42 protein-coding genes and 1 tRNA gene (1 of these 43 running past the window's edge) are annotated in these 57,671 nt (G+C 45.9%); 19 read left to right on the top strand and 24 right to left on the bottom strand.

Annotated elements, in window-relative coordinates; genetic code table 11:
- A protein-coding gene (locus RIC07_RS23220) for a flotillin family protein (RefSeq protein WP_446396575.1) crosses the window boundary here: on the bottom strand, nt 1-762 show its 5' end (the start). It extends 1,296 nt beyond the left edge of the window; only the first 762 of its 2,058 coding nucleotides appear in the window; its start codon is at nt 760-762; its stop codon lies beyond the left edge, outside the window.
- A gap of 121 nt (nt 763-883) precedes the next feature.
- Entirely contained in the window at nt 884-1,564 is a 681-nt protein-coding gene (locus RIC07_RS23215; RefSeq protein WP_446396574.1) for a DUF1449 domain-containing protein, read from the bottom strand.
- Between the two features lie 203 nt (nt 1,565-1,767).
- Here RIC07_RS23215 and RIC07_RS23210 point away from each other — a divergent pair.
- The 7 genes from RIC07_RS23210 to RIC07_RS23180 all read left to right on the top strand — a co-directional run bounded on the left by RIC07_RS23210 (nt 1,768) and on the right by RIC07_RS23180 (nt 10,032).
- Nucleotides 1,768-1,838, top strand: a tRNA-Cys gene (locus RIC07_RS23210).
- 1,173 nt (nt 1,839-3,011) lie between these two features.
- Nucleotides 3,012-3,251, top strand: coding sequence for an antitoxin (locus RIC07_RS23205; protein WP_446396573.1), 240 nt, complete (start codon nt 3,012-3,014; stop codon nt 3,249-3,251).
- Between the two features lie 30 nt (nt 3,252-3,281).
- Complete coding sequence (locus RIC07_RS23200; RefSeq protein WP_446380903.1) at nt 3,282-3,686, top strand: PIN domain-containing protein; 405 nt, start codon at nt 3,282-3,284, stop codon at nt 3,684-3,686.
- 70 nt (nt 3,687-3,756) lie between these two features.
- Nucleotides 3,757-7,227 carry a CHAT domain-containing protein gene (locus tag RIC07_RS23195; protein WP_446396572.1) on the top strand — a complete coding sequence of 1,157 codons (3,471 nt, stop codon included), beginning with the start codon at nt 3,757-3,759 and terminating at the stop codon, nt 7,225-7,227.
- Nucleotides 7,228-7,231: 4 nt separating this feature from the next.
- The gene (locus RIC07_RS23190; protein WP_446396571.1) at nt 7,232-7,639 is read left to right on the top strand and encodes a hypothetical protein; all 408 of its coding nucleotides are present in this window, start codon (nt 7,232-7,234) and stop codon (nt 7,637-7,639) included.
- A gap of 25 nt (nt 7,640-7,664) precedes the next feature.
- Nucleotides 7,665-8,036: a DUF433 domain-containing protein gene (locus RIC07_RS23185; RefSeq protein ID WP_446396570.1), complete on the top strand. Its 372-nt coding sequence runs from the start codon at nt 7,665-7,667 to the stop codon at nt 8,034-8,036.
- Between the two features lie 559 nt (nt 8,037-8,595).
- Nucleotides 8,596-10,032 (top strand): hypothetical protein, encoded by a 1,437-nt coding sequence (locus RIC07_RS23180; RefSeq protein ID WP_446396569.1) that lies wholly within the window; start codon nt 8,596-8,598, stop codon nt 10,030-10,032.
- A gap of 191 nt (nt 10,033-10,223) precedes the next feature.
- Here RIC07_RS23180 and RIC07_RS23175 read toward each other — a convergent pair whose 3' ends face one another.
- Nucleotides 10,224-11,411 carry a tetratricopeptide repeat protein gene (locus RIC07_RS23175; RefSeq protein ID WP_446396568.1) on the bottom strand — a complete coding sequence of 396 codons (1,188 nt, stop codon included), beginning with the start codon at nt 11,409-11,411 and terminating at the stop codon, nt 10,224-10,226.
- 286 nt (nt 11,412-11,697) lie between these two features.
- On the opposite strand from RIC07_RS23175, the gene RIC07_RS23170 reads away from it, so the two are divergent.
- Nucleotides 11,698-11,946 (top strand): hypothetical protein, encoded by a 249-nt coding sequence (locus RIC07_RS23170; protein ID WP_006100796.1) that lies wholly within the window; start codon nt 11,698-11,700, stop codon nt 11,944-11,946.
- Between the two features lie 309 nt (nt 11,947-12,255).
- Nucleotides 12,256-13,377, top strand: coding sequence for an RRXRR domain-containing protein (locus tag RIC07_RS23165; RefSeq protein ID WP_446396567.1), 1,122 nt, complete (start codon nt 12,256-12,258; stop codon nt 13,375-13,377).
- Between the two features lie 329 nt (nt 13,378-13,706).
- Here RIC07_RS23165 and RIC07_RS23160 read toward each other — a convergent pair whose 3' ends face one another.
- The 6 genes from RIC07_RS23160 to RIC07_RS23135 all read right to left on the bottom strand — a co-directional run bounded on the left by RIC07_RS23160 (nt 13,707) and on the right by RIC07_RS23135 (nt 26,986).
- A complete protein-coding gene (locus RIC07_RS23160; protein WP_446396566.1) occupies nt 13,707-14,153 on the bottom strand; it encodes a hypothetical protein in 447 nt (148 codons plus the stop codon).
- A gap of 175 nt (nt 14,154-14,328) precedes the next feature.
- Entirely contained in the window at nt 14,329-15,933 is a 1,605-nt protein-coding gene (locus tag RIC07_RS23155) for an Hsp70 family protein (RefSeq protein ID WP_446396565.1), read from the bottom strand.
- Nucleotides 15,934-15,988: 55 nt separating this feature from the next.
- Nucleotides 15,989-18,712, bottom strand: a complete 2,724-nt coding sequence (locus RIC07_RS23150) for a PAS domain S-box protein (protein WP_446396564.1) — start codon at nt 18,710-18,712, stop codon at nt 15,989-15,991.
- An 11-nt stretch (nt 18,713-18,723) separates the two neighbouring features.
- Nucleotides 18,724-20,676: a response regulator gene (locus RIC07_RS23145; RefSeq protein WP_446396563.1), complete on the bottom strand. Its 1,953-nt coding sequence runs from the start codon at nt 20,674-20,676 to the stop codon at nt 18,724-18,726.
- 505 nt (nt 20,677-21,181) lie between these two features.
- Entirely contained in the window at nt 21,182-24,466 is a 3,285-nt protein-coding gene (locus tag RIC07_RS23140) for a PAS domain S-box protein (RefSeq protein WP_446396562.1), read from the bottom strand.
- Between the two features lie 327 nt (nt 24,467-24,793).
- Nucleotides 24,794-26,986, bottom strand: a complete 2,193-nt coding sequence (locus tag RIC07_RS23135; protein WP_446396561.1) for a lytic transglycosylase domain-containing protein — start codon at nt 26,984-26,986, stop codon at nt 24,794-24,796.
- Between the two features lie 338 nt (nt 26,987-27,324).
- Here RIC07_RS23135 and RIC07_RS23130 point away from each other — a divergent pair, with 338 nt between their 5' ends.
- The 3 genes from RIC07_RS23130 (at nt 27,325) to RIC07_RS23120 (ending at nt 30,880) form a co-directional block, all read left to right on the top strand.
- Nucleotides 27,325-28,797: a leucyl aminopeptidase gene (locus RIC07_RS23130; protein WP_446396580.1), complete on the top strand. Its 1,473-nt coding sequence runs from the start codon at nt 27,325-27,327 to the stop codon at nt 28,795-28,797.
- A gap of 148 nt (nt 28,798-28,945) precedes the next feature.
- On the top strand, nt 28,946-30,181 hold the full coding sequence (locus tag RIC07_RS23125; protein ID WP_446374434.1) for an AAA family ATPase: 1,236 nt from the start codon (nt 28,946-28,948) through the stop codon (nt 30,179-30,181).
- A 6-nt stretch (nt 30,182-30,187) separates the two neighbouring features.
- The gene (locus RIC07_RS23120; RefSeq protein ID WP_446396560.1) at nt 30,188-30,880 is read left to right on the top strand and encodes a hypothetical protein; all 693 of its coding nucleotides are present in this window, start codon (nt 30,188-30,190) and stop codon (nt 30,878-30,880) included.
- A 48-nt stretch (nt 30,881-30,928) separates the two neighbouring features.
- Here RIC07_RS23120 and RIC07_RS23115 read toward each other — a convergent pair whose 3' ends face one another.
- The gene (locus RIC07_RS23115; RefSeq protein WP_446396559.1) at nt 30,929-31,126 is read right to left on the bottom strand and encodes a DUF6464 family protein; all 198 of its coding nucleotides are present in this window, start codon (nt 31,124-31,126) and stop codon (nt 30,929-30,931) included.
- A gap of 394 nt (nt 31,127-31,520) precedes the next feature.
- Nucleotides 31,521-34,727: a glycoside hydrolase family 9 protein gene (locus RIC07_RS23110; protein ID WP_446396558.1), complete on the bottom strand. Its 3,207-nt coding sequence runs from the start codon at nt 34,725-34,727 to the stop codon at nt 31,521-31,523.
- A 273-nt stretch (nt 34,728-35,000) separates the two neighbouring features.
- Between RIC07_RS23110 and RIC07_RS23105 the strand changes: the two genes are divergently transcribed.
- Nucleotides 35,001-35,327 carry a hypothetical protein gene (locus RIC07_RS23105; RefSeq protein WP_446396557.1) on the top strand — a complete coding sequence of 109 codons (327 nt, stop codon included), beginning with the start codon at nt 35,001-35,003 and terminating at the stop codon, nt 35,325-35,327.
- A gap of 155 nt (nt 35,328-35,482) precedes the next feature.
- On the opposite strand, the gene RIC07_RS23100 is transcribed toward RIC07_RS23105, so the two are convergent.
- On the bottom strand, nt 35,483-36,547 hold the full coding sequence (locus RIC07_RS23100; RefSeq protein ID WP_446374422.1) for an LOG family protein: 1,065 nt from the start codon (nt 36,545-36,547) through the stop codon (nt 35,483-35,485).
- A 235-nt stretch (nt 36,548-36,782) separates the two neighbouring features.
- Nucleotides 36,783-38,030: an MFS transporter gene (locus tag RIC07_RS23095; RefSeq protein WP_446396556.1), complete on the bottom strand. Its 1,248-nt coding sequence runs from the start codon at nt 38,028-38,030 to the stop codon at nt 36,783-36,785.
- Nucleotides 38,031-38,859: 829 nt separating this feature from the next.
- On the opposite strand from RIC07_RS23095, the gene RIC07_RS23090 reads away from it, so the two are divergent.
- The 3 genes from RIC07_RS23090 to ndk all read left to right on the top strand — a co-directional run bounded on the left by RIC07_RS23090 (nt 38,860) and on the right by ndk (nt 41,843).
- Nucleotides 38,860-39,858: a hypothetical protein gene (locus RIC07_RS23090; protein WP_446396555.1), complete on the top strand. Its 999-nt coding sequence runs from the start codon at nt 38,860-38,862 to the stop codon at nt 39,856-39,858.
- Nucleotides 39,859-40,061: 203 nt separating this feature from the next.
- On the top strand, nt 40,062-41,144 hold the full coding sequence (locus RIC07_RS23085; protein ID WP_446396579.1) for a hypothetical protein: 1,083 nt from the start codon (nt 40,062-40,064) through the stop codon (nt 41,142-41,144).
- 249 nt (nt 41,145-41,393) lie between these two features.
- A complete protein-coding gene (gene ndk / locus RIC07_RS23080) occupies nt 41,394-41,843 on the top strand; it encodes a nucleoside-diphosphate kinase (protein ID WP_446369912.1) in 450 nt (149 codons plus the stop codon).
- A gap of 31 nt (nt 41,844-41,874) precedes the next feature.
- Here the strand turns inward: ndk and RIC07_RS23075 are convergent, their stop codons facing one another.
- Nucleotides 41,875-42,075, bottom strand: a complete 201-nt coding sequence (locus RIC07_RS23075; protein ID WP_446396554.1) for a hypothetical protein — start codon at nt 42,073-42,075, stop codon at nt 41,875-41,877.
- A 5-nt stretch (nt 42,076-42,080) separates the two neighbouring features.
- Between RIC07_RS23075 and RIC07_RS23070 the strand changes: the two genes are divergently transcribed.
- The gene (locus RIC07_RS23070) at nt 42,081-44,546 is read left to right on the top strand and encodes a CHASE2 domain-containing protein (RefSeq protein WP_446396553.1); all 2,466 of its coding nucleotides are present in this window, start codon (nt 42,081-42,083) and stop codon (nt 44,544-44,546) included.
- Nucleotides 44,533-45,204, top strand: a complete 672-nt coding sequence (locus tag RIC07_RS23065) for a DUF928 domain-containing protein (protein ID WP_446396552.1) — start codon at nt 44,533-44,535, stop codon at nt 45,202-45,204. Before RIC07_RS23070 ends, RIC07_RS23065 begins: the two co-directional genes overlap by 14 nt.
- Before the next feature lie 14 nt (nt 45,205-45,218).
- Here the strand turns inward: RIC07_RS23065 and RIC07_RS23060 are convergent, their stop codons facing one another.
- From RIC07_RS23060 to RIC07_RS23050, 3 genes are all read right to left on the bottom strand, one after another.
- A complete protein-coding gene (locus RIC07_RS23060) occupies nt 45,219-46,133 on the bottom strand; it encodes a vitamin K epoxide reductase family protein (protein ID WP_446396551.1) in 915 nt (304 codons plus the stop codon).
- Nucleotides 46,134-46,261: 128 nt separating this feature from the next.
- Complete coding sequence (locus RIC07_RS23055) at nt 46,262-47,032, bottom strand: peptidase (RefSeq protein ID WP_446374406.1); 771 nt, start codon at nt 47,030-47,032, stop codon at nt 46,262-46,264.
- 377 nt (nt 47,033-47,409) lie between these two features.
- Entirely contained in the window at nt 47,410-48,147 is a 738-nt protein-coding gene (locus RIC07_RS23050) for a DUF4230 domain-containing protein (RefSeq protein WP_006100967.1), read from the bottom strand.
- A gap of 211 nt (nt 48,148-48,358) precedes the next feature.
- Here RIC07_RS23050 and RIC07_RS23045 point away from each other — a divergent pair, with 211 nt between their 5' ends.
- Complete coding sequence (locus RIC07_RS23045) at nt 48,359-49,384, top strand: hypothetical protein (RefSeq protein WP_446396550.1); 1,026 nt, start codon at nt 48,359-48,361, stop codon at nt 49,382-49,384.
- 51 nt (nt 49,385-49,435) lie between these two features.
- On the opposite strand, the gene RIC07_RS23040 is transcribed toward RIC07_RS23045, so the two are convergent.
- The 7 genes from RIC07_RS23040 to RIC07_RS23010 form a co-directional block, all read right to left on the bottom strand.
- Nucleotides 49,436-49,687: a hypothetical protein gene (locus tag RIC07_RS23040; protein ID WP_446396549.1), complete on the bottom strand. Its 252-nt coding sequence runs from the start codon at nt 49,685-49,687 to the stop codon at nt 49,436-49,438.
- A 143-nt stretch (nt 49,688-49,830) separates the two neighbouring features.
- The gene (locus RIC07_RS23035; RefSeq protein WP_446396548.1) at nt 49,831-49,956 is read right to left on the bottom strand and encodes a hypothetical protein; all 126 of its coding nucleotides are present in this window, start codon (nt 49,954-49,956) and stop codon (nt 49,831-49,833) included.
- Nucleotide 49,957: 1 nt separating this feature from the next.
- Nucleotides 49,958-50,620: a Uma2 family endonuclease gene (locus RIC07_RS23030; protein ID WP_446396547.1), complete on the bottom strand. Its 663-nt coding sequence runs from the start codon at nt 50,618-50,620 to the stop codon at nt 49,958-49,960.
- 43 nt (nt 50,621-50,663) lie between these two features.
- Nucleotides 50,664-51,503 (bottom strand): SWIM zinc finger family protein, encoded by an 840-nt coding sequence (locus tag RIC07_RS23025; protein ID WP_446396546.1) that lies wholly within the window; start codon nt 51,501-51,503, stop codon nt 50,664-50,666.
- 184 nt (nt 51,504-51,687) lie between these two features.
- Nucleotides 51,688-54,873 carry a DEAD/DEAH box helicase gene (locus tag RIC07_RS23020; RefSeq protein ID WP_446396545.1) on the bottom strand — a complete coding sequence of 1,062 codons (3,186 nt, stop codon included), beginning with the start codon at nt 54,871-54,873 and terminating at the stop codon, nt 51,688-51,690.
- A gap of 255 nt (nt 54,874-55,128) precedes the next feature.
- Nucleotides 55,129-55,671, bottom strand: coding sequence for a 1,2-dihydroxy-3-keto-5-methylthiopentene dioxygenase (locus tag RIC07_RS23015; RefSeq protein ID WP_446396544.1), 543 nt, complete (start codon nt 55,669-55,671; stop codon nt 55,129-55,131).
- A 272-nt stretch (nt 55,672-55,943) separates the two neighbouring features.
- Complete coding sequence (locus RIC07_RS23010; RefSeq protein ID WP_446396543.1) at nt 55,944-57,302, bottom strand: tetratricopeptide repeat protein; 1,359 nt, start codon at nt 57,300-57,302, stop codon at nt 55,944-55,946.
- Nucleotides 57,303-57,671: the final 369 nt, after the last annotated feature.

Here is a 57,671-nt window from a genome sequence, read left to right as displayed (position 1 = left end):
CTGCTGTTCAATTCTTACCTGGGTACTCAGTTCAACTTCCCGTTTTTGTTGGATGGAGCGTTGAATGGTTTCGGTTCGCAGGCGGACTCCTTGGGCGTCGAAGAAGTTATTGGTATCGTAGGTATCGCTTTCTTCGATTTCAGAAATGGCGATATTATTCAGGGTTAACCCCACTTTTTTTAGATCAGGCTGAATTAGATTTAAGACTTCATCGGCAAACCCTAATTTATCAGAATCAATTTCCGCTAAACTCTTCTTCTTCGCCGAGGCGCGAATGGCATCATCTGCCCGTTTTTCTAGGGCTTCTTTAATATCTTCAGTCGAAACTCGTCCTTGTTTCGATAGTCGGGCAGCAGCGGTTAAGACATCATCTTTATCGGCGTTAATACAGACATAAAAGGTTGCCCGCATATTTGCCCGCAGGTAGTCTTGAGTGCGAACGGCTAGATTTCCAGTGCGTTCCACATCAATGGAAATTTCCCGTAAGGGAACACGAGTCAGTTCATGGAAACCGGGCAACACCGCACAACCGCCATACAAAATGACTTTTTTCTGTTTCACAAAAAAGCCACCCGTTCTGACAAAGGCTTCGTTATTGGGGGTGATTTTGTAAACCAGTTTGTACGCCCATAATGTGGCGATGATGACTAAAACTATTGCCCCAATCACACCCGGAAACAGGAGGATACCACTGGGAAACTGCGCCAGGGTCAATGATTCCGGGACAGGCTGGGAGGTTGATGTCGTAGATGATTGTGACATGGTAGTTGGCGCTCTAAATCTATATGTTGTATTGAAGCCTGAAATTTATACACATTTAGACCTTGTGTAAGAAGAATCACAGTTTGCCTGAACGGAATCGGGACGGTTGTGTATGCAGCCGTTACTGTGAATCTTTAGGTTGAGATGAATTAGATAACCATTGTTGTTGATCAGAACTATCTTTAGTAATCACCCGATAGCTTTCTGGTTGTCGGTCAATCACTAAGACTTGATTGCCGCGATTGGGAATAACGTTTGCCCATTTGGGTAGGGTGGCATTAATTGTCACCAAATTGCCACTGGGATCAATCACATCTACTTGACCGATTTTGCCTTGACTTTCCAGGGGAATTGAACTAGAACTGACGCTACCCTGACAACCAATTAAGCGATCGCCACTGGTATCTTCACCAAATGTGGCAAAAATTCTGCCCAAGGGTCGAGAAATTAAGCCACCACTGAATAAACTTAGGAGTAGGGAAGCACCAGCGACGACACCGCCGAAGAAACCCGTGGGAATCGTACCTGTGATATTCCCGATCGCCACATTAATTATCCAGCCGAAAACTCCCACCAGACTACAGTCAGTGGCGAGTAGCAAAATTAGGGGAACTTTACCCACACCCAGAAAACTGAACATTGATCCCATGGCAAAATCGCCATCGGCATCCACATCAGCATCTACATCGGCATCGATATCAAAGTCATCATCCCCGCCACCGGAGAAAATGACAACGAGAAATAGCAGGATGCCCATCCCTAGGAAAATCCAGTAGGGCAGATTAAGCAGGTTGAATAGCATGGATCGAGGTAGCGATCGCGACTGTAGCGTGACGCTCTATTAACGGATATTCTCAGCCTAGCGAGGAATAGACAAAATGGCTTCACCCCGCTAGAATACTTAATGTTTTGCTCGCCCAAAAGAATTCTTGGCGAAAAAGACACATCCGGATGAGATAGGCTATAATCCTTTATTGTAGAGACGTAGCTCCGTCTCTACAATGCGGCGGCATCGCCAAGTGGTAAGGCAGGGGCCTGCAAAGCCTTTACCCCCAGTTCGAATCTGGGTGCCGCCTTTTTTAAATAGAAAAGAATGAATGTGCGATCGCCTGTGCCATGATCTACCACAAAAACGGCACAATCACATTATGGATGCAAAGTGATTAATTGAGAGCATCGACGTACATTTACATAACCAGCGTGCGATCGCGGTTTCCTTCGTAGGGGCGCACGGCGTGCGCCCATTACCCGGTGGCGTGCGCCCATTACCCGGTGGCGTGCGCCCATTACCCGGTGGCGTGCGCCCATTACCCGGTGGCGTGCGCCGTGGATTACTGATGAGGTACAGTCTCTAAGCAAGATCCCCAACTTCTTCAAGAAGTCGGGGATCTGTCTGTGTACCTCACTTACTGGAAAAGCGCTGTAATGTGCGCCAGGAAAGACAACCGGGGTATATTAACGGTCAAGCAGTGCGATCGCATTCATACACACCGGGAAAATCCTACGCCCACAACCGCCAATATCATGGGCGCACGCAGGGAAATAGGTACAACACCTACATTGATTCAGGGCGCACACCAATATTGATTCAGGACACACCAGGATTTTAAGGGCGCACGCCATGCGCCCCTACAAGACGCAAAAAAAAATGGAATGGATGGATAATCAAAACCGTGGTGGTAAATCCGGTTTTTACGGCAATAAGTAAGATAGTCAACACCTTTTTTATCCAGAAAACCCAAGCGTGAGAGATCGCCAGGGCAACTATGAAGGGACAAAGAGTGACATCTCCTAGTGTATCAATTGTCTCAACGGTTGCGATCGCCTAAAAGTCAAGCGGGATGATGGAAACCCTTGAGTGCAGTGAAGGGCGAGTTCCAAAAGTCTTAACCTTTCTGCTTTGCAGCGTTGGCGCAGGGCGGACTTTATTGGTAACGGCGTTAGTTTTGTATTGTTGAGGCGGATTTTATTGGATCTATGTTTGTAGTTCTGAGTCGGGGTTGAGTCTCAAAGCGTCGTCAGCGAGGCTCAACACAGCAACCTAACCATTCCCCCGCCAAGAACTCAAGTTCTTGGCTCAAAGCGCAAGTCGTCTAAAGACGACTCGGATTCTTATAGAAACAACCCCAACAGTTAGACACGTCTGTCTACATCGAAACGCTTTTACTATACCCTAGTTATTAGAAGAGGAGAAGAAAATGCCGTGAATGTTTTAATTGGCAACCGGAAATGATAGGAAAAGAATTACTATGACCACTGAATATCACATCAAACTGATTCAAACCGGAAATACCCAAACCCTAACCATTCCCCAAGACTTAACTCTATCCACAACAGATGTCACCATCCGCCAAGAAAACGGCAAACTGATTATCGAACCCTACCAGAAAAAATCCCTGCTCTCAGTTCTCGCCACTCTCGAACCCCTAGATGAAGACTTTCCCAATGTTGACGCAGGAGTATTACCCCTAGACGATATCGAACTTTAAAAAGACACGCCCTGGTGTCTCTCTACAGATATGAATTACTCCTATTTATTAGATACGAACATCATTTCAGAATTAGTCAAGCATCCCAGAGGACAAATTTTTACAAAAATCCAAAGTGTTGGCGAGGCAACAATCTGTACAAGCATCATCGTCGCTTGTGAGTTAAGATTTGGAGCCAGAAAAAAGAACTCGCCTCAACTCACCCAAAACATTGAAGCCATCTTAGATAGTCTGGAGATTTTGCCTCTAACCTACCCCGTAGAGCAATATTATGCTGAAATCCGAACTCATTTAGAACAACAAGGAACACCTATTGGCGGTAACGATTTATTGATTGCTGCTCATGCTCTCAGTTTGAATCTCACCGTCATCACCAATAATGTTCGTGAATTTTCTCGTGTCCCTAATTTAAAACTAGAAAACTGGCTCAATTAAACCGTATCACCCCATCACTCCCTCTGTCTTTTGCGATACCATAGTTAGCATCTCCTGCCTCAATTGCCCCATGGATGAACAACGCCTACAAGCCTATCTAACCCTGATTAATGCCCTATTAACCTGTCCCAGTGGTGAGGAAGGGCAGAAGATTTTACAGGATAACGCCGAGTTAGTTGATGCCGGGTTAGTGGCAACCATGGCACAGGTGGCGGAAGCGTTAGCAGAGAGGGGCGATGAAAATGCGGCGCAGTTTTTAATCGGAATGGCGAATCAGTTAGGGGAGTTGTTGGGATTATCCGCCTCAACTGCTACTCCTGGAGCCCAACTGCGCTTTCTGATGCAAGTATTACAAGTAACGTCAGATAGTAGAGGTAATCCGCAAGTTGTCTATCCCCTACTTCAGCAAAACCTGCATCTATTGGATGATAACTTTGCCCGGATATTGTATGACTGGGGAACCGCAACACTGGCAGAAGTGGAAGCGGAACAAGCCCAATTTATTGCCGCCACTATTGGTGAATTCAGTAAGCTGATTGGGGAGTTTCCTTTAGGGAGTCAGCCAACTAACTTGGAAATCGAGATTAGGGGTTATGAAGTGATGCTCACTATCTTTACCCGCGAGAATTACTCAGAAACTTGGGCATTAATTCAAAATAATCTGGGTGCTGCCTACCGTGAAAGAATCCGGGGAGAAAGGGCAAAGAATATCGAAAGTGCGATCGCATACTGTCAAGCCGCTCTGGAAGTCAGCAGCCGTGACGCCTTTCCTAGCCAATGGGCAATGACGCAAAATAATCTGGGGGTTGCCTACCGTGACAGAATCCGGGGAGAGAGGGCAGAGAATATCGAAAGTGCGATCGCATCCTGTCAAGCCGCCCTTCAAGTCTACACCCGTGACGCCTTTCCTAGCAATTGGGCAACCACGCAAAATAATCTGGGGAATGCCTACCGTGACAGAATCCGGGGAGAAAGGGCAGAGAATATCGAAAGTGCGATCGCATCCTATCAAGCCGCTCTGGAAGTCAGCAGCCGTGACGCCTTTCCTAGCCAATGGGCAATGACGCAAAATAATCTGGGTGCTGCCTACTCTGACAGAATCAGGGGAGAAAGGGCAGAGAATATCGAAAGTGCGATCGCTTCTTTTCAAGCCGCCCTGGAAGTCTACATCCGTGACGCCTTTCCCAGCGATTGGGCAGGTACGCAAAATAATCTGGGGATTACCTACTCTGACCGAATCAGGGGAGAAAGGGCAGAGAATATCGAAGATGCGATCGCTTCCTATCAAGCCGCCCTGCAAGTCTACACCCGTGACGACTTTCCTAGCCAATGGGCAGGTACGCAAAATAATCTGGGTGTTGCCTACCGTGACAGAATCCGGGGAGAAAGGGCAGAGAATATCGAACGTGCGATCGCATCCTATCAAGCCGCCCTGGCAGTCTACACCCGTGACGCCTTTCCTAGCCAATGGGCAGTGACGCAAAATAATCTGGGGCTTGCCTACAGTGACAGAATCCGGGGAGAAAGGGCAGAGAATATCGAAAGTGCGATCGCATACTGTCAAGCCGCCCTGGAAGTCTACACCCGTGACGCCTTTCCTAGCGATTGGGCAATGACGCAAAATAATCTGGGGAATGCCTACTGTCAGAGAATCCGGGGAGAAAGGGCAGAGAATATCGAAAGTGCGATCGCTTCCTATCAAGACGCCCTGGAAGTTAGAACTCGTGAAGCTTTGCCCCAAAACCATGTTGAAACCCAATTTAACCTAGGACTTGCCTACCGAGACGCCCAACAATTGGACAATGCCTATCATGCCTTTGCCGCAGCGATTGATACGGTTGAATTCCAGAGAGTCGAGATTAGTTTAGGTACGGCGAATGATGCCGATAAACAGAAACTAGCGGAAGAATGGAATAAACTCTATCGCAATATGATTGAAGTCTGTCTAGAATTAGCAAACAATACCCAAGCCTGGGAATACATCGAACGCAGCAAAACCCGGAATCTCATCGAACTCCTCACCAGTCGCAACCTTTACCCCGATGGCGAAATTCCCACCCAGATCAAAAGCCAATTGCAACAGCTACAGCAAGAGATTCTAATTGAACAGCGACGGTTGAATCAGCTACAGGCGGCTGGGGAACAAAAGTTATCGGAAAAATCGATAACTGTAGAAGAGATAGACTACAGCCACATCAACCAACTACGCCAGCGCTATAACGAACTTTATCCCTATAAACCCCTCAAGTTTGACCAACTCTCTACACTGATTGATCCAAACACCGCAATTATTGAATGGTATATTTTCGATGATTGCTTCCGTGCGGTGATTATTAATGACCTAACCCCCCAGCCCCCTTCCCTGCAAGATACTGCTGGCGAATTGGAAAAACCTAACCCCCCAGCCCCCTTCCCTGCGAGGGAAGGGGGAGCCTCAAAGCCTCTCTCCTCGCAGGAGAGAGGTTTGGAGAGAGGTTTCCCCTCCATCTGGACATCCACCCCTGAAGACTTAGCCAACCTCAAAACCTGGGCTGAAGACTATCTCCAAGCCTACTACGCCCCCAGACGTGCCGAAACCGACACCGAAACAGAACAACTCAAACAAGACTGGCAAACCTCACTCCCCTCACGCCTCAACCAGCTAGCCGAAATTCTGCATATAAAAGATATCCTCGCCCACATCCCCGAAACCTGTACCCAATTAATCCTGATTCCCCATCGCTATCTCCACCTATTCCCCCTCCACGCCTTAGACTTATTCCCCCGTTTCCCTGACGGTATCCGTTATCTCCCCAGTTGCCAACTCCTACACCAACTCCAGCAGCAACAACGCCCCGACTTCCAGCGCCTATTTGCCATTCAAACCCCCACATCAGATTTATACGAAGAAGACATCGGCGCAGTATCTGCCATCACCCGACAATTTCCCCAGGTTGATAGCCTCAAAAAAGACAAAGCCAGCAAATCCGCCCTCCTCTCCTCTAGGGAAACCCTCGACGCTGCCAACAGTCTGCTATTCTTCTGTCACGGCTATTTTAATCTCGGTTCTCCCCTGGATTCCGGCTTACAGCTAGCCGATGATAACCTCACCCTTGAAGACATCATCGCTGATTTCCGCCTGAGTAATTGTCGCCTCGTCACCCTTTCCGCCTGCGAAACCGGGTTAACTGACTTCAGTAATATCAGCGATGAATATATCAGCCTACCCTACGGTTTCCTCTTAGCCGGGAGTACCAATGTTTTTAGTAGCCTCTGGGAAGTCAGCGCCTTTGCCACCGCCCTACTCATCGTCAAATTCTACCAAGAAATCCAGCAGCAAGAGAACCTCGCCCTCGCCCTGAATACCGCCCAATGTTGGTTACGAGACACCACTGTCAAAGGTTTTCAAGACTGGCTTCCCAATTCCCCATTCAGTACCACCTGGCAGATAGAATTAAAAAAGTATTTCCAGTATCTGGAAACCGAACAAGGGGAAACAGCCCAACCCTTTAACAATCCCTATTATTGGGCTGCATTTTGTCTGATTGGCAAAGGAGTTTAACATCATGTCTGTGTACGAAAATAGTGTTATTAGCTTTATTAAAGTTATCGAAACGAACGCCAACTTACTCACCCCGCCAGACTGGGATAACTTAAGGCAACTCAGCAATCAACTTCCTAATGATGATATTGAGGATATCTCGAATCAACTGGAAAACTGGTTAAAAGCATCCGCCTCCCGCCAGGAACTATTTCAGATATACCAGCAACAACGAGAGGGGTTAACAGAGGCAGAAGTCAGAGATTTTCGAGAAAAAATTGCAGGAATCATTGGTGCTGGGGGAAGCAAATCTCCCACGCCAGCGAATCAACCCAGCCCAGCGGCGAAGGATATGATTATTAATAGTATTATCAGACATTCACCCCCATCCACCCCACAGACCAACCCACCCAATAATCAAAGTTCAACTTAAGCGATAGGCATGGAGGAAATAGGCAATGACAAACGCGGGTAACAAATACATTATCCATACTGAACGAGGATTAGCGATCGCGGGTACTCGAATCACGCTCTATGATGTGATGGATTATCTCAAAGCTGACTATCCCCACAAATACATTCGCGATATTTTTAATTTGACTGATGAACAAATGAACGGAGTTCTTGCCTATATTGAAGCCCATCAAGCCGAGGTAGAAGCCAAGTATCAGGAGGTTTTACAAACAGCACAAGAGATTCGAGACTATTGGCAAGAACGCAACCGTGAACGACTAGCTAAAATTGCCGCAGCGCCTCCCCGTTCTGGATATGAAGCGGTTCGACTCAAGCTGATCGAACGGAGAATGCAGCGAGAAGTGAATAATAAATGATTATCGAGAATGTTGTGTGGAAAAATTGTATACATTGTAATTGATATTCAAGAGGGTAGGGGCGCAAGGACCTGCGCCCATTAAATGCACAGACGTGCGCCGATTAAATCGTATCTTGTGTCCATTGATCGGGTATAGCGTTGATTAAATATTGCACCGAAATCCGATGACAAATAACCAATCAGAATTGACTCCGTATTACCATTTATAGTGGTCAAGGTGTGTTGGCGAAGCGTAACGCACGATGGTGCCGTGACCCAACTAAAATTGTGGAATAGATTTGACCGTGAAATTGGGCGCACGTCGGTTGAAATTGGGCGCACGTCGGTGCGCCCCTACGGGTATTCTGTATTATAGGCTAATGAAAATGTCGGGCATTTCCATCAACAAATGACAAATGACAAATGACCAATAACCAATGACACCTTAAAATCCTAATCATCATCTGTTGATGAGAGAACTAACTTTTCGGTGAAATCAGTGTCAATAAACTCTCACATCCCTACCCCTATCTCTCCAATAAATCCGTGAAATCAGTGTTTTGACCCATAACCAATAAATGAAAAACCTCAGCCTCACCCTCTACGCCTTCCACCTGCGTCAAACCCTCACCGACGCCCCCGATCGCGTGGCAGATGATGCGGCTAAGTTATGGGATAATCTGACTAATCTGGGACATTTCCCTGGACTGAATACCCTGAAATCTCACCTGATCTGCTACACCAACACCGAATACACGCCCCAAAACGAACCCGGAAAACAAACCCACTGGCTTACCCACGCCCAAGATATCAATTTAGGCGCTATCTCCACCGCCGATGGCTTCAAAATCACCGCCAATCTGCAACCTTTTCGCCTCAATGACACCTACGCTATTGATCTCACACTCTCCCCCGATTCTCCCCACCTCGACATCACCATCCCCCAACTGCAACACTTCCGCCCTCAATCCCTCCTCCCCCACCGCATCCAAGCCTCCCTCGGACAAACCCTGTGGTTATACGCGGAAGTAGACGCCCAAACCGACTGCGCCAGCCTTGCCAAACAATGCGCCACCGCCCTCCTCGCCAACAGTCCCCTCAACCCCAGCCTCCAGGATCAAGACAGCCTCTTCGGGAGTCACCTCTTCGACTACCTCGCCACCCAACCCAGCCAACCCGATAACCCCGCCAGCCACTGTCATATCCTCATCTCGTTCAACACCAGCCAATCTCCCACTGTTGAACTCCTGGGAAAAGCCTACGATGAACTCCTCCAACTCCTTTGTTCTTATCACAAACTGCGCTACATCTATCACCAATCCCGCCAACGCTACCCCGAAGCGCGACACCTCTACAGCGACTTAGAACAACAAATCCAAACCTTACCCAACCTCACCACCAACCCCCAAACCCGCCTCGACACCCTGAAAAATCTGCTCAACCAAATCCCCCAAATCGCCCTCGACTACGCCCGATGCTTGCGAGACTTACGCGCCCACCACACGGCGATGGAAACCAATATTACCAACTTTGACACCAAGCAACGGAAGATTGCCCAAATTGACAACAATATCCCCCAATTCTGGGACGAATTCCTCAAAGATAGCCAACGCGATAAACAGCAAATCCAAACCGATATCAATTATCTGTCACCCGGACAAGACTTATTCGGACAAATGCTGGAAACCGTGCGAGGTATCGTAGACTTAGATCAAGCAGAACGCGATCGCGCTTTCGACCAGAAGCTACAAAACCTAGAACTCTGGATAGCCGTTGTCGGAACCGGATTAGCCGTGAGTGGGATATCCTCCCAAGTCGATTCCCAACCCATCCAAACCTTTATCCAGAATCAAACCAACTCTGATACACCGATTTGTCCCGGTGCGGGTGTAGTGAAATGTACCACCTACAATGGTGTCAATGTCTTCATTCATATTATTATTGCCATGCTCATCGCCCTGCCCATCGGTTGTATAATCCAATGGATGCGCGATCGACACAAACGCAGAGGGTAAGTAGGTGGACATTGTGGATCGTCATTCGTCATTTGTAAATTCTCTCCCCCAGCTTCCAGACGTAGCATGCTACGTCTCTACATTGCTTCCCCAGCTTCCCCTGCTCCCTCCGCTCCCCCTGCTCCCTCCGCTCCCCCTGCTCCCTCCGCTCCCCCTGCTCCCTCCGCTCCCCCTGCTCCCTCCGCTCCCCCTTATCGCAGCCCCATCCCTTGCAACTCTTGACGTAACCGTTGCGCTTCCTGGGGATTGGTGACTTGATGACGGGCGATCGCACTCTCAAATGCTGCTAAACTTTCAGGTACTCGTCCCAGTTTGAGCAACACAACGCCTAAGTTTTGGTAAGCGTCGGCATAGTCGGGATTCAGTTGAATCGCTTTTTCATAAGCGGTTATCGCGGCGTCCCACTCTCCCAAGGCTTTTAAGGTCATCCCTAGGTGATTGTATCCCACGGCAAAACTCGGATCAATCTTCACCGTGGTTTGATATGCCCGTTTCGCTGTGGTTAAATCACCAACGCCGAATAACAAATTCCCTAAATTATTATAGGCTCCCAGTTTAAGTTGGGGGAGAATCGGTTGCTTAATCGCGTCTTGATAGTGATCTGCCGCTAATTGGAGTTGATTCTGTTTCGTGTAAGCATTGCCTAAATGATAATGTAATTCAAATAATACCGAAGCGTCTACCTGTGAATCCGTGAATCCACGCTTAAGTAAATTAATCCCTTCCTCTACTTGACCGATTTGCACATAAAGCGCTCCTAATTTACTACACAAGTATGCATCATTGGGATGATCGGCGAGAAATCCTTCCATAGCATTCTTGGCGCGAGTGTATTTATCCAGAGCCGCGATCGCACCGGGTTGATAGCCATAGTGTAAAATGCCCACAGTAGACAGGGAAATCACCTGCCAATCCGGTTCTCGCTGTAACAATTGGGCGACACTATCATCCACAATCGAATGGTAGGGGCGAGAAAAATGGATATCGGGGTGATGGCGAAATAAACGGGATACCAGGGAATAGGGCGATTGAGTCGCACCCACTTCTTGACGGATCAGATTAATCACCAAGTTGCGATCGTTTTTTATCGCCTGTTGGATTTCTGGTATGATTTCCGGCGTTAACACTTCATCCGCATCCAGCACCAACACCCACTTCCCTTGCACATAGCGCAGCGCCTGGTTGCGGGCGGCGGAGAAGTCATTGCACCATTGAAAATGATAGACTTTTGCCCCATACTCTGTAGCGATATCAACTGTGCGATCGCTTGATCCAGTATCCAGGATCACCATTTCATCGACGACTGGCTGCACAGTCTCCAAGACTTGGGGTAAACTGGCTTCCTCGTTTTTCACAATCATGCATAGACTCAGTTCCATTTTCGATTCCCTCTTTTTAGGTTTAATATCTGAGCGTTGGCGAATCTATGTATAGCAGTACCAAGACAGGTTAGGACATGTTTTTCTGTTCCCTGTTCCCTGTTCCCTGTTCCCTCTTGGGAGCAACTGATGTCCTAACGTATCCTCGTAGTGCTATATAATAGAATCCAATTAACTAAATCTAAGTTAAAGAACATTTAACTGAAAAGCCATTCGCCAATAGCTGAAGTCTTCTTCAGAAGGCGACTAATTCGCGGACTAGATTGATTATTAACATTAGACAACGATGCCAAAACCGACACAAGCCCACATGTCTCGCACAATCTCTAAGAGTCAACCCAGTGGTGCGAAGGATATGACTAAACGCCAGATGGAATATTATATGGGAGCGAAGCTGATTGAGGTTGGGGTTAATCCGAAATCTGCGATTTATCGTTGGTCAGTCGAAGATAAAGGAAGTCGTGAAGTCTGGACGTATAGTGCCTACTGGAGTGATTCTAAAGAGGAATTATTGCAGAAGGAACAGGAATCGTAGTGCAGCGCCCTTGGAAATACTTGAGTAACTTCGTAGATTTCAACAACCCTAACCTAGCTATCGCTTCTCTGTTAGGGATTGCTAGAGACAAATCTAGCAACGCAAGAGTTGAATATCCGCACTGAGTCTAAACTTGGTACAGACTTCCGAATACTTCCCTAGTTCGGATTATCTCTAAGACTTTTTGTTGAGTCGCTATTTGGTTAGGACATCTTAGTTTAGATGCGGGAAGGGACTAAACACTTTCACTCGTGAGGTTTATCACCCATGTTACGAGTACCCGTTCTATCAAAATCAGGCAAACCGCTAATGCCCACAAAGCCTAGCCGTGCTAGACGTTGGTTAAAAGAGGGTAAAGCCAAAATCGCACACAACGATTTAGAATGTTTTGCCATTCAGTTAACCTTTGACACACAAGAGGATACTCAGCCTATAGCTTTGGGTATAGACCCTGGGAAATGTTACTCAGGGATTGGGGTTCAGTCGAGTTCCGTTACTCTCTGGATGGGACATCTAGCCTTACCGTTCAAAACAGTTAAGGAACGGATGGAATTACGGCGGGTGATGCGTCGAGCAAGGCGAGGGAGGCGCATTAACCGGAAGCTGCCTTACTCTAAACGTTGCCATCGTCAAAAGCGGTTTGATAATCGCAAGCAAGCCAAACTACCTCCCTCAATCCGAGCCAACAAACAGCTAGAGTTACGGGTAGTCAAAGAGTTGTTTAAGCTGTTCCCGATTAGTGCCATTCACTATGAGTTGGTTATGGCTGATGTAGATAAAACCAGTGGTCGCAAATCAGCTCGGTCTGGTGTTGGTTTCTCTCCAGTCATGGTAGGTCAGCGACAGATGTTGACTTGGTTGTCTAAACTAGCTCCAGTGACAACCCACCAAGGATGGCAACGAGACGGTAACGGAACCAGTCAACTTAGGCAGTGGTTAGGACTAGAAAAAGACAAGAAAAACAAAGCTAATCAGACACCTGCAACCCATGCTGTCGATGGTGTGACTCTAGCCGCGTTTGAATTTATACAATGGAGAGAATGGCACTCGAATAATGCAAAGCATGGGAGTTGGTGTGGCGATGTTCAAATCACACCTGCGTCATTTGCCATAGTCCGTAGACCACCAATTAGCCGTAGGCAGTTACATCTTTGTGTTCCATCCAAGGGCGGCAAACGGCGCAAGTATGGCGGTACAGTTACCCGTCATGGGTTCAGAAAAGGAGACAAAGTTATAGCCGAAAAAGCCGGAAAAACTTACATCGGCTGGTGTTCTGGAGACACTGAGAGACAAGTGTCAGTTAGCGATGCTAATTGGAAGCGACTTGGGCAATTTAGCGCCAAAAAAGTCCAGTTGTTGCAGCGAAGCACAGGATTAATCGTTCGCCGCCAAGCGAAGTCGAAATGTCGGGTCCTTCACCTGGATTGTTGACGCTGAGCGAAGCCGAAGCGTCAAATCTCCCCTTGTTGAAAGGGTCGATTTGACCTCTATCCCTCCCCAACCTGCTTCGCTGAGGTTGGGGTCTCACGAGGTAAAGCGATGATGAAGCTGGGGAAGCTGGGGAAGCTGGGGAAGCTGGGGGAGATATTAGCTGTTGGCGTTATTTCTGCCTTCTTGCACTAGGATAAAAAGCTAGAAGGCAGAAGGTAGCTGCGTCTGGGAGCAAGGGTGTAGGGGCGGGTTTTACCGATAGCGTTTTGTCGGTTTTCGATAAGTTAACTAAACCCGCCCTTGCTAAGAAACAGGGGGAATCCATGTCTTTAATTCTCATTCGATAGACGATTTTCTTCCTGTTGACGCTTCCAATCTTCCAAAACGTTGATCCGTTCGGCTAGAGTAATATAGTCGCCCCATAAATCTACATCTCTGCCTTCTAAACGAATCACTCGTCTTTCATGTCCAACAATAATATCTCTCAAGTCGCTGATAGAAGCGCGGAGATTGCCAATATCACGTTCTAAGCTAGTCATGCGTTCATTGCTAGCGGCAAAGGATTCCTCGACGCGACTCATGCGTTCATTGCTAGCCGCAAGGGATTTCTCGACGCGACTCATGCGTTCATTACTAGCCGCGAGGGATTCCTCGACGCGACTCATCCGTTCATTACTAGCCGCGAGGGATTCCTCGACGCGACTCATCCGTTCATTACTAGCTGTGGCAAATTGCTCTAATACAGCTTCGATTCGGTTTAATCTATCGTCGCTCATAAAGATAATCCTACAGCATTGTTGGGAGGGATAAAGAATATTATAGAAGGTTGGGTTTCGCTGTGGCTGAACCCAACCTACAAATTAGCTGCATCTGATTCCTTTTAATTGAAATGTTACTTTATAGTTGGCGCTTAAATGCTTATGGCGCTAAAGCGCAACTACGAACGAACAGTTAACTGAGTTGGGCGACTATTTGGTTTTGTAAGACGGTTTGTTCGGTGAGTAAGTCGTCTACGGTTAATCGTAATGCGCGATCGCGATCGACTGAAAATTTGAGTTTGATCCGATCGCGCCCCGGATTTCCTGGGGGTGTAAGCTGGGCAATGGTTCTGGCACCGTCGCGATCATTTAAGGGTTGTACTGAGGTTTTGCCGCCCCCAAGTTGGCGTGTGACTAAGCGATCGCCTTCAAAGTATACCTCTGTTGCTCCTGTTTCTGCGCCTAATTCTCCGACGATTAATTCAATGCTGGGTTGATTCTCTATTGACGCCCCCACTACTAATTCCACGGGATTACTCATCGGATAGGGTTGTCCGGCTTTAATTATTGGATGCCAATTGTGACGGTTATTCCGTCGATCCCAGTAGCGAATTCCATAGCTATGGTAGAGGAAGTCTTGGACTTCAATCCCTTGGGCTAATTGTAATGCGCCTTGGGCGATGGCTTCAAAGGGTTTTCGAGAACGAATCTTTTCGGCGTTAAAGTATTGCTTCACCCACTCTTGAACGGCGGGTATTTTTACGGTTCCCCCCACTAATAATACAGCATCAATGTCTGCAACTTCGATACCACTGCGCCGTGCTTGTTGTAGGAGTTGGGTCATTCTCTCATTCAGGTTATCAAAGAATTGGTACTCCGTTAAAATGGTTTCAAAGGTTTGCCGATCCAGATTCAGTTCATAACTCTCTAGTGTTTCATCATTAAAGTAAACTTCCGTGGCTGTGGATTCTGAAGATAGCTTAATTTTCAGGCGTTCCGCCAATCGCGTGGTTAAGGGCGATCGCGAAATTCCCTGGGTTTGGACAAAGTAATCTACTAGCCAGTTATCAATATCTGATCCGCCTAAGTTCTGCCCTGCTTTGGCGAGTACTCGGGCTATTTTGGGCTTTTGTCCCGAACGTTCACCTAAGACTTTCTCGCCCCATTTCAAGATAAAACCCAGGGGCTTTGTTCCGGTTTGTACCTCTTGATTTAACTGCACCAGGGATAAATCCAAAGTCCCCCCACCGAAATCCACCACCAGGAGGGTTTCACCGTCTGCTACACCATACCCCAAAGCGGCGGCGGTTGGTTCATCCAGTATCCGCAGTTGTTCCACGGGTAAGGATTGACAAACCTCTGTTAACCAGTGGCGATAAGCCTCAAAGCTATCGACGGGTACGGTAAGAATTAAGGATTCAATCGTGTCTGTGGGAGAAGGGGAGACTTTGGCGATAATTTGGCGGAGGAACCATTGTCCAATTTGCTCAAAACTGATGGTTTGTTGATCCAATTCCGGCAAAAATCCCTGAATCTGGGAACCTATCCCCCGTTTGAAGCTGGAGAAAAAGCGAGGATCGGTGGTAAGATCTAAGCCGCGATCGCGGACGGTTTGACCGACGATAACTTTACCTTGCTGGGCATCCTCAACATAGACCAAACTGGGAATCAGGGGTGGATTTTGGGCAAGTTGTAGTGATAAACCGGGTAGGTTGACGGTTTCCGCTTCGCCAGTGGCGGCGTTCCAGCGCGTGATAACTGTATTGCTTGTGCCAAAATCAATTGCGTAGTTTGTCATTTGTCTTTAGACAGGGAACAGGGAACAGGGAACAGGGAATAGGAATTTATCCTTTTCATTTTACAATAGGAATTTCGACAATAAACTCTGTTCCTTGACCTGGATTTGAAACACACTGAAGTTGACCTTGATGTTTCTCGACAATAATTTCATGGCTAATTGATAAGCCCAATCCGGTGCCGCGTCCTACTGGTTTTGTGGTAAAGAATGGATCAAAGATTTGGGGAATAATATCGGCATTAATTCCGGCACCATTATCCGCAATCCGAATAACGGCAAAGTCCGAGGGTTGCTGTTTATGACCATTATCGTCTGCACTCTGACTCTTTTGAACCATTTCGGTGTGAATTTTAATCACGCGGGGAGCAGGTTTATTATCTAAGGCATCAATTCCATTACTCAGTACGTTCATAAATACCTGATTTAACTGACTGGCGTAGCAGGTAATTGCTGGGAGTGTACCGTATTCTTTAATCACTTCAATTTGGGGACGATTGCCTGATGCCTTGAGGCGATGCTGTAAAATTATCAAGGTATTATCTATACTTTCATGAATATCAATTGTTTTTCGCTCGGATTCATGATGTCGAGAGAAAATCCGTAAGGATTGAACAATTTGCTGAATGCGATCAGCACCTATCTCCATCGATTTGATGACATTCTGCCAATCCTCACTGACGAACTCCCAGTCAATTTCATCAATAATCTCTTCGATTTCTTCAGGCGGATTGGGGTAGTTTTTGGTATAGGCATTAATTAAGCGAGTGAGATCGACAAAATAATTTTTAGCATACATGAGATTCCCGCCAATAAAGTTGACCGGATTATTAATTTCATGCGCCACACCTGCCACCATTTGCCCTAAGCTGGACATTTTCTCATTATGAATCAGTTGAGTTTGGGCGCGTTTGAGTTCAGCTAATGCTGTCTCTAGTTGGATCGATTTTTCCTGTTCTCGCTGAATCGATTGATGCAAGGCTTCCTCGGCTTGTTTGCGTTGGCAGATATCTTTGAGTGAACCCACCATCCGCTGAGGTTTTCCGTCTTCATCCCACAAAGCTTGTCCGCGACACATTACCCATTTATAGTCACCATTTTGGCATTGTAAGCGATATTCAATTTCATAATAAGGGATTTTTTGCTGCAAGTAGTTTTGGGTGGTTTCGACAATTTGCTCGACATCATCGGGATGGATACGACTAATCCATTCATCAAAACGATGTACAATTTTGCAGGTGTCATCGTGGCAATTTTGATTGCCGATAATTTCCTGAAACCGCTCAGACGTAAACACTTCACCACTTTGTAAATTCCAATCCCAAATTCCATCATTATTGCCTTGTAAGACTAACTGCCAGCGTTCTTCACTTTGGCGTAAATCTTCTTCAATTCGCTTGCGTTCGGTAATATCTTTGCCGACGATGATTATACAGCGTTCCCCTTTCAAATCAATAAACTCAGCCGATAATAATAAGGTAATAATCTCACCCCATTTAGTCCGCCATTCCGTTTCCCAGTTACCCAGTGATCCTTGTCGATGTAAAAGCTGTTCAAACTGAGCCATATTTTCCGGATTGACGACCAAGTTTAGATCAAAAATTGTCTGACCAATGACAGTTTTTCTCTCATACCCCAATAGATTGAGAAAACTTTGATTCACATCGATATAGCGTCCGTCTGGGCAAGTGCTAATCGTAATCGGGTCAGGGCTACAACTAAAAGCTTTGGCAAATTTTTCTTCTGAGATTTGGCGGGCAACTTCGGCGCGTTGCCGTTCTTGGACTTCTAAGAGTAATGAGGTGAGATCGGCGATGGAACGGGCAAAGTTTTGCTCTTCTGGTGTCCAATGTCGGTACGTTTCTATCTGTTCAATACATAACACACCTACAGTTTTTCCGCCCAATCGTAAAGGGGTGTCTAGCATTGATGTTATGTTTAATCCCTGTAGGTAAGACTCCAGCAAGTCACCACTTCTGGGATCGCTCATCACATCATCTACTGCAACGAGGGGAGTCTCACTTAAAGCGTTAAAGTAAAGCGGATGGTTAGCTAGGGCTAGGCTTAACCCGGTGGTATGTTGGCAGTGACTTTGCTGGAATAAATCCAGACATTCAATATGAGTTTTTTGTTGATTATAGAGCCAAATACCGACTCGTTCTACTTCAAGGGTACGGGCTGTGACTTCGGTGATTTTCTGAAACGCTAATTCTAAATTTCCCTGATATAAAATTTTATTTTTAGCCAGTTCAATGAGTAAACTATTTTGATGGCTAAGCTGTCTTGCCTGTTGGCGAAGTTGGTTCTCGGCTTGCTGGCGATCGCGAATTTCTTGTTGGAGTAAACTATTTTGCTCTTTTAACTGGTTCTGTAATCCTTGCAGGAGCAGTTGATGTTCGATCCGAACTAAAATTTCTTCCGGTTGGAACGGTTTAGTAATATAGTCAGCCCCGCCAATTTTTAACGCTTTGACTTTCTCTGCCGCTTCCGTCAATGCGCTTAAGAAAATAATCGGAATATCTTTGGTTCTCGAGTTTGACTTCAGACATTGACAAACACTATACCCATCCATATCCGCCATGACAATATCCAGTAAAATCAAATCAGGAGGCGACGAAATTGCCGCATGGATGGCGAGTTTACCACAAATAGCCCGTTGAATGTTATAATGTCCTTTCTCCAATACATCCGATAAAAAGCGTAAATTATTGGGATTATCGTCAACCACTAATATCGTTATTTTAGGTTTATTCAATACCGTTGATAATTGTTGACTTAACATTACTCTAGTCCTTATGAATGATTGATGACAGCCTGAGTCACTCGCACAATAACATCCAGTCTAAAATTATGAAGTAAATCTTTTAATGCCTTGGCTAAATCTGCCTTTTCTGTTGGCAGTTCCTGAATCAACTGAGCAATCATCGCTTCATCTAACTGATTAGCTGCCTGTGCTAATTCAGTCACCCAGGCTGAAGGTAGACTGGATAACTCTGAACAGAAAAACGAGTCTGGTTTTTCTTGGGTGCTATAACTTGATCGAGAGACAGGTAAACCATCTGATAACTCTTCATAACGATAGCGCACTCCTAAATGGTGGGCAATTGTGTCAAAAATTTGCTCCTCTGTAAACGGTTTCCGGACAAAATCCTCAGATCCGGCGGCTAAAATCTCTTCTCGCCTTTCCTCAAAAGCGCTAGCGGTTAAGGCGATAATAATAGTTCTAGATAAATCGAGGACTGAGTTGGATTGAGATAACCGTTCTTTTTCTTTGCTTTTAAGCCGTCGCGTTGCTTCTAACCCATCCATCATTGGCATACGTGTATCCATAAAAATCAAGTGAGGTTGCCAACTTTCCCATAACGGTAAGCATTCCATCCCATTTGCCGCCTCCCGCACTTCAAAGCCAATCGGTTCGAGTAATTTAATCAGCAACAGGCGATTTTCTGGGGTATCATCAACGACGAGGATACGATAGGTTGGTTGATTGGGTTCTAAGCATAAGACGCGCTGACGGGGTTGGGGGGTAACGGGGTAGACATCTGCCGGACTAATTTTAATACTAAACTTAAAAATTGTCCCCTTGCCGACAACACTACTGACGGTAATGGTTCCCCCCATCAGTTGCACAAATTTGCGGGTAATGGTTAACCCTAAACCTGTGCCTTCCGCCATTTTTTGTCCGGTTTCGGTTTGGACAAAGGCATCAAATAAGTTGTCAATTTCAGCCGGAGAAATACCCGCTCCCGTATCTTCTACTTCAAACTGGAGTCGGGGGGGAAATGCTGACAATGATGATGAGTCGGTGTCGGAATGGTTTTGATTGGTTAACGCCTCCGTTGCCAAATTTACTCGTAAGGTAATTGTACCCTGTTCGGTAAATTTAATCGCGTTACCTAAAAGATTAATCAAACACACCCGTAATTTTTTTGCATCGGTTTTTATGGTTTGCGGAACATTGGGGGCGACAATGAAAACTAGATTTAACTTTTTCTGTTCGGCTTTAATTTGGAACATTTCTTCCAAATTATCTAACAAGCGATACAAATCAAAGCTGGTTTCATAGAGAGAAATAATCCCTGCTTCAATCTTCGATAAATCTAAGACATCATTAATTAAGTCCAGTAAATGTTCACCACTGCGATTAATAATACCCAGATATTCTCGTTGTTCCGGCGTAATTTTAAGATCACGACTCATGACTTGGGTAAACCCTAAAATAGCATTCAAGGGCGTGCGGAGTTCGTGACTCATATTGGCTAGAAATTCACTTTTAGCTTTAGAGGCAGCGGCGGCGGCTTTTTCGGCTTTGCGTCGCTCTTGAATTTCCTGCTCTAATTTTTGATGGCGATCGCGTACTTCTTGAGACAGTCGCCGAATCGTCAGTTGATGCTCCACCCGCGCCAAGACTTCTTCAACTTGAAAGGGTTTGGTGATGTAATCAACACCACCCACGCGGAAGGCTTTGACTTTATCCAAAACATCATCAATGGCACTAATAAAAATGATGGGAATTTCACGAGTCTCCGGATCAGCTTTGAGATTTTCACAGACTTGATACCCATCCATTTCTGGCATCCGGATATCCAGTAATATGAGATCGGGTTGGGCAGATTTAGCGGCGCGAATTGCCATTTTCCCTTTAACCACACCCCGCACTTGATAGCCTTGCTCCGACAAGGTGGCGGATAAAACTTGTAAGTTTTCTGGGGTATCGTCAACAATTAATAGGTTGCCTTTAGTCATTTGTTATTGGTCTTATGTTATTCGGTATTTGAATCAGGGCGGGTTTTGTTGCTCAGTTATTGGTTTTTAATTAGGGTTAGTCCCTAAACTATTGGTGTCAACTTAAGCTCAACCCCTCACCCAAGCCAGCCCTCACCCCCAGCCCCTCTCCCAAGCCAGCCCTCACCCCCAGCCCCTCTCCCAAGCCAGCCCTCACCCCCAGCCCCTCTCCCAAGCTTGGGAGAGGGGAGCAAGAGGGGAGCAAGAGGGGAGCAAGAAGGGAGCAAGAAAATCCGATCCCCCTTCTCCCGTGTAAAAAAAGCGAAGCATCCTCTGTCCTCCCCCCTCTTGTAGGGGGGAACGAGGGGGGTGGAGAAGGGGTTAGGGGATGAGGGGGAAAATTGAGAGGAGTAGACAGACACAGCTTTAAACCTTGTCAGTATTAGTTTGCACCTTAAGTTGACACCAATGTCCCTAAACCCGCCCCTACACATTCACGCGCCATGCCCTCAAAGGTTGCGAAGGGTCAAAACTCCTTCATCCCTGCTTCAACTAAATCGATAATTTGATCACAACGGAAGTTATTGACCATATCTGTGATAGCTTGGGCGATCGCGGCGTGGGTTGGCGGGATTTGCTCGATAAGCTGGAAAATCCGTTCGTTATCAATCGAATCTGCCGCTTGGTATAGTTCATGAATCCACTCCTTAGACATAATTGTCAGGGCTTGAGCCGTTAGGGGTTGAGTTAATGCTGGCTTGTCATCCTCCGGCGCTGTTGATGCGGTTGGCTGTTCGTAGACATACTGCACCCCCAAATAGTGGGCTATCTTATTAAAGATTACGTCTTCTCGGAAGGGTTTGCGAACAAAATCGTCACACCCAGCTGAGAGAACCAGCGATCGCTCTTCTTCAAACGCACTGGCGGTAAGGGCTAACACCACGGTAGCTTGACCTTGGAGATGCCCTTTGATGTGTTTGGTGGCTTCATATCCATCCATCACAGGCATTCGCATATCCATCCAAATCAGGTGAGGTTCCCAGCTAGTCCAGATCGCGATCGCGTCTTGCCCATTCACCGCTTCTCGCACGGAAAATCCCACGGCGGTTAGCAGTTTTACCAATAATAAGCGACTTTCTAGGCGATCATCCACTACAAGGATACGGTAATTGGGTTGTCCGGGTACCAAGCCAACTACGCGAGGCGTCGCTGACTGGGTTTCTAGCTCAATTCCTTCCACCCGGTTAACGTCAATATCAAAGGTAAAAATACTGCCTTGGTTCAAGCGGCTACTGACGTGAATCTCTCCGCCCATGAGTCGCACAAATTGTTGACTAATAGGCAACCCTAATCCTGTACCTTCTAGGGATTTTCGTCCTGCTTCAGTTTGCACAAAAGCCTCAAATAATGATTCAATTTCCTCGCTCGCAATACCGGGTCCCGTATCTTCAATTTCAAATCTTAGTTTTTGAGGGATTGGGAAAGTATTAAATGTTGGGTGTTGAGTTGATTCTCCCATTTTCCCCTGCTCCCAGACGTAGCATGCTACGTCTCTACACCGCTTCCCCTGCACCTCTTTAACGCGCAAGGTAACACCTCCCTGGCTGGTAAATTTAATCGCGTTACTCAGTAAGTTAATTAAGACTTGGCGCAGCTTTCCTTCATCAGTCTCTACATAACGAGGTAGTGGCTCATTATAATCAAAGACTAACTGCAATCCTTTATTTTCCGCCTGTAACTTGAACATTTCTTCTAAAATTTGCAGCACCCCATATAGATCAAAACTTTGGCAATTGAGTTTGACATGACCGACTTCAATTTTGGACAGTTGCAGTACATTATTAATCAGACTGAGTAAATGTTCACCCGATCGACAAATAATGCCAATATGGTTGCGTTGTTCTTGGGTTAGGGAAGAGTCGCGCTCTAACAACTGAGCAAAACCAATAATGGCATTCAGGGGAGTCCGTAATTCATGACTCATATTGGACAGGAATTTGCTTTTGGCACGATTTGCCTGTTCAGCGGTTTCTTTGGCGAGTTGTAGAGCAAATTCCGCCTGCTTGCGATCGCTAATATCTTGGCTGACGGCGATCAGACAGGTTTGCTCATCTAGGTTAATTTGTTCAGCTGAGAGTAAGGCGGTGCGAATGTCTCCCGATTTGGTACGAAACTCAAATTCGTAGTTGCGAATAATCCCCTTGTTTGATATGGCTTTTAACATCTGGTTTCGGTCTTTTTGATTCACCCAGAGATTCAAATCAAGGGCTGTGCGACCAAGAATTTCTGGGGCAGAATAGCCAGTAAACTGACAGAAGCTATCATTCACATCAATATGACAGCCATCACTTAAGCGGGTAATTGTCATCGCGCTGGGACTCGAACGGAAGGCACGGGCAAACTTTTCTTCCGATTGATACAATGCAAATTGGGTGCGTTTGCGATCGGTAATATTGCGGGCAACCCAGATAACGGAATTGTTGGGTAATGGGGCAATACTGGCGGTAAACCAAACCCGTTGCTCGGCATCATTTAAACTGTAATCAAAATGAATCGGTTCTTGAGTTTCGATAACCTGGTGAATTTGCTGGAACCAACTTTGAGTATTGTCACTGTCGAGAAATTGCTCAATCGTTTGGTTAATCAGGGGTATTGATTTTTTAATATCACGAGTGGGTCGAGTTGGTGCAACTTGAATATCATTAGTTTGAGGATCAATAATTAGGATAATATCAGGCATTGCCTCAAATACTGCTCGCATTTTGCCCTCAGAGGTTCGCAATTTTTGCTCAAGTAACTTGCGTTCTTCAATTTCTTGGTGAAGTTGCTGATTTTTGGTTTCTAATTCTTGGGTGCGATCGCGGACTGCTTGTTCTAGGGTTTGGTTATACTCGGTTAAAATTTTCTCGGTACGTTTGCGGGCGGTAATATCTTTGAATACACTAATGCCATAGAGCAGAGTTCCCTGTTCATCATAGATGGGCATTGCCTGCATTTCTAGGGGAATTTGCTGATTCGCGTGACGCACTTCTAAGTCGTCAACGGTTACGGTTTCACCCTGGAGCGATCGCGCGATCGGTAAGCGGTCTAAAGGATATAATTGATTGGTGTCTGCTCTATAAAGTTGATAGGTGGAACAAAGTTGATCGGTGGGGAGATTTGGATCTAAATCCTGTGCCAAAATCTGCTTGGCTTGTTGATTCATAAAGTAAAGCTTACCGCTAGCCTCCACCACCAACACGCCAACAGGTACTGCTTCCAAAAATTGCGCCAGCCGATGTTCACTTTCGCGCACCGCTTCTTCGGCTTGATCGTGCAACTGTTCAAAGACAAGATCACCATGTTCTGTGGATGTCTCTAGTACAATTTTTAAATCTGTATTTTCTTGCTTGAGGCGTACATTTTCGGCGTTGAGGTGATGAAGATGTAACTGAATCTGGATTCGGGCTAAAAGTTCGGCTTGGGTAAAGGGGGCAATTAAATAATCAGTCGCCCCGGCTTCTAGGAGTGAGGGTAATGCCTTGATGTCGTTGTGAGAAATAGCGACAATAATCGGCACATCATTGAACTGTGGCGTTCTTTTCAGATTTTGGATTTGCTCATGGATGTTAATACCTGGATGATTAATCGCAATGATAATTAAGTGAGGGAGAGAATCAGGATTAAGGCTAGAGAGATACTGTTCAAGGTTGTCGGCGTGAATCAGACTATAGTCCGAGGGAAATAATGACTGAGTAATACAGGGATATTTTTGGTCAGCATCATCGACAACTAATACTCTTATCAATTGCTCCTGCATTAAACTATTCATGCTCAATCGTTATAGTGACAACAGTGAGGTAGACCTATCCCCAACTTCGTTAATATTGTAGGGTGCGTTAGCGAAGCGTAACGCACCATTGTTAGTGATCGTCTTAAAAATGTAGTGGCGTGACACAGCTAAAATTGTGCAATAGATTGACGGTTAAATTGGGCGCACGTCGTGGGAAATTGGGCGCACGTCGGTGCGCCCCTACAATTCTCATTCACCATTTTAGGTGGATCGGCGCTAAATCAGGGCACGATAATCAGAGTACCCCTACCGAATTAATGCGCTCTAAACGGTGGTAGGGGCATGGCATTGCCCGATTATCACCATCTAGGGAGAAATTACAGGTTGACTCTTAGAATATTTCCGCAACAACTGATTAACCTCTGGATTATACAACCGCAAATAATTCCAATAATTCTCAAAAACTGCCTCCACATATCCCTTCGTTTCCGCAAAGGGAATTTGCTCAATAAACGCATCGGGATCAGTTGTATCGTACTTCCTGATCCACTTCGCCACATTCCCTGGACCCGCATTGTAACTCGCGACAGCAAATAAAGAATGGTTATTGTATTCTTGGTGAGTATGATCTAAATACCAGGTTCCCAATTTGACATTATCATCGGGATCAGTTAAATCATAATCCTGAAGCTGAATTTTATCGGCAATCCATTGACCCGTTCCCGGCATCACTTGCATTAACCCCCTGGCTCCTGCTATAGACCCAATTTCGGGTTCAAACCGCGATTCTTGGCGAATTAAACCAATTACCAATAAAGGATTCAGTTGACGTTGACCTGACCAGTTGTTAACGTATTCAAAAAATGGTAGAGGAAACAGCGTATACCAGTAAGCGGGTTCAGCACGCAAGGCTTGCCATTGCCGACGTTCTTCCGGGGTTTCGCGCTGACTCAAAAACCAAACTTGGTTAATCCCATTAATGTTATCACCTACCCCTAAACGCATGACGCCATCGGTGAACTGTTCAGCAACCGTGGGTTCCTGGCGATTCTCAAACTCGGCTTGCCAAAGCGTCCAACTATCCTGATTTTGTCCCAATAGATGCAATTCTTTTAACGTATCCGATCCAGCCGGAAGTCGCGATCGCGTTTTCGGTAGCACCACCGTCGGATTCACATCCCGCACCGTGGTAAAGTCCCCCACATCCCAGCCTAAAAATCGGGCAGACCGCCACGCATAATAGGATTCGGGATACTGTGCCAAAACGTGTTCAAACGCGGATGTAGCTTCCTCTTGGCGTCCCAGTTCCATTGCCCATCTGCCCACCCAAAACGCGGCTTCCGGGGCGATGGAACTATCGGGACTATCTGTGGTAATCGGTTGCGCCCATTGCCATGCTTCGGCGAGATTCCCAGCTTGGGCTTTCTGATTTGCCACCTGCCAACGATAGTCTGCGGCGGCATCAGAACTCGGATATTGAGTTAACACCGATTGACGGGCTTGGGCGGCAGATTGAGAACTCCCCAATGCATCCAGGATGTTGGCTTTGGTGAGTAGGGCTTCGGGGGCTTCATCGGGAAACTTAGCAACGACTTGATCCAGATAAGGGATTGCCTCTTGGGAGGGTAAAAGACTCGCCAGACGCCGCAATCCTAACCCTGTTTCCTTGGCATCGGGAAAGGTGCGAATAAGCTGTTGATAGGCGGCTTTCGCTTCTTGGCGTTTCCCTTTGACGTGATAGCCGCGCCCGACTCGGTAAGCATTTTCTGGCGTGGGCGGGGCTTTGGTGTAGGCTTTGGCAGCTTTGGCATATTCGCGGGTTTTCCAATAGCCAAAGGCAATCGTCTGCCAGTCTTCGGGTTGTAACTGGGATGCATACTCATTCACCAAGCGATCGCGAATTCCGCCACTCCCAGGAGCATCGTATGCTGATTTTGCCAAGAGTAAGAGTAAATCTAGTTGTTTAGGATTCTCTTGCAGCTTCTGGCGGACAATATCCAGGGTAAGGGGATGAGTCGGAAATTGTGCGATCGCCTGTTGCCAATAGTCTGGATTCGATTCCCCTAAAACATAAAGGGCGTGCGCTGCTACGGGTTCATTCGGATAAGTCTCTAGAATCCCTTGCCAAGCTTGTTCGGCGTTAGCTGTATCCCCCATCGCTGTATAGGCTTGAGCGCGTTTCAGGGCAATGTGAGAAGCTAACTGGGGATACTTCGCGTCCAATCCCTCTAGCCATTGAAGTGCCGCCTCTGGCTGCTGTTGTCCAATTAAATCCGACGCCAACAAATAGCGGGCGCGAGATTGATCCAGAGATTGACGCCCCGAAGCAATGTCCATCAGTTGTTCTGCCCTGGCTTCGGGGGATAAGGAGACTAAGGGCAATACCAGGGATTGAGCATCCTTTTGAGTCAAACCCAGTTCACTTTGCGGGGACTCACCGACCCAGTTTTCCAGAATACCAGTCTGTCGGAGGACAAACCAAGACGAACCACATAAGGCAATAAATAGCAATCCCGCCCCGACTGCTACAGGAACTCTGTATTTTTGTACCTTTAGCATGAAACCTATTTCGCCCAATACTGATAAAATCTACTGTCTCCCATTGTGACGAACGATCAGGAAAATGGGTGACATTTAGGGGAAGATGGGGAAGCAATGTAGAGACGTAGCATGCTACGTCTGGGAGCAGGGGGAGCTGGGGGAGCAGAGGGAGCTGGGGTAGCAAATGACAAATGACAAATGACGAATGACGAATGACGAATGACGAATGACAAATGACAAATGACAAATGACAAATGACGAATGACGAATGACGAATGACAAATGACAAATGACAAATGACGAATGACGAATGCAATACTAAAGATGAGGTAAAAGATAAGAGACAGAACCAAGGAATGGAAATTCGAGCCACGGATACACCACGGGTAGATTGGACTGGTGATGCCCTAGCACTGGGATTCTTTGAAGATGCTGTAGAGTTAACGGGTGATTTAGCCCAGCTTGATCAGAAACTCTCTGGTACGCTGAAGGAACTGATTGAGGAAACCGAGTTTAAAGGAAGCGTTGGCAGTAGTGCTGTAACTCGTGTGGGTGCCGGTAGCTCAGTTCGTAAGGTTATTTTAGTCGGGTTGGGTAAATCGGATGACCTAACGGTAGACAGTTTACGTCGGGTAGCGGCGGCGATCGCGCGGATGGCAAAGCAGCAAAAGAGTAAAACTCTGGGTGTTAGTCTCCCGGCGACGAATAATGATACCGCCCTCAGCGCCCAGGCGATCGCAGAAGGGATTACTCTAGCATTGCATCTGGATAATCGCTTTAAGTCAGAACCGGAAGATAAGGGGGCGAAACTCGAACAGGTTGAATTATTGGGACTTGGTGATGTCCAAGCCGCGATTAACCAAGGGAATGCCATTTGTGAAGGGGTAATCTTAGCACGAGAGTTAGTCGCCGCCCCCCCGAATTCTGTCACTCCCCTAACCTTGGCACAGACAGCCCAGGATATTGCCTCTGCCTATGGCATGACGCTAGAAATATTAGAGCGAGACGAATGCGAAAAGTTAGGCATGGGCGCGTTTTTGGGTGTGGCGCAAGCCTCAGAAATGCCACCCAAGTTTATTCATCTCACCTATAAACCTGAAGGAACACCACGTCGGAAACTGGCGATTGTGGGGAAGGGATTAACCTTTGATTCCGGTGGCTTAAACCTAAAAGTCTCAGGTAGCGGCATCGAAACCATGAAAATGGATATGGGAGGGGCGGGTGCTACCCTCGGTGCAGCTAAGGCGATTGGTGAATTAAAGCCGGATGTGGAGGTTCACTTTATTAGTGCCGCAACGGAGAATATGATTAGTGGTCATGCGTTGCATCCCGGTGATATCCTTACGGCGTCCAATGGCAAAACCATTGAGGTGAATAATACCGACGCCGAAGGACGACTGACGCTGGCGGATGCGTTGGTGTTTGCCGAAAAGTTGGAGTTAGACGCGATCGTGGATTTAGCCACCCTCACCGGGGCTTGTGTTGTGGCTCTCGGTAATGATATTGGTGGACTTTGGACAACCGATGACACCCTCGCAACTCAATTCAAAACCGCATCGGAAAAAGCGGGTGAAAAATTCTGGCAGATGCCGATGGAAGAGAAATACTTTGAGGGAATGAAGTCACCCATTGCTGACATGAAAAACACGGGTCCTCGTGCAGGGGGTTCAATCACGGCGGCTCTATTCTTAAAGCAGTTTGTGAAAGAGACATCGTGGGCGCATTTAGATATTGCTGGTCCGGTTTGGGCAGATAAAGAAGACGGGTGCAATAATGCTGGGGCTACAGGTTTTCCAGTTCGCACGCTGGTTCACTGGGTTTTGGCGTAATACCAAGTTGCCGTCAAAGCGGTAATCTGTTACTTAATTTGATGGATTCGTAGGGGCGCAAGGCTTGCGCCCTGATTAAAATTTGTGAGAAAATTTTCCAATCTCGCACACGCCACTCGCTTTGATTAACCAACAAAATGGGGAGTAAATGATGACAAGCGAAAAAAACAAAGAAAGTATTGAAATCCGTGGGCATTTAGGTCCGATCCAGGCTATAGATGCTCCTCTTACCTTAGAAATATCTCCTCTCACCGTTTTTATTGGACCACAAGGAACAGGTAAGTCTCTAGTGAGTCAATTGTTATATTTCTTTCGTGATGCACAATACTTAATTTCTACTCATTCAAAGCAAGAAGGTCCAGAAATTAGTGTCCGAAAAGTAATAGAAGGTATTCGTTCAGGAGAAAAGAGTGCCCGATCATTTTCTTCTTTTGTAATGGGAAACAATGTCGATATTCAGTACAAAACACAAGACAGTAATCAAGATGACTATGACTGGACAATTACCTGCTATGAGTCAAACCGGAAAATCCGACCGAGGCGCGAGTTTAACCAGGCAATTAAATCATGGTTGATGAAAATAGCAGAGAATCCCTCATCATCAGGAGATATTCAATCAAATGCCCTATTTATTCCAGCAGAGCGATCGTTTTTTTCACGTTTAATTAATTCAGATCCCCAGTCTCTAGGAGGGTCTGAACTACCTATTACAATGCGTGAATTTACGACGTTTCTCTTCAAGTCAGCCAATACTCATCAAAAATGGCAAGAAAGTTCTCAGAGAAAGCCATTAGAAGTGAGTGAAATCGATAAGATAATTACGCATGAATTACGTGGGTATGCCGTTTTTTCTAGAAAGGGACCTTATGCTCGTAGATGGCAATGGATGCCTGAAAATAGTAATCGTCCAATTGAAATAGAAATGGCATCTTCGGGGCAAATGGAAACTTGGCCCATGGTTTCCATTGCTCAAGCAATGTTTGGATGGGAAACAGGGCAAAGACCATTATTTATACATATTGAAGAACCAGAAACACACCTCCATCCTTCTGCTCAAGTTGCTATCACTAAACTATTAGCTTACTTATGTAATAAAGGATTTCGGCTTGTCATCACCACTCACTCAATATTTGTCTTGTATGTTTTAAATAATTTGATTTTAGCAGCTCAAAATTTGCCTGAACAAAATTTTGAAAATATTCCCAACTCTTCATTTAGGCTCCCATCCAATCAGTTGTCAGCCTATTTATTTTCAGAGGGGACTGCTGTTTCAATTCGCGATCAAGAATCTGGGCAATTGGATGAAAGTAAGCTGTCCAGTGTATTGGGCAATCTTGAGATGCAGTATAACCAAATTCAAGCTTATGACATTTTGTGGAGATAGCGTGTAATGCCTTTGGATTGTACAGGTGAGAGCTTACCGGACATTCCCGAAATTGAATCTCAAGAGAATCCCAACTCTTTGGATGACTTTTGCTTGATTCTGAATACGAATGATCAAGTTATCTTTTATGAAAATCTTTCTGGGGCTAACTATAAATACTGGATGATTTTAGAAGCTGATGATTATCCGCTTACCGCTTGTGATCTGGAAAAATATGCAGACTATGCATCTCAAAATAACCAGTGGCTAGGGAGAAGAGCCGACTACTTAATTATTGGCTCTCATCAAGGTGATTGTTACCTTGTTGTCGTTGAGTTGCGCCAAGTCTTAGTCAAAACAAAGCAAGAGGATGACAAGTTTGAGCAGTTACGACAATCTATTAAACAAATCATTGAGCATCTAGAAATAATTAGTAACTCTACATCATTAGAAGCAGTGTATATAAATCCAAGTTCCTACAAAATAATTGGAGTGCTCATTGCTCCAGCTAATACAAGAAGCTTTAGTCGTGGGGAACTTAACCCTATAGTTGCAATTAACTCTCACAAAGTATTAATCAGAACCTTACCCAAGAATGCGTTGTCTGATTGCAAAATAACATGGACGGATTTGCTCCAGAGGATAGGTTTACCTCCCAACCATAGAGCAGGTACATCAAATCCTGAGTTTGATATTCCTGTCACTCATACTCCGTCATAAAATTTCTGGCAAATTTTACTTTTAAATAGTAGTTTAATTGTATCAGCGTTAATCGGACGTTACCTCCGGTTCATACTCGTGACAGCCTTCGCAGGAACCGAGAGGGTTTACAGCACAAAGCAAGAATGCTGAATTCGCATAATATCGACAGGTATGCTTTTTATCGACCGTGTTTGATAATTGCCTCATGCGTTGCTCGTGAAAATTAATCAAGCGTTTAATCTGAGCATGGGATTTTAGTCTCATGCGTTTAAATCCAATTGTTGTCATCGCTAACTTCACCAAAGACAGTTGTAAGGTCTATTTCCTTAATTTTCTCTAGACAACGGTATAATAATTCCTAATTATGCCATAAAATATCTACCCAATTGCACAGATACAATGGGTAACCGGATGCATTATTCAGATTTTGCACCTTTCCCTAGTGAATAATACGGAGAAACGCTTGGAAGTAAGCGCCAGAAATGTCCACTTTTGGGCAAATCTGGGTAGGTCTTATGTAACGAAAAAAGCCGCGTCTCCTGAGAAACGCAGCTATTGACTTGAAAAACTCGGTGCGGTAGAATTGCCCTATTAATTACTTCTAATCAAACCAAATTAACAAGCAGGATAATTGCTCAGCTATCCTGCTTATTTTTCTCTAGGACGCGACGACATCGGCAACGGTCAACGAATTCAAGTTATCGAGATTGAGTCCCGAAATAGTATCGAGCGTTTGTCCGCCAAATTCTCCGTACATTCTAGCCAATGCTCCGGTTAAGCCAGCATTGTAGTCCATCGCTACTTCATTCCGAATGAAGTCCGTGCGCTCATCGACATAATCAAAATCATCGGCTGAAGCTGGACCGCCGACCATCGCCCCGTAAAGGGTGTGTAGATTATCGCGAGAATCACTGATATTTGTCACTCCAGAAGCCGCACGGTGGTGGGGATTGAGTGCATAGTCCTCACCAAAACCAACCATGTAGCTGAAGTCGCGGGGATTATCGCCTAAGATGTAGTCAATTTGTCCCTCAGCAAAATCCGAGTATTGACCATTGGGGTCATTCACCGTATCCGCGTAGACGCCAGCCAGGAATGAGGTATTGGCGCTGTAGCGCAGAGAACCCCACTGACTCAGCCATGCGAGTCCACCATCGGTATAGGTTGCGGTGCTACCGCCGGGAAGCCAGGAGTTTAACCAGCCTTCCACATCACCTTTATACTCAGATTTCCCAGTTTCCTGAGCTAACATGATAGCCGAACCATAAGATTTGTCATCCCACGATTGCGTCCACCCTGGACCAATTCCCTGGTATAAACTTTCGGCTTTGTTGAGATAGGTCGTATCTGTACTACCCGCCGCCTCAGTTGCTTTGTGTAGCCAGGTAGCCCCCCAAACTAGCTCGTCTTGGAAGCCGCTGAAGGAATTGTAGAATTGACCCGCATCTGGAATCGCGTCAGTATACGTACCGCGATATTGGTCGGCAAAATCGTAGAGTTGTTGGGCGTTCTGTAGCAGGGTATCCGCGTAGGCTTCGTCTACTCCTCGGAAGACAATCGAAGCCGCCGCCAGAGACGCCGCTGCTTCCCCGGCTAAATCAGACCCAGGATTCTGGCGGTCGATTTTATAGGCGGGTCGTTCCATGGTCATGTCTTCCGGAGCGCCCCAGAAAGCGTGGTCAATGTTACCGTCTCCAACCTGTCCGTAAAACTCTTTCGTCCCTTGACCATCGGTGACATGAGCTTTGAGAATGTAATCAGTACCCCACTTGATGGAGTCCAGAATCTCTTCAAATTGTCCACTTTGCTGATAAGCATCCTGGTATTCAACCGCGCCCCAACTCAGCATCGTCATTGAAGCGGCTCCGGGTAAGCCGAACTTAACATGGTCTCCTGCGTCGTAATAACCGCCCGTGAGGTCAAGTCCCACATCTGAGCCATCGTTTAGAGCCGAATCACCGCGCCAAGGGAGAGGATTGGTATCGGGTAAGTCACCAGAACGTTGAGCATAGTAGAAGAGGATAGACTTTTGCAGCGCTTCCCCATAATTAAAATCCCCTTGCTGAGGAGGGGGTTGGGATGAATCGTTATTGAGAATGGTTCCCACCCCTTGACTGTCTCCAATCGTGGCGTTACTAGCATTGGAGAGATTAACGTTAAACGTCTCATCGCTCTCGACCGTCGTGTCTCCAGTGACAGCGACACTAATAGTTTTCGAGGTTTCTCCCGCCGCAAAGGTCAGGGTGCCAGATTCAGCGGTGTAGTCAGACCCCGCTGTCGCTGTGTCATTGCCAGTTCCGTAGTCAACGCTGATTGACTCCGTGCTAGCGGCGGAGAGGCTGACCGTAAATGTCGCGTTTTTACTCCCGCTATCGCCCTCGGTGACACTGACATCATTGATCGATAACTGGGACAAGACTGGAGTAGAATCATCATTATCGATAATTGTGCCAACACCTTGACCATCGGCAATTGTAGCGTTGTTAGCTTGGGAGAGGTTCACCTTGAAGGTTTCATTCGCCTCATCCAGGGTGTCACCGAGGATGGGTACGGTGAACGTTTTGCTGGTTTGTCCAGGGCTGAAATTCAGTGTACCGGATTTGGCAGTATAGTCAGACCCAGCAATGGCGGTGTCATTCGCCGTGGCGTAATTCACACTGACGCTTTGAGTACTCGCCTCTGAGAGGTTGACAGTAAATGTCGCATTTTTCGTGCCACTATTGCCTTCGGTAAGGCTGACATCATTAATTGAAAGGGTTGGTGGCGTGGGTGAACTGGTACTGGGGACAATATCAATGTAGTTCACATTAAACGAGTTGGAGAGCATATCCAGGCGCAGTTGCTGACTCCCAGCGGAGAGGTTCACCCCTTGAGCCGTCACATCCGTCCAATTTTGCCATCCCCCTGTTCCGCCAAAGCTCAGGGTTTCACTTTCACCCCCAACCGAAACCTTTAAACTGCGTGTCCCTGACTGCGCTGAGGCAACACGAGCAACAATGTCGTAGGTTCCGGCTTCAGGAATGTTGACATCGTAGGTTAACCATTCCCCTTGCTGAATCCAGCCAACATTGAAGCCGCCACCCAAATCGGTAGTGGCTTGGATATCTACATCATCAGAGCGAAACGCCCCCCCTGTGTTACCTGAGCTTTTATCGAAGAAACTGATATAGTCTTCCGCTTGAACTCGGATGGGAGTATTGGCGGGAGGAGAGCTAGAGTCATCATTGTTAATCGTACCCACCCCTTGAGCATCAGCAATCGTTCCGTTGCTGGGATTGGAGAGGTTAAGTCTGAAGGTTTCATTGCTCTCCACCGTCGTGTCCCCAATTACAGGCACACTGACAATTTTAGAGGTTTCTCCCGCCGCAAAGGTGAGTGTACCCGATTGAGCGGTGTAGTCAGACCCCGCCGTGGCTGTGTCATTGTCAGTCCCATACTCAACCGTCACCTCTTGGTCACTGGCTTCGGACAGGTTGACGACAAACTCAGCCGCAACCGTACCACTGTCACCTTCAGTAACGGTTACATCATCAACAGAAAGCGTCGGTATGGATGGAGACGTGCCAATGGATTCTCCATTCAGACTATAACCTGTTGGTTCAATACTGTCGCCACTACCGTTAAAACCGAAAGAGACCGTACCATCAGCCGCTAGCGTGCCGTTATAACTGAGGTTGCGAACTGTATAACGGTTGCCTTCTTGACTAACAATTTCCGCACCCCAGATATTCGTAATTTCAAAGGGAGCTTCAAACTCCAGAGTCCAACCATTTACATTGCTGGAACTATTGTTGGCAATTTCTAGATTCGCGGTAAAGCCACTTCCCCAATCGTTGGCAATGTTAAAATCTACAGCAAAAGTCATTCTTTAACTCCTATTAGTGAGCGCATTGAGCAAGAACAAAAGCAAGGATTTGTTCTCAGAGCAGGAATTGGCAGCTACAATAATGTTTGCTCGGACATTTTTTCTGGTGCTATTCGCAGGTACCACTAATAGCTATTCTGGCAAGCAGAATATGAAGTGTCATCATTTTTTAATAAAGTTATTTTAAAGATTAATAAAAGAAAAATAAAAGCAATATTTGGCTTTAAAAATAAAAATAAATATATTTTTTGCCCTGAAAATATATTTATAATTGTGTTCATTCTTTTTTCTCCCATTATCTGTTTCAAGAAGAAAGGAAGCGGAGGTGTTGGGGGTGCAGGGGAGATGGGGGAGTTATCAGGAGCAGGGGGAGCAGGGGGAGCTGGGGGAGCTGGGGGAGCTGAGGGAGCAGGGGGAGCTGGGGGAGCTGGGGGAGCTGGGGGAGCTGGGGGAGCTGGGGGAGCAGGGGAAGCAGGGGAAGCTGAGGGAGCTGGGGGAGCTGGGGGAGCAGGGGAAGCTGGGGAAGCTGGGGAAGCTGGGGGAGCAGGGGAAGCTGGGGAAGCTGGGGAAGCTGGGGAAGCTGGGGGAGATTTCCCATGACAAATGACAAATGACAAATGACAAATGACAAATGACAAATGACAAATGACAAATGACAAATGACAAATGACAAATGACAAATGACAAATGACAAAGGACGAATGACAAATGACAAATGACGACCTCCGCCTTTAACGTTTATTGTGCCTACCTATTTATTTACGTTCAGGATGGGTTGTTTCTGGGGATGCAGCCGCCATTTGACTAATCCGAGCAATCAATTGATAGAGACGTCCAGAATCTTTGCGGTTAAAGTAAAAAATTAAGCGGGGCAAATCCGCTGTTTCATCCGGAAGTTCTTCCGGTAAAGCGTTGCTCTTGTCAATCTGACCTTTGACGACAATATCACTAAACTCAGCATTAAGCTGTTCAACCTCAGCATCAGACAACTCTGATTTAAGCCGCATCACGAACCGATCGCCGACATAACGACTAGAGTGATAGACACTGTAGAACTGATGAATTGCCTCATAAGCCACATCCAGATTATCCGTCACCGTATAAAGGCTAGTATCTTCTGGGCTGATTAACCCTCGTTGAATTAAATGCTTGCGAAGATAGGCATCCCAATCGTGCCAGTATGTACCACCAGGGCGATCAATCAAAACCAATGGTACTGGTTCAAGTCGCCCGGTTTGACAGAGGGTTAAACATTCAAACGCTTCATCCTGCGTACCAAAGCCACCCGGAAAAAGCGCGATCGCGTCACTTTCTTTAAGGAAGAATAGTTTGCGGGTAAAGAAATATTTAAACCGAATCAGTTTCGGATCTCCCTGAATAAACGGATTCGTTTCCTCAAAGGGAAGCTGAATATTCAAACCAAAGGAATTTTCCGCGCCAGCACCTAAATGTCCGGCTTCCATAATGCCACCGCCAGCGCCTGTCATCACCATAAAACCGTGCTGGGTCAAATAGCGGGCAAACTCAGCAGCGATTTTATATTCTGGCGTCTGGGAGTCAATCCGGGCTGACCCAAAAATCGTGACCTTGCGAACGTGACGATAGGGATAGAATACTTGAAAGGCAGATTCCATATCCTCTAACGTCGCCGTGAGGATTTTCCAATCTAGGCGATCAATCTCCTCCTGAGTCAGCCGAACCAGTACGCCTAAAGCACGTTGAATCCATTTTTCATCAGTCAGATTTGGCAGTCGCTCAATAAGTGCCGCTAAATCGCTCTTAAGTAACTGTGGATCAGAGTATGAAGGAGATGGAGTCATTGCTACTTTCTCTAACGGCTCTCTATTTTATCAATGATTGTCATTGGTCATTTGTCATTCGTCATTTGTCATTCGTCATTCGTCATTCGTCATTCGTCATTTGTCATGGGAAATCTCCCCCAGCTTCCCTATCTCCCCCTGCTCCCTCTGCTCCCCCTGCTCCCCCTGCTCCCCCTGCTCCCCCTGCTTCCAGACGTAGCATGCTACGTCTCTACATTCTCCTGCACCCGGAACACTAAGACTCGACCTCTCGATAAACATAAATATCTCGCTCCCGCCCTACAGCAAATCTGAGGGAATGAGATAAGGTTTTGCTCGATTGAGTCGTGAAAATAATCACAGCTAAGACAATCAAACCCGCTGCGCCCAGAAAAATGCTGGGATAGCCCAGAGGTTCAGCCATCGTACCCCAAACCGGACCTGCGATCGCAATCCCTAAATCAAACCCCGCAATACAAGCCGAGAACACGCGCCCACGTTCATGGGCACCGGAGCGATCGGAAATTAAGGCGATCATCAAGGGTAATAAAATCCCCGCCCCTGATCCTTGAATTAAACCAATCACCAAAAAGGCTTGTGGGGTTTGCGCTTGAGAAAACAGGGTTAAGGCGATTCCATAGCCAATCAGACTCCCGGTAATAAACACGCCTCGTCCGTACCGATCAGACGCCCGCCCCGCGATTAAACGCATCCCGAAACTCCCTATCGCCACCGCCGTGAAAAACCAGCCCGGATTTAAATCGACATTTGTGGCTCGGATATACAACGCCGCAAATGTACTCACCCCACCAAACGCCAACCCAGCCAAAAGCAACACCACAGCCGGAATCCGCAACCGGGGACTCACCAATAGCTGCCAGAATCCTTTGAATGTCAGTTTAGCTGTTTTCGATTTTGCTCCCTGGATTCGCTCAGGTTCCCGCACCTGGCTAGCACAAACAAACGCTAATAAACCCAGTCCCCCAGAAAATAGAAAAAACGCGGTGTAACCCGCTTGAGCTTCCAGCAATCCCCCCAAGGCTGGACCTAATCCCATACCCAAGGGCGTCACCAGACTCATATAGCCAATCAACTCTCCTCGCTGACCTACGGGTGACAAATCGGTCACCAAGGCGATATAGCCTGTCGTAAATGCCGCTAAACCAATCCCGTGAAAGACCCGGATTGCCATTAACCAGGCAATCGAATCCGCAAACAAATACCCTAAAGGTGCGATCGCCATCACAATCGTACCAATCAGGATCACCAGTTTACGGCTATGTTGATCGGCTAAATGTCCTAAACGTTGTCGAAACATTAACAACCCGATCGCAAAGCCGCCCATCACCATCCCGACTTGCTGGGTTGTTCCCCCCATGTCTTCAATGTAAGGGGGTAATGCTGGTAGCATCGAAGCTAAACTTGACCAAAACAGAAGACCCGCCGCGAATAGAGCGAGTAGGTTCCTGCGTTGTTGCGCTTCCATGGTTCTGAAGATTTTCATGAGTCATCCTGGTTCTATTTACTATTCTTAACATTTGACGAAACAACCTCCCTCGCCCGATAGATGGGTCTGTCTGCATCGGCAACGGTAGAATCCAATAGCCAAATGTAAAGATTAAGTAAAGATTAAGCAAATATTAAGAAAGCAAAAATTGGTTTAAATCTTTGGCATAATTTAATCATGGAAATTTAATTTAAGTGGTTAATTTCAATCATTTTTTGTCATAAAACCCGTTACAAAATGCAGATAAAACAAGAAATACATTGTCCGAATTGTGGCAGTAAAGCTCAACGAGAATACTGTTTTAAAACGAATATCTCTAATACTCAATGTCCAGCGTGTGATTACTTGATGATCAACTGCTTCCGCACGGGTAAAGTGTTAGAAGCTTATGCACCAGGACTTTATTCTCATCGTTAGAACGTTATTAAGTTAGAACATATCCATAGATTCAGAGTAGGGACACAACATGTCCTGTATAAGCTGTGAGGTACACAGACAGATCCCCGACAACTCCTACGAAGTCGGGGATCTTGCTTAAGGCTGTACCTCATCAACCACCAAATCTGCTGTATCTGCTAAATTTCGGCAAATTCTCAATATATCTCTAATTTACGCTGTCTGAGTGCTGCTTGCTGGACTTGACAGTCGTAGAAGAATCTGACTATACTGTTTATAGTACAAATGTACTAAATGCGAACTAGGCGATCGCGAGTCCAGTGAACAGCCCTAAACACCCAGATCACACCCATACCCAAACCCTAAAGGCTAACCTAGGGAACATGCGATCGCGGATTAATGTAAGTTATTGAGAATAAGGAGACTAATTGTGGTTGCAACAAAAGACAGCAAAGACCAAATTTTTAAAGCCTTTGAGCAAATCCTGAACCAACGCAAAACCATTGACTCCAAAATCGCCACGAAGGAAGAAGAAGCTGAAAAACAGAAAAATCAACAGGTTCTAGACGTCGCCTCAACCTACACCGTTGATAGTATTGTCAAAGGACTCGCAGATTTACAATTAGACTTTGGCACAATTATTAATCAACTCTCGGAAAAATTAACCAGCGAATCAGCAAAAGGGGATCAACTCAAGTTAGCTATTCAGGTAGAAACGCAGCAATTACAATACTTGCAACAAATTCGCGTCGTCGCTGATGCTTTGCATATTCTCACCCAAGAACACCAAGAAAACCTGAAACGTCTTGAACAAACCACCACAGAACAGCGTCAGTCAATTGAGAAAGATAAAGCCGATAAGCACAAATCCTGGTTAAAAGAACAGGCGGAATTTGAGCAGAAGATTCAGGAAGAAGCTGAATCATTAGCCAAAGAGCGACAACAGCAAGAATCTGACTATACTTACCAACTAGAACGTCAGCGCAAAATTGAGGCTGATGAATACGAAACCTTAAAACGTAACCAAGAACGAGAACTGCGCGAAGCCAACCAAGAAAAAGAAAAACATTGGTCGGAACGGGAAAAGATTCTGCAAGAGCGTCAGCCTCTATTTAAAGACTATCAGCAAAAAGTTGATAATTTCCCCAAAGACTTAGACGAATCGGTGAAAAAAGCCAGGGAAGAGGCGATTAAAGACGTTCACCAAGACGCCAAAGTCAAAGCTGAGTTACTGGATAAAGAATGGGAAGCCAATAAGCAAAGTTATGAGTTCAAAGTTCAATCCCTGGAAGAAACAATTCAAAAGCAGACTGAACAAATTAATCAACTCTATGCTCAGTTGCAGGATAGCCTCAAGCAGTCTCAGGCGTTGGCAATGAGAGCGTTTGATAGTTCGACAAATAATAATGAACAAAAAACTAAAGCCTAAACCAATTATGTAGGGGCGGGTTTTACCGATAACGTTTTGCACAAAACCGATAACTTAACTAAACCCGCCCCTCTAGGGTAAGCAGGTTGGTAGCAGCGGGTTTTACCGATAACGTTTGGGAGAAAACCGATAACGTAACTAAACCCGCCCTAACCCAACCCTTAACTTATCATTCATCACAACTCAAAATAACCCAGGTAAGAATTATGGCAAGCAAACCCAATAGCAAAAACACCAAAGCTGAAATTCTCGAATCTTATGAAGAATTATGGAAAGAGCGGAAAGAGTTAGAAAGTAAACTAAAACAACTTCAGAAAGAGGTCAAAAATAACGGCGCGTCCCCAAATGGTCAGCACGCTGGAATCGTGAGTAAAAAGCTGTCTACCGCTTCCGATAAAATGACAGCAACAATGGATTGTCTGGTTGAGTTGCAAGTTGGATTTGGGGGAGCGGTGAGTGAGTTATCGGAAAAACTCACGACTGAAGCCGCAAGTTTACAAGAATTGCGCCAAGCGGTTGCCGAAGAAACACAACAGCTTGAAGCTTTATATGATTTAGACGACATTGAAGAAGATACGCTGGATGAGTTAATTGAAACTTACGAAGAAAACTCCAAAGCCTTTGAAGCCGAACTCAGTCAACAGCGAGAGGCATTAGAACAAGAAATTCAGGACTTGCGTCAAGCTTGGCAAAAAGAGCAAGCTGAACATCAACAGGCAATTAAGGAGCGGAATGAAGACCATCAAAGAAGTCGTCAACGGGAGGAGCAAGAGTACAAGTATGATTTGGAATTACGTCGTAATTTAGATCAGGATACTTACGAACAGCAGCAGAAAACGCTGTACAAGGAATTGGAAGAAGCCAATCAAGCGCAACAACAGCAATGGGAGGAACGAGAAAAGGCGATCGCACAACAGGAGAAGACGTTTGATGAGTTAAAATCTAAGGTAGACGCCTTTGACCAAGAGAAGGAAGCGGCGGTTAAGAAAGCCAAAGAACAAGGAAAGGCGATCGCGAATAATCAAGTTAAAGTTAAGGCAGATTTACAACAGTTAGAAATCGACGGACAAAAGCGGTTCTATGACCTACGGATTGAATCGCTGCAAGAAACCATTGAAAACCAAGAAGCCCGCATTGAAAATCTCTCCAAACAACTGGATGCGGCGCTGAAACAGGTGCAAGATTTAGCAGTTAAGGCAATTGAAGGAACCTCAAATTCCAATTCTTATCAGGCGCTGAAAGAAATCGCCTTAGAACAGGCTAAAGGACAAACCAAGAACAAGTAAACCAACGGGTAACAGCACATCTGGAATTTGTAGAGACGTTCCATGGAACGTCTCTCGCCTTGCTGAAACATGATACCAAATCCGCCTTTGTAACCTTTATACCTTGAGTCCTGTTGCCTGTTGCCTGTTGCCTGTTGCCTTGTCCCTACCATCTATTTAGTTGACCCAGATTTAGTCGAATTGGGCGATGGACACGAATATGGTCTAATCTGGGTTTGGTAATTTGTAAAAAATGTTGAGGAGAGAAACTTGGAGCGGACATTTCTGATGATTAAGCCAGATGGCGTCCAGCGTAATCTGGTGGGTGAAATTATCCAACGGCTGGAAACAAAAGGCTTTACCCTGGTGGGACTCAAGCTGATGAGTGTTAGCCGGGAACTGGCTGAACAACATTATGCAGTTCACAAAGACAAGGGATTTTTTGCTGGACTCATTGAATTCATCACCTCTGGTCCGGTTGTGGCAATGGTTTGGGAAGGAGAGGGGATTATCGCCTCCGCCCGGAAAATCATTGGTGCAACTAATCCCCTCAGCGCTGAACCGGGAACGATTCGGGGTGATTTTGGCGTTACCGTTGGTCGCAACCTGATTCATGGTTCCGATGGACCAGACACGGCTAAAGAGGAAATTAAGCTTTGGTTTAAGGAAGAGGAACTGGTAAGTTGGCAACCAACCATCAATCCTTGGATTTACGAGTAAGGATTTGATCAATTTATTGTTTGTCGGGGTACTAAAGGCTAAAGCCCCGACTACGAACGACGAACGACGAACGAACCAACGCACCCAAAATTGAATCGGGCGCACGTCTGTGCGCCCCTACGGTTTCTGGTCTAATAGTTAATAAGTTGACATTCTCCCTTGCATATCCCCCTGATGGCTGAGAGATAGAATCAATAAACGAGGCATCTTGGTTGCCAATTGGCGATTTCATCGACTATGACTCCCAACCGTTTTGTGTTCTATCTCAAAGTGCAGCGCGTCGAACAGGCTTGTCTGTTTGAGTTGTCCTGGGGACGAGGACAACAAATTGGTGTGACTGTACCCTATCCAGAAACCCTAACCACACTGTATCAGGAGTGGAGTTCAGTCTATCTGAGTTTCTATAAGCAGGCGCTGCGAGGGCGGGTGTCTCAAATGGGGAACTTGAGGAAACCACCCATCGATTGGCACGCTAAATTGGTTCAAGCTGAGGCAAAGTTACTCTACGAGTTTCATCAATGGTTGCGGCGAGGGGAGTTGTTTGAACTTCGTTCTCGTATCGTTCAGGCGGTTCGAGATCAGGGGACGAAAGATACTACCCCGATTATCGAAATTTTTATTACCTGTAATCCCCTAGAACTCGCCCGATTACCCTGGGAAGCTTGGGAAATTGGCACCGAGTTTGCGGTACAGGGTCAAATTCATATCCTGCGGACACCTCTGACGATTCAAGGGACAACGGTGACACCGAGGCGGCGGCGACGGGCGCGGGTTTTGGTGATTTGGGGAGATGATACCGGATTAAATTTTAACGCGGATCAAGAGGCGGTGCGATCGCTCTCTGGAATTGCTGAGGTTGTGTTTGTCGGTTGGCAACCGGGACAGGAAACGGATGCATTAAAAACGGAAATTGTCAAGCACATTACCGATGAACGCGGCTGGGATATCTTATTTTTCGCAGGTCATAGTAATGAAACTATCTTAACCGGAGGAGAGTTTGCGATCGCGCCGGGAGTGTCTCTGAATTTCAGTGAAATCGCCACCCCCCTGAAAATCGCCAAGGAACGCGGCTTACAGTTTGCCCTGTTTAATTCCTGTAATGGACTCAGTTTAGCCAATTCCCTGATTGATTTGGGCTTTCCTCAGGTGGCGGTGATGCGAGAACCGATTCACAATCAAGTCGCCCAAGAATTCCTGGTGCAGTTTCTGCAACGGTTAGCCCAGTTTCATGATGTGCAAGAATCTCTGCGGGCGGCTTGTCAGTATCTCAAATTAGAAAAGCATCTCACCTATCCCAGCGCCTATCTAGTTCCCTCCCTATTTCGCCATCCTGACGCCCCCCCATTTCGCTTAGAACCCACAGGCTGGAAGCAACGGGTCAAGCGTTGGTTACCAACCAAACCCGAAGCGATCGCACTTTTGGTTCTCATGTTTCTTAGTTTACGCCCTGGGGTGCAAGATTTTCTACTGGAACGGCGGGTTTGGATGCAGTCGGTTTATCGGAATATTACTGAACAGCTTCCTACAGAGAAATCTCCCTCTGTTCTCTTAGTGCATATTGATCGCGAGTCTCTCATCCATGCCAATATTGATGCACGCCGCATTAATCCCATTGACCGCACCTATTTAGCCCGTCTTATTGATCAGCTTACTGCATTAGATGCCAAAGTTATTGGCTTAGATTATCTCCTGGATAGTCCCACCGATGAAGATGATGTTCTGGCGCAGTCTATTCAGCAATCCATTGACAAAAAACAAACCTGGTTAGTCTTTGCTTCGGCAAAAACTGGGAACGAAGAACTGGGAATCATTGATAGTCTCGCCCACCCTAATTGGAGTTTAGAGGCTTATATTAATGCGCCGCTTTGGTATACCAAACTTCTCTCCCCTAATGCCAATTGTGCCGATAGTTGTTCCTTTGCCTATTTATTAGCCCTCGCCCACGCCGCCAATCAAACCCCTAATCCGAATTTACCCCAACCGCAGCGATTAACCGAGACCGATTCATCGGCAAATTTCCGCACCCGATTCATTCACTATTTAGACAACAATCCTGCACCCAATCCCCTCACGGAATTTTTGCATCCGTTGCGTCTTCCTGCAATTACAAACCCATCGCGAAATTTCCAACAACTTTGGTTATATCCAATTATTGATTTTTCCATTCCCCCGGATTATGCGTATCAAACAATTGCCGCTTGGGAGTTACTAGAAAATACCGAGAATGCACCAACAGCGGCACAATTAAACCAGCAAGTTGTCCTGATTGCAGCAGGCGGATATGACCAAGCTGGGGTAACCGATGGAGGGAGTGATAACTTTCCCATTCCTATGGCTGTAGACTATTGGCGATCGCAAAATCCGCACCTGAATTATCCCCCTGTATATACAGGGGGCGAATCTCATGCCTATACCATGCACCAATTATTAAGCCAGCGATTAGTAATTCCAATACCAGATTTATGGATGGTTGGTATTGCGGCATTTCTCGGTAAAGGAATGGTGTTACTCCTCAGTGAACGCCAACAAATTCGGACAGGACAAGGGTTGCTACTATTAACCAGTGCCACCGCTATTTATGGAATCATTAGCTTACAGGTTTATATTTCCGCCGCCCTATTGGTTCCCTTGTTTTTACCATCAGTTACAATTTGGATTTACGCACTATCTATTTTTTGGAGACGATTGAATGGTGAATCTTAACGGAATACAGTGTTTATTTTGGACAACTTGTCTCGTTTTATCTACAGCAAAACTAGCGCTAACTGCCCCGATTCATCCCGATGTATCCTGGAGAACCATTCGCCAAGATTTGTTAAATCGCAAAGAAGATCCGCCCTTAGGCTCACGACCCGTTGACCTTTGCCTAATTACACCAGAATACCATAGAAATTCAGCCACACTTTGGCATAATCGCCCCGTATTTGTTTGGCAAGGAAAAATCGGTGAAATTGGTATTCGTCAGGCAAATAGTGAGCAAGTGATTTGGCGTCAACCGATTGCAGCGAGTGATACAGACGGCGTGAATCGTGTGGCTTATACAGGAGATCCCTTAGAACCTGGTCAAACTTACCACTGGGTCATTTTTGATCAGGCAGACGATAGCCAACCTATACGATTTATACCCTTTACCGTCTTAGATGGTAAACAGCGCGATCGCATTCGGGTGCGATTGATTATTTTAGCCGCACAATTGAAGGAAAAAGGGGCAACGACTGAAGAAATGGCATTAGAACGAGCCAATTATTTCAGTAAACAGCAACTTTGGTCAGATGCGTTGCAAGAAGTATATCGGGTAGATAATCCCTCTGCTGAACTTCGGGATATAATGGGGGAACTTTCCACTCAATTGTGTTCATAAGTTCCGTGAACAGATCAATAAGGAAACTCGTACTTAAACGCCTCTGAACCCTGATAACCGGAAATATCTGCCAATCGGTCTAATGGTTGTACCCCTGAATAAAACTGTCCCTTAATTTCCCAGGTGGGAACTCCTTTAATATTAGCGGCTTTACAGCGTTCGGGTTGGGCATTCTTGCCACGAGGATGACATTCAATGTAATCAATTTGATTAAATGCCGCTTGACCAAAAAGTTGTTTTTGTTCGTGACAATGAGGGCAAGTAAATGCACCATACATCTTTGCCCCTACAGTGTTCAAATGACGTGCCAACGTGAGTTCAGCCGCACCGGAGATATGGGTAATGGGTGGAGCGGATTCTCCTGTCGCAGCGCTAGCGCTAGGAACCTGAGTATAGACTCCCACTATCCCCGTGAACGTCAGCAAACCAACCGCCAATCCTGTCAGCGTAACTTGTCCAATATCTTGCCAATCATGACCGATGGTAGTCCACAGAAATAGGATTAAGGACAACAGCGCCGAGGCGATGCAGTAGGGACAAACTCCCTTGACAATAAACAGCATCACGTACATCAGATAGCCGCTACTCACCAGCATACAGGTGGTAATTGCCAGCATAACCAGCCAACTGGATTGCACCCACTCGGATGGCAAGGATTTAATCGCTAAGGGTGCTAGGGAAACCCCTAACAAAGTGGTATAGCCAAGAAATCCAAATAGGGGGAGAGGGAGTCCAAAAACCTGGGCATAAGGACTTTCTAGCACCGCCTGACAGCCATGGGTGGGACAAATCTCCGCCGCTTTTCCCAACCATTCAACCACGGTGAGGAATGCTGTCTCCAGCATTCCCAAAACCGCGATCGCTCCAATCCAATATCGGTTTGTTAGTTGTCCTTTGTCATTTGTCATTTGTCCTTTGTCATTTGTCATTTGTCATTTGTCATTTGTCATTCGTCATTTGTCATTCGTCATTTGTCATTTGTCAGGGAATGGGGAATAGGGAATGGGCAATGGGCAATGGGCAACACCTCGGCTTCGCTCGGTGTATCATGGGGAATTTAATCAATCAGAATATCTTCTTGTTGATTATCCTCTACTGGATGCTGCCATTCAATATTTGGCATGGATTCAAATGCCCGTCGTAACGAATCTTCCCACAATTTGCGAATCTTTGCCAGATAGGGATCACCTAAGCGCAGTTGCAGTTTCTGGCGAGCCATAAATGTGCCAGCTTCATACATGACCAAGTTAATCGGGGGTCCGACTGAAATATTCGATTTCATGGTTGAATCGATAGACAGCAGAGCGCACTTGGCAACAGCCTCTAGGGGCATATCATAAGTGAGAGTTCGGTCGAGAATGGGTTTGCCATACTTGGTTTCGCCAATTTGCAAAAACGGCGTTTCCAGCGTGGCTTGAATAAAATTACCTTGGGTGTAAATCAGATAGAGTTGCGGTGCTTCGCCGCGAATTTGACCCCCGACTAACAAACTACAGTTAAAATCAATGCGATCGCGTTCTAACCAAGGACGGTCTTGATCTTGAATTTGTCGCAGTTTGCTGCCAATATAACGAGTCACTTCATACATATTCGGGAGGGAGTGAATATTCAGTTCTTCCTGACTCTGTAGATCCCGATGTAACCGATTGATCACCCCTTGGGTAATCGAAAGGTTTCCCGATGTACATATAACAATCGCTCGTTCTCCTGGCAGGGAAAAATCAAAAAGCTTATTGTAAGTAGAAATATAGTCTACTCCGGCATTGGTGCGAGAGTCTGCCGCTAAGACTATACCAAAACGGTTAATAATACCCAGACAGTAAGTCATTGCCAAATTACGTCCTCTTCAATTCGACTGAGAACCCGATGTAAACACCAGGGTTCACCTCCATTCGCCAATTGATGGCATGGCGTAGACTGATGTTGCCTGGACTGGATTAGCGAATTGTCCCTTTGGTAAGGTTTTATACTACTCCTACGCATCTTCATTGGTATATTTACAAGTCCTCTGATTCCAGGGTAATCCTCCTGAGGGACTTCTGGGACAAAAAATTGATCCTTGGTCATTTGTCATTGGTCATTTGTCATTTGTCATTGGTCATTGGTCATTGGTCATTTGTCATTGGTCATTTGTCATTTGTCATTTGTAAAGACACCTATCTCCCAGACGTGCCATGGCACGTCTCTACATTGCTCCCTATCTACTCAATTACCAGGCTGAGAGGCTAACGCCGCCGACTGACAAGTACCAGGTACAGGGGATTGAGTATTTACCTCCACCTGTTTATATCCGGCTGTCGTCAACAACTGACTCACAACCAGTTCGGCGCGTTCGTTGGCTTTGTCTAATACCCCTTGCTCACAGGCATTGAATACAATTTTCTTTAAGGTTTCTTGTTGCGCCAACATCTGCAACTGGGGTGCTGTATCAGGTCCTAATCCCAAGAATCCGCGATCGTAGTCATACACCTGAGACCGATTTACGTCAATTTTGCTATCTAAAATTTTGGGGGGTGGCAGTTGAAGTTGCAGCGTATCATTGACAGTTTGCACATTTTCTGGTTTGAGTTCTGCCAAATCGACACCAGCCCGCACCTCACCATAAGCAATATAAAGGAGTGTGGTTTCTGCGATCGGATACCCTGCCAACGTCCGAGCTTGACGAGTCGGAACCACCGCCTCCATCGTAAACACCGCCGTGGTTAAGTCGCTAGCCTCCCGCACTTGCTGGACAATCAAGGAGCGCACATCAACTTCGGGTGCGGGTTGAGGGGTGCTAAACAGCGTCGTCACTTGCCCCAAAAAACGAGACCCGGTGCGCCATACCCCAATGCCAAAAATCAGGGCGACAACTACCGTAGCGCCTGTTGTCATTAGCATCAGGTTTCTCAGTATCCCGAACTTATGGGGACTAATCTGATATTTGTCAAATGGATTATTCATCGCACTGCTCCTTCAACCGGGCTGTCTGGGTGTCTCTAAGTATAAGATTAGCGCTTTGGCAGAAGAACGTAGCCCCTACAATTAGATAAAGGCGGGTTGTGTTGAACAATTATTGGCGGGTAAGCTAGCGTTAATGTCTAAACCCACCCCTACAATTGATTCTAAAACCACGCCTACGATTGACTTCTTTAGCTAAACAAGGGTTGTCGCCATGGGTTTCAGATTCATTAAACCAGTTCAACGAGTCCTACTGAGTACAGCGTTACTTTCTCTGGGATTCTGGAGTTCCCCGGTATACGCTCAAGCCTCTGATGCTCAAGTTTCAGCGCTTGTGGAAGCCCTGCGACTAGCCGCACCGCAAACAGGGAGGGCAGATGATGGACTCTATAGCGACTGGCAAATTAAACCAGGTAACATTCCCCGGTGGTCAAAGCAATGTATTGGACGAGAACTTTCACCGACCGATTTTGAAGCCAGTCCGGTTACGGCGCGGGCTATCTTGGTTTGCGTGATGCGGGATGTATTGAATGAGCAGTATCGCGCCAGTAATAATAATGAGTCGGTGGCAATACAACGAGCAGCCGCTTGGTGGATGACTGGGGATGGGAGTCAATATAATAGCATTCCTGAAAACTCTTACACCTACACTTACATTCAGAATGTGCTGAAAAATTACCAACAACAACGCCGCAATCCCCAGACACAACAACCTGCAACTCCCACTCAACCCACCCCGACTCCCTCGGCGGCAAAACCAGCATCGTCTGCTCAACCGATGGAAAGTCAATCGTCAGCCGCCTCTCAGCCTCAAGCCGCCGCCCGTTCCGCCGCTAATAACGCGATTTCTGATACAAAAGTCGCTGCTTTAGTGGAAGCACTACGACGCGCCGCACCACAAACAGGAATCGAAAATGATGGACTTTACAGTGATTGGCAAATTAAACCAGAAAATATTCCCCGTTGGTCAAATCAATGTATTGGAGAGGAACTAACACCCGCCGATTTTGCAGCGAGTCCGGCGACTGCCCGTACTATTTTAGTTTGTGTGATGGGAGATGTGTTTAATGAACAGTATGAGGCGAGTGGTAACAATGAGACAGTAGCGGTACAGCGAGCGGCGGCTTGGTGGATGACGGGTGATCCCCAGCAATATAATCAGGGTTCCACGGCGGATTATACTCAACGAGTTTTGAATTTTTATCGGCAATCTTTTTTGAAGTTATTCCCCCATTTGTAAGTAGGGGTTGCTGAATAAGTGCTGTTAGTATCGAGCAAGTACATAAGGGGGTTAGTTCAAGTCATCAAAATTTATGGGTTGCCCTAAATCAGCATGACGTTCTCTATCTATATCAGTGAAAATTTCGGCAATTTCCTGATTGTCTTTCCACACTCCAATGATAGCTTGTAGTTTCTCCCACTTTCCCTCTGGGTCAGTTGTTAAGTTATCGGGAATTTCGATACAAATTTCTAGTCCCTCTGGGATAGGTAGTTGTTCGGCAAGTTCAATCGTTTTGCCGCGTATGATTCCTTTTATTTTCATTATTTTTACTCCAATTTGAACGATTTACTTAGAATTGGGTAATTGGTAGTGTGGGCAATGTAATCCCTTGAATGGATTTCCCCCATTCTCATAATATAGCAACCCTAAATAGGATGCGACTATTAAAAACCCTGAAACCTTTGCTATACATTGGTTTCATTTTCAAAAATTGCCAGAACCAATTTAGGAACGCTATATACCTGCTGGTTTAATAACTCCACAGGCATAATTTTTTTGATGAAAACTTTAGGACGGTTAGGGGTAGTCATCTTAATCCTCTGGTAATTCGCCAAAACGTTCTTGATAACGGGCTAATTGTTCTTCAGGTGTTAAATAACGGACACCCTGCTGATTGTACCAATACAACGCTTCAATCTCTAGTTCACCATCTTGGTAAGGCGCACGTCCAATCCCTAAGCCAACTTCTGGCATCCAGTAAGGTTCACCAATTTGCAGTTGATACTCTCCCTCTACTAAGCGGTAAACCTCAAAAGGTTGATGCCTATCTCGCTGCCAATAATCGGGGTTATAAACTAGATAATATAAAACTCCCAAGTTGGCATAAATTCCCATCTTCGTATCGTATTCTCCCCCCGGTGTTCGCGATGCCACTTCTAAGACAAAAATCGGAACAACACCATTTTCTTCCCAAACGACATAGCTTTTCCTCTGTCTACCTTGCCGATGACGTTCAACCCCTAAACTCAAAAAGCCATCGGGAACTACAGGAACCAACGGACTAACTCCTGTGGTGTGATAAATTCCCATATCCACCCCAAAAAACCAATCTGTTCGCTTCCCCCAAATAAACTTTAGTAAAAATAACAGTAAGTTTGGAATAAAATTTTGATTCTCGTTATCCACAGGCGTATCATCGGAACAAGGCAATTCAGCACTTGTTGGTAGGCGTAATTTCGGATCGTATTGTAACATAATTAACATCCCTTTAAATCTTTCGGCTTGTAACTTCTCTTTTTCAGAGGCTCTCTTTATTTTTAGTCCGCACTCGCTGATACACCTGTTCCATTGCTTCAATAAACGAACTATCCTTGTGCCAAAAGGGTGGAATATCTCCGGCTTTTTTAATCAAAATGGCAGGAATATTCACAGTTGCATCCATCTCCACCATTGAGGGTAATCGTTTTTCTCCCAACCAGAACTCCTTCTGATTCACAGATGATGGTGGTGGCATTTTTTCTGGCTGGGTATAGTAAGATTGGGCGGGTTCTATGGCGGCTTCCTGATCCTGTAAGGCTTGGGATAACACCTGACCTAAAGGGGATTTAGCCAGTTCTTGCTGTAGCTTTTCTGGCGATAAACCTCTGAGTTCAAAGAGTAAAAATGGGTTAGCGTCTAATTCGTTGGCGACTAAGTAATACACCCCGGCAATATGTTTACAGGGATTTGACCAGTCGGGACAGGAACAATGGGTGGTAAAGTCAGAACGGCTTTTGGGTAACAATTGAAGGTTGACATCGGCAAATGCTTCTTCAATATTATCTGGCATCTCATTCATGAGTAGTTTAGAGACAAAACTTGCCTTAGATGACAAATTCGCGATCGCCTTTGACCAAGATGCTGCTGAAATTGGTTTTATTTCAATGGTTGTGGTGTACAATGGTTCGTTATAAACGCCAAAATAGGGATTAATTGACCCCCTCACTTTTGCGGTTATTTTACCCTGAATAATTTTATACTCTTTAATCTTACCCCCACTGGCATAAGAACGCCCTCGTCCCAGTCTACCGGAGTCGGTAAAGGATTCTAAGGCATCAATAAAACGTTTGCCCCACCAGGTTCGGCTGAATCTAGACATTCTGCATGACTCCTAAGTTTAATAGCACTTGTCGGCTGACACAGTTAAAATTGTGGGATAGATTTGACTGTGGAATTGGGCGCAAGCCTTGCGCCCCTACAATTCTACTCCACCAATTAAGGTGTGCCACGCCGCCATCGTTGGTATTGCCCACCAAAATTAACTCAAATTCCCCCTCCTAACTTTATAAAATAGCGGCTTGATTCAAAGCAATCAACTGTTTAAACCGTTCATTATCCAGTTCCGTTAACCATGACTCATCCGCCCCGACAATCGCCCCCGACAATTTTTTCTTCTCTTCAATCATCTGATCAATCCGTTCTTCTAACGTACCTAATGCCACAAATTTATGCACAAAAACATTCTTCTTTTGACCAATCCGGAAAGCGCGGTCAGTGGCTTGATCTTCAACGGCGGGGTTCCACCAACGGTCAAAATGGAAAACGTGATTGGCTTTAGTTAAGGTGATGCCGACACCCCCAGCTTTCAGGGATAAAATAAACGCCGAAGGTTCAGTGTCGGGGTCTTGAAATGCCGTAATCATTTGCTCTCGTTTTGTCCGACTGATGCCGCCATGAATATAATAAGTGTTGTAATGCAAGGTCTGTTTCAGATAGTTGGTTAGGGCGCTACCAATGTCCGTAAATTGGGTGAAAACCAGCAAACTTTCCCCTTCCGCATTCACCTCCTCAATCATTTCGATCAGGCGTTCTAATTTATGCGATCGCGTGGGCGAGAATTCGCTGTTATCTTGGAGAAACTGGGCTGGATGATTACAAACTTGTTTGAGTTTCAGTAGGGTTGACAAAATTAACCCTTTGCGGTTTATTCCTTCAGCGTCTTCCAGTTTTGCCTCCACATCTTTGACCACGGCTTCATATAACGAGGCTTGTTCTTGGGTAAGCTGACAATACTGTTTGTGTTCAAGTTTATCTGGTAAATCTTTAATAATCTGTTTGTCTGTCTTCACTCGTCGTAGAATCAACGGTTGAACTAACTGTTTTAACACGATCGATTGTCGGCGGTTATTGTCTTTTTGAATCGGCAGTTCAAAAGCTTTACGAAACTGGGCTTGTTTGCCTAAATAGCCGGGATTGAGAAAGTTGAAAATTGACCAAAGGTCTAATAAACGGTTTTCTATTGGGGTTCCGGTTAACGCTACACGATGATGGGCGGGTAATTTGAGAATCGCTTTGGTTTGGGCGGCTTTGGGATTTTTAATGTTTTGGGCTTCATCGAGAACTAAACGGTGCCAAGTTACACGTTTAAACAGTTTTTCGTCTTTGCGGGCGAGGGTGAATGAGGTAATGATTACATCAAGGGTTTGGCTAGCTGATTTAAACTCCTTTTCGGTTTTAATTCGGTTACTGCCATGATGCACTAAGGTACGCAAATGAGGAGCAAATTTTTCAATCTCTTTTTGCCAATTCCCCACCACAGAAGTTGGCGCAATTAACAGGGTAGGGGATACCGAAGACTCGGTTTCCCGTTCCTTGACTAACTGGGCAATAATCTGAATCGACTTACCCAAGCCCATATCATCGGCTAGACAGCCATTAAGTCCCAATTGTTCTAAATATTGCAGCCAAGATACACCGCGTTTTTGATACTCCCTTAATGTTCCTTTTAAGTGGGCGGGATTGTCAATCGGTTCCAGTCGGCTGGGGTTATTCAAGCACGCCATCATTTGACCTAAGATAGCATCATGTTCGACTTCTATCTCTGTGTCAGCTTCGCTGGTTTTCTTGAGCAACTCCAGCAGTGTCATTTCTGCCGTTTCTTCCTGGTGGGATTGCCAAAAGTCCAGCATTTGCTGCATCTTATTTTTATCGAGTTCAATCCACTGACCTCGAAACTGGACTAAAGGCGTTTTTGCCGCCACTAACTGTTGCCATTCCTTAGGCGTAACCACTTGACCGCCGATGGAGAGTTGGTAGTGATATTGAATAAGGGTATCCAGATTAAAATAACCCTTACTCGCGGCTTTTGTAGACTGAGAGGTTTTCGGGGAAGCCTTGAGGCGCAGCTTGGCACGTTGACGCCCGGAGGGAGTCCACCAAGCGGGAATAATGACTTTATATCCGGCATCTTCTAGCACCCACGCTTGTTCTTTGAGAAAGGTGAATGCCTCTTCTAAGGTAAGGTTTAACCCTGTGGGTTGGTCGGTTTCCAAACCGCGCCAAATTTGCGGGTAAATTCGGGCAGCATAACCGAGATTTAGGAGTAAGGTTTTCTCGAACTCTTGACCAAATTGTTGATAAACGGTGGCTTTCTTTTTTTTACTCAGAGTCCAATAGTCGGCAACTGCTAGTTTCAGGGAGGGGTCTTTTTTAGAGGCAACAATAAACTGAATCTGCCAGGAGTCGGAAGACTCTGCTGCTGGGTCTTCTAATTGAAAACAAAGATGGAAAGTGGAGGTATCAGATCCTCCCCTAATTTGTTGTTTCCAACTTGACCATTGTTTATAGAGGTCTAATGCCCGTTCAGGGGCTTGGGCTAGGGGAGTTTGTGAGGAATAGAGGCAATCGGTAATCAGAGAATGATTAATTCTTTTATCCAAAACAGCCGGGATTGGGGTATTGGTAACAATCTCCGTCAGCAAACATTCAGAAAAATGCCGCAGTAACGTTTCTTTGGCGTAAAATTCGATCGGTTCGGGGGGACTGGCGTAACCGGATACACAGGCAAGGGGCATATAGTCTTGATAATAGTCAATCGTCTCTTCATAGTGATCCGATATAATTTGCCAACCTGGATAAAGTTCAAATAACTGAGTTTTGGCGCTGCGTTTACGTTTGCTTTTGGGTGGGGGTAATTCCCTGTATTTCAGCGCTGGAATATATTGGTCTTTGAGGATAACTTGTTTAAATGACTGGGTGTAGTGATACCAAAAAAGTAAATCAGACCCCAGTTGCAGTTCTGCGGGATTGTAGAGGGCAATAAAATGCAGGTCATTTAAGCATTTAATCACGGGGGCGATTGCGCCAGATTTACGTCCAGATGTTTGGTAAACTGGGCTAATCTGATAACAATCAATTGTCCAGATATGCCACTCCACAGATTCTGGCAATTCAATTTCCAGATAGCGGCTTAATTCCGGTGATGGAAGCGGTTGTCCGTGAGTTGTGGGCAGAATAAAGTATTGGGGGGTAATCTGATCCTGAATCGGGTTAGATGAGGTTGGGGAAATGCCGAGTTCATTCACCAGAAGGTTGGTTAAATCCGCTTGGGTTAATTGAGCCGGATGCGTATTGCGGTGGGCAGTTTTATGGGGAGAAGGGGTATCCGTTTCCACCCACAGATAAAACGCGCCCGTTTGGATGAATGCGTCAGAGGTTTGGGGAATCCAGGTGCCATGGAGAATTTTCATGACGAGATGCTGACTGGGTTAGGTTGGAACGTAACGGTTGAGGGAATGATACCAAATTGGGAGCGGTATTATCAATAAACAGTATTAAGGATAATGGCACTGAAATGAGCATTAGGAAATCGTAAGCCCACATTCCGCACTTCAACGGCAAAGGACGCACATCGGCAAAGGGCGCACGTCAGTGCGCCCCTGCGGTTTCCGGATGAAATTTTAATCCATAAAATTAGGTGTGCTATGTCCATACCGGGGCGAAATTTACGCCTCAAAATTAATTTCCGTGCCCGTATATTCCGGAACCCACCCTTCTGTTGTGGTGAAATAACGCACCGCTTTCACCCGTCGAGATGGCGTTAAATGAAACCAATGTTCCGTATTCGCCGGGACATTAATATATTCTTCAGGCTGCACCGTTAATTCCACCTGGGAACCATCGGGACGCACAAACCCAAACACCCCTTCACCCGCGACAATGTAGCGCACTTCATCATCGGTGTGGTAATGACAACGGTCAAATTTAGATAGCATTGTGTCCAGATTGGGGATATCGGGATGCAGCACAATTAAATCGCGAGACTGATAACCTGCGGTTTGTTTCAGATGTTCAAAATAGTTATCCAACGCTTGCAGAATTTGTTCCTTTTCTTCATCAGTTAAGGAATCTTGCGCCAACAGGCGGCGAATCTCTGAATTATCGCCAACTGACCAATGATTCAGTTTCACATTCAGGGCGGCTAATTCCTGGGTAATGTCGTTGAGTTGAGTGTAGGTTGTACCATCTTGAAGTTGTAAGATTGCCATAGCGTAGTTCTCCTTTGGGGTTCGTTCGTAGTCGGGGCTTTAGCCCCTGATCCGATGATTTTTCTGTGCCTAAAGCTAATCTATCGTTCGTAGTCGGGGCTTTAGCCCCTGATCCGATGATGTTTCTGTACCTAAAGCTAATCTATCGTTCGTAGTCGGGGCTTTAGCCCCTGATCCGATGATGTTTCTGTACCTAAAGCTAATCTATCAAATTCGGTGTACCACAGGACTAGAGGCTGATAAACTCTTTAATCACTGAATTACTGATAACCTTAATCCCTGTCCTCTTGAATCAACGCTTGAAATCGTGGATCTTGGCGAATGTTATCCAATTCAGCATCCGTTTTTGCCATCTCTCGGTATTGATCAGGATTCAGCGTGATGGCTTGTTGCAGGTTTTCTAAGGCTATATCAATTTGGTTTTGCAACGCCAAATAGCAAGCTTTGTTGTAAAATGCATTATCGTAATCCGGTTTAATTTCTAGGGCTTTATTACAGGAAATAATTGCTTCTTCTATTCGTCCTAACTTATACAGAACAAAACCTCGGTTATCCCAGGCTTGATAGTCATCAGGTTTAAATTGTAAGGCTTTATCGTAGCTAGCGATCGCTTCTTTTGTTCGTCCTAACTTTCTCAAAGCAATACCCCGACTGTTCAAGGCATCAGGGTAATCAGGTTTAAATTGTAAGGCTTTATCGTAGCTAGCGATCGCTTCCTGTAATCTTCCTAAATTAAATAGGGCAATACCCCGGTTGTTCCAAGCATCATCTTTATCAGGTTTAAATTGTAAGGCTTTATCGTAGCTAGCGATCGCTTCTTCAAATTTTCCTAGCTCAAACAGGGCATTACCCCGGTTGTTCCAGGCTTGATACAAATCAGGTTTAAATTGTAAGGCTTTATCGTAGCTAGCGATCGCTTCCTCTAATCTTCCTAACTTTCTTAGGGCAATACCCCGGTTGTACCAGGCAGCGTGAGAATCGGGGGCAATATCTAACGCTTTTTCCCAGCAAACAATTGCGTCTACCAAATCCCCAGCCATAGCTTTCTGATATCCTTGGTTCCACCAAAACTCATCTTCCCCTTGAGATAATTCGGCTAAAGCCAACTCACCTCGAGTCTCTAATTTAAACAAGCCAGAACGCCAATCATAGAAGTCGGGTGCGCGGCGGTTGAAATAGGTGAGGGCAAATTTGGGTAAGAGAAAAACGAAACAGATATTAAAATGGTCGCGAAATGATTCTCGTTGTAGGTTCAGATGTCCGAATAAACGCGGCACATAAAACAATGAATAGTTGCGACGTTCTGTATTATATTTAATTGTCTTTTCATAGTCATAAATCGAATGCTCTAGCCCTTGAATAAATAAGATATCGATACTATCCCGATTCGGTAACGCGGCGATTTCGGTATAGAGATTCTCAATCGGTTCAGTGAGACGTAAAACCTCGATTCTTTTTTGCGGTAAATCTTTCCTAACATCCTCAATTAATTTATCGGCTGTGGCGGGAGTACAGTCAACAAACAGCAAACCAAACCCTTCTGTCCAACTCAAAGAACGCCGCAGGGCTTCATATTCGTCCTCGGCGTCGCCCTTGTCGTCTTCATCCCATTCGGTCAAGTTTCGGATCATTGCTGTGATGCTGATATATTCTGTTCAGATACCGTAGGGGCGCACCGACGTGCATTGGTGTCAACTTAAGCTCAACCCCTCACCCCCAGCCCCTCTCCCACGCCAGCCCTCACCCCCAGCCCCTCTCCCAAGCTTGGGAGAGGGGAGCAAGAGGGGAGTAAGAGAATCCGGTTCCCCTTCTCCCCAGGTCCGGAGTTGGGGTTAGGGGATGAGGGGGAAAATGTCAAGGAGTAGATAGACACAGCTTAAAACCTTACCAGCATTGGTTTTCTACCTTAAGTTGACACGGATGACCGACGTGCGCCCGGTTTAATTGTCAAATTTATGCCACTATTTTACCAAAATATCAGGTGGGCATTACCCACCCTA

The sequence above is a fragment of the Coleofasciculus sp. E1-EBD-02 genome (genome assembly GCF_040218245.1).
In the GTDB taxonomy this organism is placed as follows: domain Bacteria; phylum Cyanobacteriota; class Cyanobacteriia; order Cyanobacteriales; family Coleofasciculaceae; genus Coleofasciculus.
This window is presented reverse-complemented; position numbering and strand designations above follow the sequence as displayed.

What these genes read in the sequence shown, in the direction of transcription:
- RIC07_RS23020 (WP_446396545.1), bottom strand. Translation starts at nt 54,873, where the DNA reads ATGAAAATTCTCCATGGCACCTGGATTCCCCAAACCTCTGACGCATTC.
- RIC07_RS23145 (WP_446396563.1), bottom strand. Translation starts at nt 20,676, where the DNA reads ATGACTAAAGGCAACCTATTAATTGTTGACGATACCCCAGAAAACTTA.
- RIC07_RS23180 (WP_446396569.1), top strand. Translation starts at nt 8,596, where the DNA reads ATGAAAAACCTCAGCCTCACCCTCTACGCCTTCCACCTGCGTCAAACC.
- RIC07_RS23135 (WP_446396561.1), bottom strand. Translation starts at nt 26,986, where the DNA reads ATGCTAAAGGTACAAAAATACAGAGTTCCTGTAGCAGTCGGGGCGGGA.
- RIC07_RS23155 (WP_446396565.1), bottom strand. Translation starts at nt 15,933, where the DNA reads ATGACAAACTACGCAATTGATTTTGGCACAAGCAATACAGTTATCACG.
- RIC07_RS23165 (WP_446396567.1), top strand. Translation starts at nt 12,256, where the DNA reads ATGCCCACAAAGCCTAGCCGTGCTAGACGTTGGTTAAAAGAGGGTAAA.
- RIC07_RS23195 (WP_446396572.1), top strand. Translation starts at nt 3,757, where the DNA reads ATGGATGAACAACGCCTACAAGCCTATCTAACCCTGATTAATGCCCTA.
- RIC07_RS23025 (WP_446396546.1), bottom strand. Translation starts at nt 51,503, where the DNA reads ATGTCTAGATTCAGCCGAACCTGGTGGGGCAAACGTTTTATTGATGCC.
- RIC07_RS23125 (WP_446374434.1), top strand. Translation starts at nt 28,946, where the DNA reads ATGATGACAAGCGAAAAAAACAAAGAAAGTATTGAAATCCGTGGGCAT.
- RIC07_RS23075 (WP_446396554.1), bottom strand. Translation starts at nt 42,075, where the DNA reads ATGAAATCGCCAATTGGCAACCAAGATGCCTCGTTTATTGATTCTATC.
- RIC07_RS23095 (WP_446396556.1), bottom strand. Translation starts at nt 38,030, where the DNA reads ATGAAAATCTTCAGAACCATGGAAGCGCAACAACGCAGGAACCTACTC.
- RIC07_RS23060 (WP_446396551.1), bottom strand. Translation starts at nt 46,133, where the DNA reads ATGACAAATGACAAAGGACAAATGACAAATGACAAAGGACAACTAACA.
- RIC07_RS23045 (WP_446396550.1), top strand. Translation starts at nt 48,359, where the DNA reads ATGGGTTTCAGATTCATTAAACCAGTTCAACGAGTCCTACTGAGTACA.
- RIC07_RS23055 (WP_446374406.1), bottom strand. Translation starts at nt 47,032, where the DNA reads ATGACTTACTGTCTGGGTATTATTAACCGTTTTGGTATAGTCTTAGCG.
- RIC07_RS23015 (WP_446396544.1), bottom strand. Translation starts at nt 55,671, where the DNA reads ATGGCAATCTTACAACTTCAAGATGGTACAACCTACACTCAACTCAAC.
- RIC07_RS23215 (WP_446396574.1), bottom strand. Translation starts at nt 1,564, where the DNA reads ATGCTATTCAACCTGCTTAATCTGCCCTACTGGATTTTCCTAGGGATG.
- RIC07_RS23170 (WP_006100796.1), top strand. Translation starts at nt 11,698, where the DNA reads ATGCCAAAACCGACACAAGCCCACATGTCTCGCACAATCTCTAAGAGT.
- RIC07_RS23035 (WP_446396548.1), bottom strand. Translation starts at nt 49,956, where the DNA reads ATGACTACCCCTAACCGTCCTAAAGTTTTCATCAAAAAAATTATGCCT.
- RIC07_RS23120 (WP_446396560.1), top strand. Translation starts at nt 30,188, where the DNA reads ATGCCTTTGGATTGTACAGGTGAGAGCTTACCGGACATTCCCGAAATT.
- RIC07_RS23115 (WP_446396559.1), bottom strand. Translation starts at nt 31,126, where the DNA reads ATGAGACTAAAATCCCATGCTCAGATTAAACGCTTGATTAATTTTCAC.
- RIC07_RS23010 (WP_446396543.1), bottom strand. Translation starts at nt 57,302, where the DNA reads ATGATCCGAAACTTGACCGAATGGGATGAAGACGACAAGGGCGACGCC.
- RIC07_RS23050 (WP_006100967.1), bottom strand. Translation starts at nt 48,147, where the DNA reads ATGAATAATCCATTTGACAAATATCAGATTAGTCCCCATAAGTTCGGG.
- RIC07_RS23070 (WP_446396553.1), top strand. Translation starts at nt 42,081, where the DNA reads ATGACTCCCAACCGTTTTGTGTTCTATCTCAAAGTGCAGCGCGTCGAA.
- RIC07_RS23040 (WP_446396549.1), bottom strand. Translation starts at nt 49,687, where the DNA reads ATGAAAATAAAAGGAATCATACGCGGCAAAACGATTGAACTTGCCGAA.
- RIC07_RS23205 (WP_446396573.1), top strand. Translation starts at nt 3,012, where the DNA reads ATGACCACTGAATATCACATCAAACTGATTCAAACCGGAAATACCCAA.
- RIC07_RS23100 (WP_446374422.1), bottom strand. Translation starts at nt 36,547, where the DNA reads ATGACTCCATCTCCTTCATACTCTGATCCACAGTTACTTAAGAGCGAT.
- RIC07_RS23140 (WP_446396562.1), bottom strand. Translation starts at nt 24,466, where the DNA reads ATGAATAGTTTAATGCAGGAGCAATTGATAAGAGTATTAGTTGTCGAT.
- RIC07_RS23150 (WP_446396564.1), bottom strand. Translation starts at nt 18,712, where the DNA reads ATGTTAAGTCAACAATTATCAACGGTATTGAATAAACCTAAAATAACG.
- RIC07_RS23110 (WP_446396558.1), bottom strand. Translation starts at nt 34,727, where the DNA reads ATGACTTTTGCTGTAGATTTTAACATTGCCAACGATTGGGGAAGTGGC.
- RIC07_RS23200 (WP_446380903.1), top strand. Translation starts at nt 3,282, where the DNA reads ATGAATTACTCCTATTTATTAGATACGAACATCATTTCAGAATTAGTC.
- RIC07_RS23185 (WP_446396570.1), top strand. Translation starts at nt 7,665, where the DNA reads ATGACAAACGCGGGTAACAAATACATTATCCATACTGAACGAGGATTA.
- RIC07_RS23030 (WP_446396547.1), bottom strand. Translation starts at nt 50,620, where the DNA reads ATGTTACAATACGATCCGAAATTACGCCTACCAACAAGTGCTGAATTG.
- RIC07_RS23175 (WP_446396568.1), bottom strand. Translation starts at nt 11,411, where the DNA reads ATGGAACTGAGTCTATGCATGATTGTGAAAAACGAGGAAGCCAGTTTA.
- RIC07_RS23130 (WP_446396580.1), top strand. Translation starts at nt 27,325, where the DNA reads ATGGAAATTCGAGCCACGGATACACCACGGGTAGATTGGACTGGTGAT.
- RIC07_RS23190 (WP_446396571.1), top strand. Translation starts at nt 7,232, where the DNA reads ATGTCTGTGTACGAAAATAGTGTTATTAGCTTTATTAAAGTTATCGAA.
- RIC07_RS23065 (WP_446396552.1), top strand. Translation starts at nt 44,533, where the DNA reads ATGGTGAATCTTAACGGAATACAGTGTTTATTTTGGACAACTTGTCTC.
- RIC07_RS23160 (WP_446396566.1), bottom strand. Translation starts at nt 14,153, where the DNA reads ATGAGCGACGATAGATTAAACCGAATCGAAGCTGTATTAGAGCAATTT.